The sequence below is a fragment of the Kribbella sp. NPDC055110 genome, assembly GCF_053607525.1.
Genome location: NZ_JBSGTS010000030.1, coordinates 55,295 through 97,187 on the forward strand (window position 1 = coordinate 55,295; position 41,893 = coordinate 97,187).

Annotated in this window: 41 protein-coding genes (1 of these 41 only partly in view); 16 read left to right on the top strand and 25 right to left on the bottom strand. The window is 69.0% G+C overall.

What is annotated here, in order from left to right; genetic code table 11:
* The 4 genes from ACWF0M_RS32970 to ACWF0M_RS32985 form a co-directional block, all read left to right on the top strand.
* A protein-coding gene (locus ACWF0M_RS32970) for an NAD-dependent epimerase/dehydratase family protein (protein WP_452239651.1) crosses the window boundary here: on the top strand, window positions 1-664 show its 3' portion. Its footprint begins 245 nt before the window's first position; the window shows 664 of its 909 coding nt (coding positions 246-909); its start codon lies off the left edge, out of view; its stop codon occupies window positions 662-664.
* Window positions 654-1,373 carry an LmeA family phospholipid-binding protein gene (locus ACWF0M_RS32975; protein WP_452239652.1) on the top strand — a complete coding sequence of 240 codons (720 nt, stop codon included), beginning with the start codon at window positions 654-656 and terminating at the stop codon, window positions 1,371-1,373. The genes ACWF0M_RS32970 and ACWF0M_RS32975 overlap by 11 nt, the downstream gene beginning before the upstream one ends.
* Window positions 1,374-1,448: 75 nt before the next feature.
* Window positions 1,449-2,147, top strand: coding sequence for a PadR family transcriptional regulator (locus ACWF0M_RS32980; RefSeq protein ID WP_452239653.1), 699 nt, complete (start codon window positions 1,449-1,451; stop codon window positions 2,145-2,147).
* Complete coding sequence (locus ACWF0M_RS32985) at window positions 2,144-2,740, top strand: DUF1707 SHOCT-like domain-containing protein (protein ID WP_452239654.1); 597 nt, start codon at window positions 2,144-2,146, stop codon at window positions 2,738-2,740. Before ACWF0M_RS32980 ends, ACWF0M_RS32985 begins: the two co-directional genes overlap by 4 nt.
* 1 nt (window position 2,741) lies before the next feature.
* Here the strand turns inward: ACWF0M_RS32985 and ACWF0M_RS32990 are convergent, their stop codons facing one another.
* Window positions 2,742-3,125, bottom strand: a complete 384-nt coding sequence (locus ACWF0M_RS32990) for a VOC family protein (protein ID WP_452239655.1) — start codon at window positions 3,123-3,125, stop codon at window positions 2,742-2,744.
* 48 nt (window positions 3,126-3,173) lie between these two features.
* On the opposite strand from ACWF0M_RS32990, the gene ACWF0M_RS32995 reads away from it, so the two are divergent.
* Complete coding sequence (locus ACWF0M_RS32995) at window positions 3,174-4,001, top strand: PhzF family phenazine biosynthesis protein (protein WP_452239656.1); 828 nt, start codon at window positions 3,174-3,176, stop codon at window positions 3,999-4,001.
* On the opposite strand, the gene ACWF0M_RS33000 is transcribed toward ACWF0M_RS32995, so the two are convergent.
* Window positions 3,985-5,034: a lipoate--protein ligase family protein gene (locus ACWF0M_RS33000; RefSeq protein ID WP_452239657.1), complete on the bottom strand. Its 1,050-nt coding sequence runs from the start codon at window positions 5,032-5,034 to the stop codon at window positions 3,985-3,987. The two genes, ACWF0M_RS32995 and ACWF0M_RS33000, sit on opposite strands and share 17 nt — an antisense overlap.
* Window positions 5,035-5,089: 55 nt before the next feature.
* Between ACWF0M_RS33000 and ACWF0M_RS33005 the strand changes: the two genes are divergently transcribed.
* Window positions 5,090-5,731, top strand: a complete 642-nt coding sequence (locus ACWF0M_RS33005; RefSeq protein WP_452239658.1) for a hemerythrin domain-containing protein — start codon at window positions 5,090-5,092, stop codon at window positions 5,729-5,731.
* Window positions 5,732-5,837: 106 nt separating this feature from the next.
* Here the strand turns inward: ACWF0M_RS33005 and ACWF0M_RS33010 are convergent, their stop codons facing one another.
* Window positions 5,838-6,419, bottom strand: a complete 582-nt coding sequence (locus tag ACWF0M_RS33010; protein ID WP_452239659.1) for an adenylate kinase — start codon at window positions 6,417-6,419, stop codon at window positions 5,838-5,840.
* Window positions 6,420-6,541: 122 nt separating this feature from the next.
* Complete coding sequence (locus ACWF0M_RS33015) at window positions 6,542-6,919, bottom strand: YciI family protein (RefSeq protein ID WP_452239660.1); 378 nt, start codon at window positions 6,917-6,919, stop codon at window positions 6,542-6,544.
* 168 nt (window positions 6,920-7,087) lie between these two features.
* On the opposite strand from ACWF0M_RS33015, the gene ACWF0M_RS33020 reads away from it, so the two are divergent.
* The gene (locus ACWF0M_RS33020) at window positions 7,088-7,843 is read left to right on the top strand and encodes an SDR family oxidoreductase (RefSeq protein WP_452239661.1); all 756 of its coding nucleotides are present in this window, start codon (window positions 7,088-7,090) and stop codon (window positions 7,841-7,843) included.
* On the opposite strand, the gene ACWF0M_RS33025 is transcribed toward ACWF0M_RS33020, so the two are convergent.
* Entirely contained in the window at window positions 7,807-8,679 is an 873-nt protein-coding gene (locus ACWF0M_RS33025) for a DUF3800 domain-containing protein (RefSeq protein WP_452239662.1), read from the bottom strand. The two genes, ACWF0M_RS33020 and ACWF0M_RS33025, sit on opposite strands and share 37 nt — an antisense overlap.
* Window positions 8,680-8,853: 174 nt before the next feature.
* The gene (locus tag ACWF0M_RS33030; protein ID WP_452239663.1) at window positions 8,854-9,690 is read right to left on the bottom strand and encodes an SAM-dependent methyltransferase; all 837 of its coding nucleotides are present in this window, start codon (window positions 9,688-9,690) and stop codon (window positions 8,854-8,856) included.
* 242 nt (window positions 9,691-9,932) lie between these two features.
* Between ACWF0M_RS33030 and ACWF0M_RS33035 the strand changes: the two genes are divergently transcribed.
* Window positions 9,933-10,472, top strand: a complete 540-nt coding sequence (locus tag ACWF0M_RS33035; protein WP_452239664.1) for a dihydrofolate reductase family protein — start codon at window positions 9,933-9,935, stop codon at window positions 10,470-10,472.
* Here the strand turns inward: ACWF0M_RS33035 and ACWF0M_RS33040 are convergent.
* Window positions 10,469-10,762, bottom strand: coding sequence for a YciI family protein (locus tag ACWF0M_RS33040; protein ID WP_452239665.1), 294 nt, complete (start codon window positions 10,760-10,762; stop codon window positions 10,469-10,471). The two genes, ACWF0M_RS33035 and ACWF0M_RS33040, sit on opposite strands and share 4 nt — an antisense overlap.
* 60 nt (window positions 10,763-10,822) lie before the next feature.
* Here ACWF0M_RS33040 and ACWF0M_RS33045 point away from each other — a divergent pair, with 60 nt between their 5' ends.
* Window positions 10,823-11,374 (top strand): GNAT family N-acetyltransferase, encoded by a 552-nt coding sequence (locus ACWF0M_RS33045; RefSeq protein WP_452239666.1) that lies wholly within the window; start codon window positions 10,823-10,825, stop codon window positions 11,372-11,374.
* Here the strand turns inward: ACWF0M_RS33045 and ACWF0M_RS33050 are convergent.
* Together ACWF0M_RS33050 and ACWF0M_RS33055 are read right to left on the bottom strand one after the other, a co-directional pair.
* Complete coding sequence (locus tag ACWF0M_RS33050) at window positions 11,343-12,104, bottom strand: class I SAM-dependent methyltransferase (RefSeq protein ID WP_452239667.1); 762 nt, start codon at window positions 12,102-12,104, stop codon at window positions 11,343-11,345. The two genes, ACWF0M_RS33045 and ACWF0M_RS33050, sit on opposite strands and share 32 nt — an antisense overlap.
* The gene (locus tag ACWF0M_RS33055; RefSeq protein WP_452239668.1) at window positions 12,101-13,033 is read right to left on the bottom strand and encodes an SDR family oxidoreductase; all 933 of its coding nucleotides are present in this window, start codon (window positions 13,031-13,033) and stop codon (window positions 12,101-12,103) included. Before ACWF0M_RS33055 ends, ACWF0M_RS33050 begins: the two co-directional genes overlap by 4 nt.
* 97 nt (window positions 13,034-13,130) lie before the next feature.
* Between ACWF0M_RS33055 and ACWF0M_RS33060 the strand changes: the two genes are divergently transcribed.
* Window positions 13,131-13,796, top strand: a complete 666-nt coding sequence (locus tag ACWF0M_RS33060) for a TetR family transcriptional regulator (RefSeq protein ID WP_452239669.1) — start codon at window positions 13,131-13,133, stop codon at window positions 13,794-13,796.
* On the opposite strand, the gene ACWF0M_RS33065 is transcribed toward ACWF0M_RS33060, so the two are convergent.
* The 4 genes from ACWF0M_RS33065 to sigJ form a co-directional block, all read right to left on the bottom strand.
* Complete coding sequence (locus ACWF0M_RS33065; protein WP_452239670.1) at window positions 13,797-14,648, bottom strand: HAD family acid phosphatase; 852 nt, start codon at window positions 14,646-14,648, stop codon at window positions 13,797-13,799.
* 105 nt (window positions 14,649-14,753) lie between these two features.
* Window positions 14,754-15,224: a GNAT family N-acetyltransferase gene (locus ACWF0M_RS33070; protein ID WP_452239671.1), complete on the bottom strand. Its 471-nt coding sequence runs from the start codon at window positions 15,222-15,224 to the stop codon at window positions 14,754-14,756.
* Window positions 15,221-15,571, bottom strand: a complete 351-nt coding sequence (locus ACWF0M_RS33075) for a DoxX family protein (RefSeq protein WP_452239672.1) — start codon at window positions 15,569-15,571, stop codon at window positions 15,221-15,223. Before ACWF0M_RS33075 ends, ACWF0M_RS33070 begins: the two co-directional genes overlap by 4 nt.
* Window positions 15,568-16,419, bottom strand: a complete 852-nt coding sequence (sigJ, locus tag ACWF0M_RS33080; protein ID WP_452239673.1) for an RNA polymerase sigma factor SigJ — start codon at window positions 16,417-16,419, stop codon at window positions 15,568-15,570. The genes ACWF0M_RS33075 and sigJ overlap by 4 nt, the downstream gene beginning before the upstream one ends.
* Before the next feature lie 96 nt (window positions 16,420-16,515).
* On the opposite strand from sigJ, the gene ACWF0M_RS33085 reads away from it, so the two are divergent.
* Window positions 16,516-17,445, top strand: a complete 930-nt coding sequence (locus ACWF0M_RS33085) for a hypothetical protein (RefSeq protein ID WP_452239674.1) — start codon at window positions 16,516-16,518, stop codon at window positions 17,443-17,445.
* Here the strand turns inward: ACWF0M_RS33085 and metH are convergent.
* The 5 genes from metH to ACWF0M_RS33110 form a co-directional block, all read right to left on the bottom strand.
* Window positions 17,330-20,932, bottom strand: coding sequence for a methionine synthase (gene metH, locus ACWF0M_RS33090; protein WP_452239675.1), 3,603 nt, complete (start codon window positions 20,930-20,932; stop codon window positions 17,330-17,332). The genes ACWF0M_RS33085 and metH overlap by 116 nt on opposite strands.
* A gap of 169 nt (window positions 20,933-21,101) precedes the next feature.
* Entirely contained in the window at window positions 21,102-21,635 is a 534-nt protein-coding gene (locus ACWF0M_RS33095; protein ID WP_452239676.1) for a TetR/AcrR family transcriptional regulator, read from the bottom strand.
* An 18-nt stretch (window positions 21,636-21,653) separates the two neighbouring features.
* Entirely contained in the window at window positions 21,654-23,066 is a 1,413-nt protein-coding gene (locus tag ACWF0M_RS33100; protein ID WP_452239677.1) for an MFS transporter, read from the bottom strand.
* Window positions 23,067-23,923: 857 nt separating this feature from the next.
* Window positions 23,924-25,465, bottom strand: coding sequence for a S1C family serine protease (locus tag ACWF0M_RS33105; protein WP_452239678.1), 1,542 nt, complete (start codon window positions 25,463-25,465; stop codon window positions 23,924-23,926).
* Between the two features lie 466 nt (window positions 25,466-25,931).
* Window positions 25,932-27,074: an epoxide hydrolase family protein gene (locus ACWF0M_RS33110; RefSeq protein WP_452239679.1), complete on the bottom strand. Its 1,143-nt coding sequence runs from the start codon at window positions 27,072-27,074 to the stop codon at window positions 25,932-25,934.
* 63 nt (window positions 27,075-27,137) lie between these two features.
* On the opposite strand from ACWF0M_RS33110, the gene ACWF0M_RS33115 reads away from it, so the two are divergent.
* Both ACWF0M_RS33115 and ACWF0M_RS33120 read left to right on the top strand, forming a co-directional pair.
* Complete coding sequence (locus tag ACWF0M_RS33115; RefSeq protein ID WP_452239691.1) at window positions 27,138-28,082, top strand: helix-turn-helix transcriptional regulator; 945 nt, start codon at window positions 27,138-27,140, stop codon at window positions 28,080-28,082.
* Between the two features lie 180 nt (window positions 28,083-28,262).
* Complete coding sequence (locus ACWF0M_RS33120) at window positions 28,263-29,084, top strand: alpha/beta fold hydrolase (protein ID WP_452239680.1); 822 nt, start codon at window positions 28,263-28,265, stop codon at window positions 29,082-29,084.
* Window positions 29,085-29,092: 8 nt separating this feature from the next.
* Here ACWF0M_RS33120 and ACWF0M_RS33125 read toward each other — a convergent pair whose 3' ends face one another.
* The 7 genes from ACWF0M_RS33125 to ACWF0M_RS33155 form a co-directional block, all read right to left on the bottom strand.
* A complete protein-coding gene (locus ACWF0M_RS33125) occupies window positions 29,093-30,721 on the bottom strand; it encodes a phospholipase C (RefSeq protein WP_452239681.1) in 1,629 nt (542 codons plus the stop codon).
* A 20-nt stretch (window positions 30,722-30,741) separates the two neighbouring features.
* Window positions 30,742-31,947, bottom strand: coding sequence for an iron uptake transporter deferrochelatase/peroxidase subunit (gene efeB, locus ACWF0M_RS33130; RefSeq protein WP_452239682.1), 1,206 nt, complete (start codon window positions 31,945-31,947; stop codon window positions 30,742-30,744).
* On the bottom strand, window positions 31,944-33,062 hold the full coding sequence (locus ACWF0M_RS33135; RefSeq protein WP_452239683.1) for an EfeM/EfeO family lipoprotein: 1,119 nt from the start codon (window positions 33,060-33,062) through the stop codon (window positions 31,944-31,946). The genes efeB and ACWF0M_RS33135 overlap by 4 nt, the downstream gene beginning before the upstream one ends.
* Before the next feature lie 135 nt (window positions 33,063-33,197).
* Window positions 33,198-34,106, bottom strand: coding sequence for a ribonuclease Z (locus ACWF0M_RS33140; RefSeq protein WP_452239684.1), 909 nt, complete (start codon window positions 34,104-34,106; stop codon window positions 33,198-33,200).
* Window positions 34,099-35,067 carry a pyridoxal-phosphate dependent enzyme gene (locus ACWF0M_RS33145; RefSeq protein WP_452239685.1) on the bottom strand — a complete coding sequence of 323 codons (969 nt, stop codon included), beginning with the start codon at window positions 35,065-35,067 and terminating at the stop codon, window positions 34,099-34,101. Before ACWF0M_RS33145 ends, ACWF0M_RS33140 begins: the two co-directional genes overlap by 8 nt.
* Window positions 35,067-38,075: a glycine--tRNA ligase gene (locus ACWF0M_RS33150; protein ID WP_452239686.1), complete on the bottom strand. Its 3,009-nt coding sequence runs from the start codon at window positions 38,073-38,075 to the stop codon at window positions 35,067-35,069. Before ACWF0M_RS33150 ends, ACWF0M_RS33145 begins: the two co-directional genes overlap by 1 nt.
* A 34-nt stretch (window positions 38,076-38,109) precedes the next feature.
* Window positions 38,110-38,643, bottom strand: a complete 534-nt coding sequence (locus ACWF0M_RS33155; RefSeq protein ID WP_452239687.1) for a TetR/AcrR family transcriptional regulator — start codon at window positions 38,641-38,643, stop codon at window positions 38,110-38,112.
* 93 nt (window positions 38,644-38,736) lie between these two features.
* On the opposite strand from ACWF0M_RS33155, the gene ACWF0M_RS33160 reads away from it, so the two are divergent.
* The 3 genes from ACWF0M_RS33160 to ACWF0M_RS33170 all read left to right on the top strand — a co-directional run bounded on the left by ACWF0M_RS33160 (window position 38,737) and on the right by ACWF0M_RS33170 (window position 41,833).
* On the top strand, window positions 38,737-39,651 hold the full coding sequence (locus tag ACWF0M_RS33160; protein ID WP_452239688.1) for a TIGR03564 family F420-dependent LLM class oxidoreductase: 915 nt from the start codon (window positions 38,737-38,739) through the stop codon (window positions 39,649-39,651).
* Window positions 39,652-39,710: 59 nt separating this feature from the next.
* Entirely contained in the window at window positions 39,711-40,967 is a 1,257-nt protein-coding gene (locus ACWF0M_RS33165; protein WP_452239689.1) for an RNA polymerase sigma factor, read from the top strand.
* An 83-nt stretch (window positions 40,968-41,050) separates the two neighbouring features.
* The gene (locus tag ACWF0M_RS33170) at window positions 41,051-41,833 is read left to right on the top strand and encodes an alpha/beta fold hydrolase (RefSeq protein ID WP_452239690.1); all 783 of its coding nucleotides are present in this window, start codon (window positions 41,051-41,053) and stop codon (window positions 41,831-41,833) included.
* Window positions 41,834-41,893: the final 60 nt, after the last annotated feature.

Genomic DNA, 41,893 nt, shown 5'->3' on the forward strand with positions numbered 1-41,893 from the left:
TGCGGCGGCCGAGGCGTCGGGGGCGGTGCTGGTGAGCACTGGGAACCTCTACGGGTACGGCGCGGTGGACGGGCTGATGAGCGAGGACCTTCCGTTGCTGCCGAACACCGTGAAGGGGCAGGTGCGGGCGAAGGTCTGGGCCGCCGCCCTGGCTGCGCATCAGGCGGGGCGGATCCGGACTGCGGAGGTGCGCGGATCCGACTACCTCGGCGCGGGCGCGGTGTCGCCGTTCAGCGTGACCGTGTTGCCGATGGTGATTGCCGGAAAGCGCGGGATGATGCCGGGCGATCTCGACGTACCGCACAGCTGGACGTACGTCGGTGATGTCGCACGGCTACTGATCGCGGTCGCCGACGACGAGAGCGCGTGGGGGCGGGCCTGGCATGTCCCGACGCCGGAGCCGCTGTCGGTACGCGAACTGGCGACCCGCGCCGCCGAACTGGTGGGTGCGCCGCGGGCGAAGGTTGCGTCGATGCCTACCTTGGTACTGCGGCTTGCGGGACTTGTCGACCCGGCCGCGCGGGAGATGGTGGAGATGCTGTACCAGTGGCAGCGGCCGTTCGTCATCGACTCGACCGCCGCGACTGTTGCCTTCGGCATCAAACCCACCCCGGCCGTGGACGCGCTCCGGGAAATGATCGGAAAGGGCAGGGATGAGCTCTAGGAGACCGCGCCGGTGGTTGCGCCGCCTCGTCGTCACACTGCTGGTGCTGGCGGTTCTGGCGATCGTCGTCGACCGCGCCGCTGCGTACGTGGCCGAGAACCAGCTCGCGTCGATGGCCGACAAGGAGGCCAAGCAGTACGACGTACGCTCGGCCGGCACCTCGGTGAAGATCGGGGGCTTCGGGTTCCTGCCGCAACTGGTGAAGGAGGACTTCTCCAAGGTCACGCTGACAATGGACAAGCCGACGTTCTCCGGCGTACCGGGTGAGGATCTGAAGGTCGAGCTGCAGAACGTGCACGTGCCGCGGTCGCTGCTGACGCAGCAGTCCGGTGCGGTGACGGTCGACGCGACCGATCTGCGGCTGCAGTTGTCGCCGCGTGAGCTGGCTCGGCTCGCGGTCCGCAGTACCGGACTCGAGGGGCTGTCGATGTCGGTCGTCAACGGTCAACTGCAGGCGAAGGCGACGGTGCGCGGCATCAGCATCGACGTACCGATCACGCCGGAGGTCAAGGACGGGCGGGTCGCGCTGACGATCGGGCAGTTGTCCGACTCGCTCCCGTCGTACGTGCAGACCGCGATCCGCGACCAGCTGGCCAGCGGCATCACGATCCCCGAACTGCCGTTCGGCGCCCAGCTCACGGGCATCAGCGTCGTGGACAATTCCGTGATTCTGACGGCCGCGGTGAAGGACCTGAAGTTCAACGCGTGAGTCTCTTGGGTTGCGATGGTTCGCGATATATCGTCGAACTATCGCAATCACTTTCGTGAGGGACGGGTGGTCCAGATGACCGGATCGGCGTACGCCGCGGGATGGCCTTGGGCGCAGTTCGCGCGGCACTGTTCAACCTTCGACGACATCAAGGACGAGTTGCGCGCGGCGATGAGCGGCCACCGCGGGCACCAGGGACGCGGGCACCAGCAGCACTTCGGGCCGCCGTGGGCGATGTTCGGCGGCGGGCAGATGTTCGGTCCGCCGTGGGGACCGCCGCCGCGGTGGCGGGGCCCGAAGGCCCGGCGCGGCGACGTACGGGCAGCGATTCTCGCCGTGCTCGCCGAGCAGCCGATGAACGGCTACGGCATCATCCAGGAGATCGCAGAGCGCAGCGGCGGTCTGTGGAAACCGAGCCCGGGCTCGATCTACCCGACGCTGCAGCAGCTCGAGGACGAGGGCCTGGTGACGGCGGACGCCGAGGTCGGACGGCGGACGTTCCGGCTGACCGACGAGGGACGCGCGTACGTCGCCGAGCACCAGGACGAGGTGTCCGCGCCGTGGGCGGCGATGAGCGCGCCTGAAGCTAGTGAGGACGAGAACGGGTTCAAGCCGCTCTTCGGGCAGGTCGCGACGGCGATGTGGCAGATCCTCGCCAGCGGTACGCCGGAGCAGCAGGCGAAGGCACGGGACGCGGTCGCCGACCTGCGGCGGAAGCTGTACGGCATCCTCGCCGAGGAAGACGACGGCACGGACCAGCAGGACCGTTCATGAGCTCCGCCGACCGAGACCGCCGACGCCGAGGCGGGGCCAGCAGGCAGCAGCGCTGGAACGGGCCTGGCTGGTACGACGAGTCGGGCGGCCGCCCGCACGAGCACAGCTGGGGCGGGGACTGGCATGGCCGCAGCTGGAACGGCGAATGGCGAGCCGCCACCTGGAACGATGATCGCCGCGATCCCGACCCGCAGGACGTCCAGCGTGCCGACGTACCTCGGAGGCGGGTGCGGATCGGTGACGCCGAGCGGGACCAGGCCGTTTCGTTGCTGAGCGACCACTTCGTGGCCGGCCGGTTGACACAGGCCGAGTTCGAGGAGCGGAGCGAGGTGGTGACGCGGGCACGGTACGCGGATGATCTCGAGCCGTTGTTCGACGATCTGCCGAGCTCGAGGGAGCTACAGGTTGTGCCAGGCCCGGCCAACCTCCGTCGCCGGCCCGGTCCGCCGCCGCCGTTCCTGATGATCGCGCCGTTCCTGATGATCGGTCTCGTGATCACCTCGGTCGCACTCACCGCGCCGTGGCTGCTCTGGGGCATGTTCTGGATCGTCATGATCAGCGGCATGTCCCGCCGCCGCTGGTACCACCGCTGATCTAGTGCCGTTGCCGCGCCCGCGGAATCTCTTCGGCGAACTCCACGACGAACCCGTCCGGGTCGGCGACGTGGACCGTCCGGTGTCCCCACGGACGGTCCGCCGGCCCACTCAGAACCGGTACGCCGGCTGCCCGGAGCCGCTCGGCGTACGCATCCACGTCCGTCACCATCACCACCACTTCCCCACCCGCGCCCGGCGTCACCGCCCGTCCGGTCAACCACTCCGCCCGCCGCCGCTCGTACAACGCGAACCGCACCCCGCCCGCGTCGAACTCCGCATACCCCGCATCCGTGAACTTGTACGCAAACCCCACCACATCCCGGTAGAACTCGACGGACACCCCCAGATCCCCGACATACAAGATGACGTACCCGATCTCCATACCGGCAATTGTGCATAGCTCGACCGGACGCGGTGATTGGATGGGGGGATGGTGACTGTTCTTCGGTATGCGGCTTTCACGTCCGATCCGGCTGGGGGTAATCCGGCGGGTGTGGTGCTCGATGCCAGTGGGCTCGATGATGGTGCGATGCAGGCGATCGCGGCCGAGGTCGGGTACTCCGAGACCGCGTTCACCGATGGACCGGACGCGAACGGCGTGCGCCCGGTGCGGTACTTCTCCCCCAAGGCCGAGGTTCCGTTCTGCGGTCACGCCACCGTCGCGACCGCCGTCGCACTGGCGGAGCGGAACGGCCCTGGCGAACTCGTCTTCGGGACGCGGGCCGGCCTCGTCTCGGTCAGCGTCGACGCCAACCTGCGGGCGACCCTCACCAGCGTCGAGCCGTCCGTCGAACAAGCCGGCGACCTGACCGACGTACTCGACATCCTCAGGTGGTCACCCGACGACCTCAATCCCGCCTTGCCGCCGAGGATCGCGTACGCCGGGGCGCGGCATCTCGTCCTGAGTACGGCGACCCGGCAACGACTTGCCGCGCTCGACTACGACTTCGACCGCCTGCTCGCGTACATGCTCGAGCGCGACCTCACCACGCTGCAACTCGTCTGGCAGGAATCGCCGACCGTCTTCCACGTCCGCGACCCGTTCCCCGTGGGCGGTGTCGTCGAGGACCCGGCGACCGGCGCCGCAGCAGCCGCGTTCGGCGCGTACCTACGTGAGCTGAACCAAGCACAGCCCACACTCACCCTGCATCAAGGCGACGACCTCGGACGGCCCAGCCTCATCACGGTCGAGCTCCGCCCGGACGACAACCGCGTGCGGGTGAGCGGCAACGCCGTACCGATCACGGCACCCGCGTAAGCCACTCCTCGGTGCCGAACTTCGCCGCGACCCGCTCCTCGGCCAGCGCGACGGTGTCCGGCGAGATCGTGCCGTCCGACAGGCCGTAGCGGTTCCGGAACGTGCCGGCCATCCGCGAGATCACGTCCGCGCGGTCGAGGCCGGTCTGGCTGCGCAACGGGTCGACGCGCTTGTTCGCGCTCTTCGTGCCCTTGTCGGACAGCTTCTCCCGGCCGATCCGCAGTACGTCGACCATCTTGCCGGCGTCCATGTCGTAGGCCATCGTCACGTGATGGAGGACGGCGCCGCCCGCGAACCGCTTCTGCGCGGCGCCCGCGATCTTGCCGGCCGGCGACGTGATGTCGTTGATCGGCTGGTACGTCGCCGCGATGCCGAGATCGTTGAGCGCACCAATGACCCAGTCGTCGAGGAACGCGTACGACTCGATGAAGGACAGCCCGGAAACCAGTGATTCCGGGACGTACAGCGAGTACGTGATCGTGTTGCCCGGCTCGACGAACATCGCGCCGCCGCCGCTGATCCGCCGTACGACGGTGACGTCGTGACGGGCCGCGCCGTCCAGGTCGACCTCGTTCCGCAGCGACTGGAAGCTGCCGATGATGACCGCGTTGGACGCCCACTCCCAGACCCGCAGGGTCGGCGGGCGCTCGCCGGATCCGACCTGCTCGGTCAGCACCTCGTCGAGCGCCATCTGCAGCGCCGGCTCTCGCGGTACGTCGTGCACGAACTGCCACTTGTGGTCACGCCAACCGGTCGCGCCGGTCAACGCACGCCGTACGGCGACAGCCACGGCCTCCGGCGAGAACCCGAGCATCTCCACGCCGTCGCCGAGCACACCTCGCACTCGCGCGGCGATCTGAGCCGCGGACGTCGCCACCTGCAGACCTGCCAGGGCCCCGTTGATCCGCTCCAGCGCGTCGTCCGGCTCGAGGAAGAAATCCCCGGAAATCTGCCCGTTCCGGACGTGCTCGTCGACGACATCGAGGTCGGCCACGACGAGCTTTCCGCCCGGGACCTTGTACTCACCATGCATATTCAGGATCAACTTGCTCTGGTCAACGGTTGTTCCCGGACGCATACTCCGGGCCATGGGGGAAATGAGCATGAACAAGGCGATCCATGCCGCTGTCCGGCGGGACCTGGGTCGATTCCTGGATGCATTGGAGCGGTTCCCGGACGGGGATCGCACGCGCGCGGCGCAGTTGGCCGCCGCCTGGCAGAACTTCGACAACCAGCTCATCCGGCACCACGAGGGTGAGCACGATATCGCGTGGCCGGCGTTGCAGAAGCTCGGCGTAAGCGCGGAACTGCTGGCGCAACTGGATGCCGAGCACGACACGATGGCGGGCGCGCTCGCTGCGTCGCGGACCGCAGTGGGTGCGCTGCGGAACTCCGCGAGCGCGGACGACGCGGCGACCGCACGCGCTGCGATCCAGGAGCTGCAACGGGTCACCGTCGAGCACCTCGAACACGAGGAGGCGGAGATCGAACCCGTCTACCAGGCCAACGTCGGCACGCCCGAGCTGAAGGCGATGGGCCGGGAGTTCGCCAAGGTCGGCCCGGTCGAGGGCGGCACGTTCTTCGCCTGGGCCCTCGACGGCGCCACCCCCGCGGAGTCCACGGCCATCACCAGCTCCGTCCCGAAACCGGTCCTCACCGTGATCCTCGGGCTCTTCGGCCGCTCGTACCGAAAGTCGGTCGCCCCGGCCTGGCGGATACTCAACCGATAGGGCCGGACCTCAGACACTCAGCAACTAGCGCCGCCCGCGTGAGTTTGCGCTCACGCAGACGGCGCATCGGGCCGTCGACGGACGTTGGTGAGTGGTGGCGGTCCGCCTACGCGGCGGGCTTGAGTTGTACGGCGACCTGCCAGACGCGGGCGCGAACCGTGTCGACGTCCGAGGAGGCGTCGACCTCGTGGTGGATGCCGCGGCCGGCGTAGAAGTGGATCAGCGGCGCGGTCTGCTCGTGGTAGACCTCGAAGCGACGGCGGATGACTTCCTCGGTGTCGTCCGAGCGGTGCTCGATCTCGGCGCGCCGGAGCAGCCGGGCGACGAGGGCGTCCGCATCCACCTGCAGGACGAGGGCCGCGTCCAGTGCACGCCCTTGCGCACCGAGGATCTCGTCCAGGACGGCGGCCTGGTCGAGGGTGCGCGGGTACCCGTCCAGGACGAATCCCGGACGGGCGTCGGCGTCCGCGAGGCGGTCGCGGACCATCGCGTTGGTGACCTCGTCCGGCACGTACTCGCCCGCGTCGAGGAAGCCCTGCGCCGTCTTACCGAGCTCGGTGCCGTCCGCGATGTTGCGGCGGAACAGGTCGCCGGTGGAGATGACGGGCACACCGAGATGCTCGGCCAGGTGGCCCGCGTGCGTTCCCTTACCGGCCCCAGGAGGGCCCATCAGCAAGACAGTGGTCACGGCACACTCCTGACTCTCGGTAAGTCCCACAGAATATGGGAGCCTCCGCTCCGGCGGTACGGCGTACGTCACTCCGGATTGCCGGTTGGGTCACACTCGCTCGTTACTGTCCGGAATCGCCCTCAGAACTCCATTTCCGGGCGGAGCTCGATGACGTCGCCGGGCCCGGCGAACTTGGCGGCGAGCTCCTCGGCCCGCGCGCGGGTGGCGCAGTCGAGGATGAAGAACCCGGCGAGCTGCTCCTTGGACTCGGCGTACGGCCCGTCGGTGTTGACCGGGCGCTTGCCCTCCCAGCGGTAGGTGCGGGCGGTTGATGGTGCGTCCAACGCCAGGCCGCCGACCAGTTCGCCGGACGCGGACAGCTCGGCGAGCATCTCGTCGAACTCCTTGCCCATCGCGGCCCGCTCGTCGGCCGGGAGCGCGCGGCCGACGTCGGTGAAGTCGATCGTCGGGTGACCCCACGGCTGCGGGTTGGAGTGGATCAGGACCACGTACTTCATGACAGAACCTCCAGTGTCGTTCCGGGTACCTCATGCACCCCTGACGTCGGAGGCGCTGACACGCCCTCGACATTTTGCCTGGATGTATTCCAGCTCACATTCGGTCACACTCGCCTACCCGGGCTCCGTCAGGGCTGCAGAGACGACAACGAGAACGGAGAAACTTCGATGAGCACGATCCTGGTGACAGGCGGTACGGGAACGATCGGCCGTCAGGTGGTCCCGCTGCTCCAGGCGGCCGGCAGCAAGGTCGGCGTCCTGAGCCGGCACGCGGGCGATCGCGGTGACGGCGTCGAGTACCTGGCCGTCGACCTCCTGAACGGCGAGGGCCTGGACCGGGCCGTGGACGGCGTCGACGTGATCCTGCATCTGGCCGGCGGCCCGAAGGGTGACGAACTGGGCACCCGCAACCTGGTCGAGGCGGCCGAGCGAGCGAAGGTCGGCCACCTGGTCCACATCTCGGTCACCGCGGTCGACCAACTGCCACTGACGTACTTCAAGTCGAAGCTCGGCGCCGAGCAGGCCGTCCGCGCGTCCTCCGTGCCCTGGACGGTACTGCGGGTCGCCCAACTCCACGACTTCGCCTGGAACACGTTGCAGGCGATGGCGAAACTGCCCGTCCTGCCGATGCCGGGCGGCCTCCGGCTGCAGCCCGTCGACGGCCGGGACGTGGCCGAGCGGCTCGCCGAACTCGTGCTCGGTGCACCGCAGGGCCTCGTCGCCGACCTGGTCGGACCGAAGGTTTACAGCCTGTCAGAACTGTCCCGCGACTATTTGCGGGCCACCGGCAAGCACCGGTTGTCGCTGCCGATCCGCGTTCCCGGCAAGGCGGGCAAGGTGTACCGCGCGGGCAGCAACCTCACCCTCACCGGTGCCGACGTCGGCACTCACACCTGGGACGAGTTCGTCGCCGCACAGGTGTAGGGCTCCAACAGCTCCACGAGGTCCGGCGTACGACGGCGCGCGATGCCGGCCAGGAAATCCGCGACCTGCACCCGCGGATCGTGCTTGGAGTCGACCTGCACGAACGACCGCAGCGGCGCCGGCTCCACGCGAGCGGCGAGGAACGCGCCCAGCCGTGCCACCCGGCCCGGCGTCAACGCACTCTGCTCGTCGTGCACGACGGCGACCGAACGACCGCCGGCGCTCCAGTACAGCACCGTTTCGGCGAGCGCCGGCACCAGCGGCTCCAGCGGCGGCGGGAGCTCCGGATCCTCGTCGATCAGCCGCTGCATCATCTCCTCGACCCGCGCCCGGGTCACCGCACGCAACGCAGGTACGTCGGCCGGCATCGTCGCGAAGAACCGGTCCACTGCGTCGTGGTCCATCAACCGCACGCGCTTCGTCCGGGTCAGGTCCACGAACGCCGCGAGGAACCCGGTCCGGTGCCGCAGCGCCTCGGCGACCTCCGTGTGGTCGGTGCCGAGGCTGGTGCCGGCGCCGTACGACGGTTCCTCGGTGAAGAGCTCGAACACGCGCGCGGCGACGTACGCGGTCTTGTCGATGGACAGGACATGCGCATGCCCGCGCAAGGTGGTGAGCAGCCACTCGAGCGCCGGCCGCTGCTCAGGTCGCAGCAACTGGTTGGACTTGTACTCCGTCCGGCGACGCAGACGGTCTCGCAGTACGTCGATCACGTCGGCGGCCGCTGGTACGGCGAGATCGACACTGGCATGGGTGATGACGGGTGAGGCGGGGTCGAGCAGGTTGGTTCCGGAGAACCCCGACTCGTCACACGCGACCTCAACGAAAGAAGGCATGGGAAGGCTGGCTCCAAGGCTGAAGGACTGCACGCTGCGGGGCCCGTCCTCGGGACGGGCTTGATCGGACGCGCCAGGAGTCATCGGGGCGCGGTGACGATCAGTAAGCGGCAGCAGCCTGAGAAGACATGCGAACCATGATGGTCCGGCTGCGCGCTGGACACCAGTGAATTGTTACGGCTTGCGGCCGAGGGCGACCAGGAGGAGACGGCCCGCGCCGGTCAGGTTGAGCTTCTGCTCGTCCTCCGGCCACCAGGACGTCAGGTCGACGAGCCCGGGCGCGACAAGCTCGAGCCCGGCGACGAGCTCCGCGATCTCGTCCCGCGTCCGGAACTGCATGTGCGGGAACACGTCCTGCAGCTTCTCCTCGATCGCCGTCGAGAACTCGGACAGCCGGCCACCGTCCCGCGGGTTGAGCGGATGTGTGAGCGCCAGGTACGAGCCGGACGGTACGGCGGCCAGGTAGTCCGCCACGACCGGCACCGGGTCCGGGGTCGAATGCAGGACCAGGCCGAGCAGGACCCCGACCGGCCGGCTCAGGTCGAGCGACTCGGTCACCGCCGGATGGCTGAGGACGGCGGCCGGGTCGTTGAGGTCCGCGCCGGCGAAGAAGCTGCGCTGGTCGTCGGCGAGCAGCGCCTGGCCGTGGGAGATCGCGGTCAGGTCGTTGTCGACGTACACGACGGTTGCGGCCGGGTTGGCCCGGAGGGCGATGTCGTGGGTGTTCTCCGCGGTGGGGAGCCCGGAGCCGAGGTCGAGGAACTGGTCGATCCGGCCCTCGGCGCCCATCCGGACGATCGCGTCGGCCATCCAGCGGCGGTTCTGCCGGGTCAGCTCGGAGAGCTCGGGCGCGATCTTCAGCAGCTCCTGGACGAACTGCCGGTCGACCTCGAAGTTGTTCTTGCCGCCGAGCAGCAGGTCGTACACCCGGGCCTGCGACGCGCGCTCCAGGTCGATGGCGGCCGGTTCGTCGGCGCGCAGCGGCCGGTGCGTGTCCTCGTCGTCGGGCATCGCCGCGCCGCACCTCGCTCCGTCATGCGAAAAGCTGAATTGCCGGAAGGCTACCGACCGCGCCGGCAACCGAGCACACCGGGCCCTCCCGGACCGCCAGGCCATCACAATCGCAGCCTCGGGCCGGACCTCCCGCGGGAGGCGGCGCCCACGGGGCAATTGTGATGGCCTGGCGGTCCACCGATGAGTTTTTCGCGGCTCGTTCGTCTCAAGAAGCACCTACGAACAGACAGGAGACCCGAATGGCGAAGGTGCTGTACTCGGTGACGATGTCGGTCGACGGCTTCATCACCGGCCCGGACGGCGACATGCAGTGGATGCGCCCGTACCTCGGCCCCAATCCGGAGGTCGACGACCTGCTCCCCCGGATCGGGTCGCTGCTGATCGGCCGGCGCTCGCACGACGGCGACGACCCGCACAAGGGCGAGGCAGGCGAGGGCGAGGCGTTCGGCGGCGGCTGGAGCGGGCCGGCGTACGTCGTCACGCACCGTCCACCGTCCGACCCGGAGGCCGGGGTCACGTACGTCGACGACTTCGCGAAGGCACTCGCCCAGGCCAAGGAGGCGGCCGGCGACAAGTACGTGAACGTGATCGGCGCGAGCATCGCCAAGCAGTGCCTCGAGGCCGGCCAACTCGACGAGGTCCTGCTCTTCTACGCCCCGGTCATGCTCGGCGACGGCACCCGCCTCTTCGCCCACCCCGGCGGCCGCACAGTCCGCCTCGAACGAACAAGCGTCACCGAAACCCCACTGGCCACGAGCCTCTGGTTCAAGGTCGTCTAGAAATCGACGGCGGCTGGGTGCATGACTGCTCGGATCTCGACCGAGCGGCCGGCGGCCCGCGCGTCCGGGAGCAGGCGCGCGAGTTCGACGGCGCGGTCGCGGTTCTCGACGTCGATCACGTAGTAGCCGTCGATCTTGGTCGGCTCGTGGTCGGGCAGGCGGACGGACAGTTGGGGGTCTGCGAGCAGCTCGCCGCCGACCAGTTCGCCGGCCTCGTGGGCGACTCGCTCGAACTCGTGGCGCTGCAGGCGTGCCTCACCGTCACCCTGCAGGATCAGTAGAAACTTCATCGGCGCTCTCCTCTCACCAGTACGACGGAGCCGAGCGCGCAGTCTTGACATGATGTCGGGATGTTCGCCGACACCGACCGCCTGATCCTGCGCCGTTTCAGGCCAACGGACGCCGAGCGGTTCGCCGCGTACCGCTCGGATCCGCAGGTCGCCCGCTTCCAGTCCTGGGAAGCGCCGGTGCCGCTCGCCGAGGCGCAGCGGACGGTCGAGCGGTTCGCGCGGGGCGATCCGGAGGCGCCCGGCTGGTTCCAGTACGCGGTCGATCTGGACGGCGTGCTGATCGGGGACCTCGGCCTGAACCTGAACGAGAACCTGATGCAGGCCGATCTCGGGTTCACGCTCGCGCCGGAGTACCAAGGCCGCGGGTACGCATCCGAGGCCGTGCGCGGGCTCCTCCACCACCTGTTCATCGACCGCGAGCTGCACCGGGTCTCTGCCGAGTGCGACGCCCGCAACACCGCGTCGGCACGGCTGCTCGAACGCGTCGGGTTCACCCGCGAAGGCGAGCGGCCGGCCAACTCGTGGTTCAAGGGTGAGTGGACCGACGACCTACTGTTCGGCCTGCTCCGCGACGACTACCTCAGCCGACAGCCGCCCACGCCCGCGCCGTGAGGCTGATCGAGCCGTCCGCCGCGATCGGCAGCCGTTCCTGTACGGCGTCCCGCAACGCCTCCTGATCCGCCGGATCCAGACTGCGCAGGTACGCGGGCGCCACGCCCTGCCCGCCAAGGAACGGCTGCCAATAATCGTCGAACGACGCGAACTCCGTCGGTACGACGATCTCGCGCGTCCGCACCGCGGCGAACCCGGCCTCGCGGAACAGCCCCTCAAGGCCTTCCGGCGTACAGAACGGGAAGCGGCGGCCTTCGTCGTGATCCCGGTCCTGCGGGCGTACGTCGGCCATCGCGTCGAAGAAGTACCGCATCAGCTGCATGCCGCCGGCGTAGTCCCACACGTAGACCGCGACCGTCGTACCGATCTCGCGCATCCGGCGCAGCGCCTCGACCCGCTCGGGGATGAAGTTGAGCACCAGCCCGGCGACGACCACGTCGTACGGACCGTCCGGGAGCTCGGCCGCGGACCGGACCTCGAAGCCGGCCCGCGGATCTTCGACAGCCTGTCGTGCATAGCCGATGAAGCCCTCCGACGGGTCGACACCGAGCACGTACGCCGGGTCCGCCGCCTCGAGGATCGTGCTGGTCAAAGCGCCCGTACCGCACCCGACGTCGAGCCAGCGCAGTCCGGCCGGCTGCTCCAGCCAGCCGACGAACTCGGGCGCGACGAGGCGGCTCCAGCGGCCGACGTACGACTCGTAGATTCCGCCACTCGACCACTCAGTCACTTGGGCAGGATAGACGGGAGCGAAACGCCCGTCAGGCCCTCGGCAACCGTCCACAGGCGGGCGTTGGTCGCGGGGTCCAGCGCGCTCTTCGGCGCTTCGACCAGCTTGGTCGGGCCGACCAGACCGAAGATGCCGGAAGGACCGTAGTAGGCGCCCGATCGAGCGGCTGGGTCGGCGGCGGCGAACAGCAGCGGCTCGGCGCCGATCTCGACGTCCTGCTTCGGGAGCGGGTTGAAGCGCATGCCCACCCGGTTGAGGAGCGACGGTCGCTCCCGGCCGAGCGCGGCACCGGCGCTCTGCAGGTTGGTGCGGGTGTACCCGGGGTGCGCGGCGATGCTGAGCAGGCCCCAACCGCCGTCGGCGGAGAGCCTGGCCAGGTGGTTGCTCATCATCAGGTCCGCGAGCTTCGATTGCGCGTACGCCGCCGTACGCCGGTATCGGCCGTCCCACTGCAGGTCGTCGAAATGGATCCGGCCGAAGTTCGCGGCGCCGCTGGCCATGGTGGCGACCCGGGGCCTGGGAGCGGCGAGGAGCAGCGGAAGCAACCGTACGGTGAGCGCGAACGGGCCGAGGAAATTCGAGCCGAACTGCAGCTCGAAGCCGTCCTTCGTGGTGATCCGGGTCGGCGGGACCATCACGCCCGCGTTGTTCACCAGCAGGTCCAGGTGCGGCTCGTCGGCGGTGAGTTGCTCGGCGAACTCCTGAACGGAGGCGAGGTCGGCGAGGTCGATCCGCCGCACCTCGAGCTGGGCGGCCGGGTGCGCGGCCAGGATCTCCGCACGAGCCGCCTCCCCCTTGGCAGGGGTCCGGACCGCGAGCACGACCCGCGCACCGGCGGCTGCGAGCCGGGTGGCTGCCTCCTTGCCGGTCCCGCTGTTGGCGCCGGTGACGACGGCGAGCTTGCCGGTCTGGTCGGGGACGTCGTACATGTTCCACACTCCATAAAAGACTGATGGTCTGTTATGGCTCGACGCTATCAGACCGTCGGTCCGATAACAACAGACCGCTGGTCTGTAGACTGTGGGCATGACTTTCCAGCGGGCGCGCAGGCCCGAGCAGCGGGCCGAGCGGCGGCGGGCGATCCTCGCGACCGCGGCCGCGATGCTGACCGAGATGCCGGTCGCGGACGTCAGCCTGAACGAGCTGAGCCGTCGCGTCGGCCTGGCGAAGTCGAACGTGCTGAACTACTTCGACTCCCGCGAGGCCGTCCTGCTCGAACTGTCGAGCAGCGAACTGTCGGCCTGGGTGCAGGACATGGCGAGCGCGGTGGCAGACAGCTCACCTGCGTCGACGACCGACGAACGGTCCGAGCGGCTCGTCGCGGCGATCGTCGACACGCTGGCGAAGCGGCCGGTGCTCTGCGACCTGATCAGCACGCAGGCAGCGGTGCTGGAGCGCAACATCTCGACCGAGACCGCGCTCAGCTTCAAGCGCGCGGCCATGGTCTCGTACGAACAGATGACCGCGGTGGTCGCCGGCGTACTCCCGGAACTCGGCCCGGAGGGAGGGGGCCGGTTCATCGCGGCCGCCAGCCTACTGGCGGGCGCGATCTGGACCCACTCCCATCCGGTGCCGGCGATCCTCGCCGCCTACGAGACCGACCCGGCGCTGAGCGCGATCCGGATGGACTTCGAGCCGACGCTGACCGAGGCCCTGCGCACCTTGCTGTACGGCGCGTTGCCCCGCAACTGATCAGGGCAGGTAGTAGTTGGGGTTCGGGAGCTTGAAGGTGCGGTCGGCGAAACCGCCCTTCAGGTCGGAGAACTGGTCGCCGAAGTTCGCGACGATCTCGTAGCCGAGGGACTCGATGTGCGCGCGGGTGGCCGACTTGTAGTGGATCGTCGTACACGATCCGTTCGGGTCACCTGCGCAGGCCGCCTTGAGGTAGTCCGGGTAGTTGGCGACGGTCGGCTTGGTGAACAGGCCGTCCTCGCCGTTGCTCAGTGCGGTCGGCTTCGGGTAGCCCGCGTCGACGCCGACACCGTCCGCGGTGAGGTTGCCCAGCGTCGCCTGCTCCTGCGCGGCGCCGCGGCCGGTCAGGAAGAAGATCGCGTACCCCTCACGCTCGGCCGTCTTCACCAGATCGACCATGCCGGGAACGGCCGGGAACTTCTGGTTCAGCACGTAGTCCGCGTTGGTGGTCGGGTTGTACGCCCAGTTGCTGGCGATCTCGTAGTTCCAGGTGGCCAGCGAGGTGTCGTCGACGTCCAGCAGGATCGCCTTTGTCTTCGTGGTGTGGTGCGGCAGTGAGATCCAGCGGGTCCCCGCGGCGGCGGCCTTCTGCGCTTCCTGCGCGTAGTTGCTGTCCGCCCCGAAGGTGCCGGAGCCGAGCGGGTCGCCGTAGTAGTTGCGCAGCTGCTGACGCAGTACGTCGATGTTGGTGACCTGCTTCTCGCTGTGCGGTGTCGACGTCTGGATCGCCGGCTGCGGCGTCGCGGCGCCGGCCGAGTACGCGACTCCGCCGACGACCGATGTCATCGCGACCGCGGCGACGCTGGTCAGGACCATGCGGCGGGACGGCCGGCGCCAGGAACGGAATGCCATGGTGACCTCTTCAGAGAAACGGGGATGCTTGCTAAGGCAAACTAACCCCGCTCCGGGGCGGTCGGCGGTACGGCGATCCGAGATTCAGGGGAATCCTGCGTTCGCTCACACCTGCTTCAGGTACCGGTGGCACGGAACCGGCAACGTTCCACGTTCGGTCGACGCCGGATAGTCGAACGCGCCGCCGTCCGTCCAGCCGCTGCGTTCGTAGAACCGGCGCGCCCGCGCGTTGCCGGTCACCACGGCCAGCCAGGCCTCCTGGTGACCGCCCGCCTTCACCTGCCGCTCGGCTTCGGTGAGCAGCGTCCTGGCGACACCCGATCCGCGATGGTCGCGAGCGACGTACACCTGCTCGACCTCGGCGTCGACCACCATCACGAAGCCGGCGATCTCGCCATCGACGACGGCGACCGTGGTGTCCGCGACCCGTTGGGCGGCGCGGGTCCAGAACGACTCCTTGGTCCGGATCGCGACCAGTTCGTCCGGCACGTGTCCCAGGTGACCGTCCTGCCAACCGGCGTACCAGATCGCAGCCACCGCATCGGCATCCTCGGCAACAGCAGGTCTCACAGTCATGCCGCCAGGGTAAGTACCAACGAGGCGCACGCCATGCCGAGGAAGAACACTGCGAGGAAGAACTGCGCTGTGTAGTCCGCGACGCGCACGTGCGTGTACAAGGCGCACACGAAGAACAACACCAGCCCGATCGCCGCAGCCGCGATCAACGCTGGCAGTTGGACGAGCAGACCGGCGAGCAGTCCCGCGGCGCCAGCTGTTTTCAAGGTCCCGATCGGGAAGGTGAGCCAGGATTCCGGTACGCCGGCCTTCACCATCCCGGGCAGGATCGGCTTCCAGTGCAGCAGCGCGGCGACCCCGGAGAAGGCGTTGATCGCAACGGTCACCAGGACGACGGCCGTCCTCATCGAATCTCCACGTGCGCGAGCTTGTCGGGGTTGGTGATCGCGTAGATGCCCGTGACCTCGTTGCCCTCGACCTCGAGCACGATGACGGCGAACGGCGTGTCACCGGACAGCAGCAGTGCCGACGGGTCGCCGTTCACGGTCCGGTAGCGGACGTCCAGCGACGCCACTGGACGACGTACCCGATCGCCGATCAGCAGCGGTCCGATCCGGTCCCGGCCGAGCACCGGATGCAGCCCGGCCGCGCGGGCCTTGCCGCCCCCGTCGGCCCACAACGTGACGTCCGGCGAGAGGACCGCCATCAACGCGTCGAGATCACCGCCGACGATCGCGTCGACGAACCGCTGCGTCACCTCCAGCCGGACCTGCGGATCCGCGGTGAACCGCGGCCGTCGCGCCTGGACGTGCTCCCGCGCGCGATGGGCGAGCTGCCGTACGGCGGACGGCGTCCGTCCGAGGATCTCCGCGGTCTCGGCGAGCTGGTACCCGAACACCTCGTGCAGCACGAACACCGCCCGCTCGAGCGGCGACAGCGTCTCCAGTACAACTAGCACTGCTAGCGAAATCGTCTCGCTCCGCTCCACCGGGTCGATCGGCATCACCAGGGGCTCTGGCAGCCACGGCCCGACGTACTCCTCCTTGCGGCGGTTGATCGACGTACGACGAGCCAGCGCCGCGTTCACCGCGACGCGCACGAGGTACGCCCGCGGGTTCTGCACGCCGGAACGCCCCGACCAGGACAGCCAGGTCTCCTGCAGCACGTCCTCGGTGTCCGCGACGCTGCCCAGCACGTTGTAGACGATCGAGAACAACAGCTCCCGATGCGCGAGGAACTCCTCGGTTGTGTTCATACCGCTTATGAGGTTTCCGGGCGGCGAAATGTGACATCGCCCGGATGAACCGGCCGCGCACCTACGCTGAACCCGTCGCTCTCAGCGAGGAGAACAATGGCTACTGGTCTGGTCCACACCGGCGATCCGTGCGTCGCCTGGGGAGAGTCGGTCGTAGAAGCCGTCAGCGAAGCCACCAATCGCGTCGTCCGCTGGCGCGGCATCGACGTCGTCGTCCAGCCGAACAACCGCGAGCCGATGAACGCGGTCCACTCGCTCCGGTCGAACGACAGTCCCCTGTTCCTGCCGGAGGAGCTGGCCGACGCGGTCCGCCGGTACGACGCCGGTAAGCCGGCACGTGGCGATTCGGAACGGCTGGTCCGGGCCACCGGGCACACGATGTCGCAGTCGGCCGGTTTGAGCAGCCCGCTGTTCGACCACATCGGCGGGCTCCACGAGCAGGAGGCGGTCCTTGACGAGGGGCTGGCCGACGTGTGGACCCAGGAACGACTGGCGAAACTCTGGCCGAAGACCGATTCCGCAAGGTTCGTCCCCGTCGCCGAGGTGCCGGACTTCGCCTTCGCCGGCCGGAACCCGGCGGCGGCAGCGGCAGCACGTGACCTGATGACGGAGGTCGTCCGCCAGCAAGGCCCCGGCGCCCCGGTCGGACCTGACGACTACGCCGCCCTCTCTGAGGCGTTGATCGCGACGAAACCCGAGGATCGGTTCGACGAGATCCTCAAGCTGCTGCCGGGCACCGACGAACTGTCGCCGCCGGACCGCTTGCGCGCAGAGGTTGCCCTCCGCAACGGGTTCGCCGAGGCTGTCGCCAAGGACGACCCGTCGCTCGCGACCGCTGCCGTCCGGACGGCGTCGGAGCGGATCGACCCACAACTCCGACGGCTGGTGGGAGATCCGGCGATGGCCCCGGTTACTGCGGGTCGTACGCCAGGTTCGGACGGAGCCAGCGTTCGACCTCAGCGAGCGGGAGATTCCGCCGTACGGCGTAGTCCTCGATCTGATCGCGACCGAGGCGGCCGACGCTGAAGTAGCGCGACGCCGGGTGCGCGAAGATCAGACCGCTCACCGCCGCGGCCGGCGTCATCGCGAACGACTCGGTCAGCCCGAGGCCGATCTTGTCCGCCGCGAGCAGCTCGAACAGCTCCTGCTTCTCGGAATGGTCCGGGCTCGCCGGGTACCCGAGGGCGGGCCGGATACCGCGGAACCGCTCCGCGTGCAGATCCTCCAGCACCGGCTGTACGTCGGGCTCGAACCACGCCCGCCGCGCCTCCAGGTGGATCCACTCCGCGAACGCCTCCGCCAGCCGATCGGCCAGCGCCTTCACCATGATCGCCCGGTAGTCGTCGTTGCGTTCCTCGTACGACTTGGCCAGCACCTCCGCGCCATGGATCGCGACGCCGAACCCGCCGAGATGATCACCGGACGGCGCGATGTAGTCGGCGAGGCAGCGGTTGTCCCGCCCGGCCGGCTTCTCGGTCTGCTGCCGCAGCATCGGGAACGACCGGTCCAGCCCGTCCAGGACGATGTCGTCGCCCTCGCTGTGCGCCGGCCAGAACCCGTACACGCCCTCGGCGGTGAAGGACCCGTTCGCGATGATCTCGTCCAGCAGCGTGTTCGCGTCGTCGAACAGCTCACGCGCGACCGGCTGCTCCAGGATCGCCGGGTACTTGCCCTTCAACTCCCAGGCCAGGAACAGGAACTGCCAGTCGACCATCTCGCGCAGCGTCTCGATGCTTGGGGAGACATAGCGCAGCCCGGTGAACGCCGGCACCGGCAACTCGCCGTACTCGACCTGCTCCTTGTTCGCCCGCGCCTCGGCCAGCGTCAGCAGCGGGGCGCGCTGCTTGTTCGCGTGCTGCTCGCGCAGCCGTTCCTGCTCGATACTGTTGCTCTTGGCAAGCTCTAGAGAGCGGTCGGAGTCGAGCAGGTCGGACACCACTCCGACCACACGCGAGGCGTCCAGGACGTGCACAGTGGTGTTCTCGTACGCCGGTGCGATCCGGACGGCGGTGTGCTGCTTCGAAGTGGTCGCGCCGCCGATCAGCAACGGGAGCTTCAGCCCGCGCCGCTGCATCTCGTCGGCCACCGACACCATCTCGTCCAGTGACGGTGTGATCAGCCCGGACAGGCCGACCGCGTCCGCGCCCTCGGCCACCGCGGTGTCGAGGATCCTTGCCGCCGGCACCATCACGCCGAGGTCGATCACCTCGTAGTTGTTGCAGCCGAGCACCACGCCGACGATGTTCTTGCCGATGTCGTGGACGTCGCCCTTCACGGTCGCGAGCACCACCTTGCCCTGGCCGCGGACGGCCTCGGCGCGACCCTCGAGCCGGGCCTGCTCCTTCTCCGCCTCCATGAACGGTTCCAGGTAGGCGACCGAGCGCTTCATCACGCGGGCGCTCTTCACGACCTGCGGCAGGAACATCTTGCCGGCGCCGAACAGGTCGCCGACCACCTTCATGCCGTCCATCAACGGACCTTCGATGACTTCCAGCGGCCGCGGCAGCTTCTGCCGGGCCTCCTCGGTGTCGTCCTCGATGAAGTCGACGATGCCGTGCACGAGCGCGTGCGACAGCCGCTGCTCGACCGTGCCTTCACGCCAGGTCAGGTCGACCTCGCGCTGCGTCCCTTTGCCCTTCACGTTCTCCGCGAACGCGACCAGGCGGTCGGTGGCGTCGTCGCGGCGGTTGAAGATGACATCCTCGACCAGCTCCAGCAGATCCTTCGGGATGTCTTCGTAGACCGCGAGCTGGCCGGCGTTCACGATTCCCATGTCAAGGCCGACTTGGCCGGCGTGGTACAGGAACGCGGAATGCATCGCCTCACGGACGATGTCGTTGCCGCGGAACGAGAACGACAGGTTCGAGATACCGCCGCTGATGTGGACGCCCGGACAGCGTTCCTTGATCAGCGGCAGGGCGTCGATGAAGTTCTTCGCGTACCCGTTGTGCTCGGACATGCCGGTCGCGACCGCGAGGACGTTCGGGTCGAAGATGATGTCCTCGGCCGGGAACCCGATGCCGGTCAGCAGGTCGTAGGCCCGGCCGCAGATCGCCACCTTGCGCTCGACCGTGTCCGCCTGGCCCTGCTCGTCGAACGCCATCACGACCGCGCCGGCGCCGTACGACATGATCTTCCGGGCCCGCTCGAGGAACTCCTCCTCGCCTTCCTTCAGGCTGATCGAGTTCACGACGCCCTTGCCCTGCACGCATTTGAGGCCGGCTTCGAGGACCGTCCACTTCGAGCTGTCGATCATGATCGGGATCCGCGCCACCTCGGGCTCGGTCGCGATCAGGTTCAGGAACGTCGTCATCGCCTGCTCGCTGTCGAGCAGGTCGGCGTCCATGTTCACGTCCAGCAGGTTCGCGCCGCCGCGCACCTGCTCCAGCGCCACGTCGACCGCGGCCTGGTGGTTGTCGCCCTCGATCAGCCGGCGGAACTTCGCCGACCCGGTGACGTTGGTCCGCTCCCCGATCATCACGAACCCGGTGTCGGCGCCGATCTTGAACGGCTCGAGCCCGGAGAACCGGGTGGTGTGATCGGCCGGTACGACGGTACGCGGCGGCAGTTGCTCCACGGCGGCCGCGATCTGCTTGATGTGGGCGGGCGTCGTACCGCAACAGCCGCCGACGATGTTGACGAGACCGGACTGCGCGAACTCCTCCAGCATGCCGGCGGTCTCGTCGGGCGTCTCGTCGTACCCACCGAAGGCGTTCGGGAGGCCGGCGTTCGGGTGCGAGGCGACGTACGTGTCGGCGAACCGGGCGAGGTCCGCGACGTGCGGCCGCATCTCCGCGGCGCCGAGCGAACAGTTCACGCCGACGACGAGCGGCTTCGCGTGCTCGACCGAACTCCAGAACGCCTCGACGGTCTGCCCCGACAGCGTCCGGCCGCTCAGGTCGACGATCGTCACCGAGATCCACAACGGCAGGTGCGGCGCAACCTCGCGGGCCGCGGCGACCGCGGCCTTCGCGTTCAGCGTGTCGAAGATCGTCTCGATCAGCAGCAGGTCGACGCCGCCCTCGGCGAGCGCCGCGATCTGCTCGGCGTACGCATCCTTTACCTGCTGGAAGGACACAGCGCGGTACGACGGGTCCTCGACGCGCGGGCTCAGCGAAAGGGTCACGTTGAGCGGGCCGATCGAACCGGCGACGAACCGGCCACCGAACTCGTCGGCCGCCTGGCGGGCGAGCCGCGCGCCGGCGAGGTTCATCTCGCGGACGTACTCCTGCAGGCCGTAGTCGCCCTGACCGATGCTCGTCGCGGTGAAGGTGTTCGTGGTGGTGATGTCGGCGCCGGCCGCCAGGTACTGCCGGTGGACGTCGAGGATGAGGTCCGGGCGGGTCAGGTTCAGCACGTCCGGGTCGCCGGTCACGTCGTGCGTGTGATTCTCGAAGCGATCGCCCTGGAAGTCCGGGGTCTGCAGCTTGGCGCCCTGCAGCATCGTGCCCCAGGCACCGTCGAGGATCGCGATCCGCTGATCCAGCAGCTCCCGCAGCGCGGCTTCACTCATCTGCCCAACCCCTCCAGAAGAACTCTCCGGAGGCGCCCTTGCAGTCATCCCCAGGACGAGCGTGGCGGACCTGGGGCCCGTTGCAGCGCCTCTCGGCCTGGATGCTCCATGTTAATGGCGTCACACTCAGCGCCAAGCCCTTTGTCCACATTTTAGGACGGGCGTTCAATCAGTGGATGAGTTGCTGGATCGCCGGCGCGTAGAGCTCGGCGACGGTCTCCAGGTCCGCGGTGGCGATCGGACCGGACTTGTCGATCGCGATCGCGGCACCGAGGCCGAGCAGGTGCGCAGTGATCAGACCGGCCCGGAGCGCAGCGTCCGGTCCGGTGAGGCGGCCGGCGAAGGCGCGGGTGACCTGGTCGCGGAAGTGCTCGCGGATCTGCGCCCGCTCGTCGCCCTTGCCGGCCGCGAACACGACCCGGAGGAGCAGATCCTGCTCGTTCTCCCGGCGGTACTGAACGAGCGCGCGGACGGCGTGCTCGGCAAGCCGCTCATTCGGTGCCGCGAGCAGCAACTGGGCCGCCTCGGTGAAGTCGGCGACCCGCTCGAACAGCGCTTCTTTGCCGCCGAAGTGCTTGACGATCAGGGCAGCGCTGACACCGGCGTCCGCGGCGACCCCGCGCAACGTGACCGCGTCGTACGGCTCCCGTGCGAACGCCTTGCGCGCCGCGCGGAGGATCGTGGCCCGCCCCGGGTCGGTCACGTCGCTCTCACCTCGCAGTCACCGCACAGTCGCCTCGACCGGCACCGGCTCCGGCCGCCGCGCCGGGATGAACATGACCAGGCCCGCAGCGACCAGGGCCGAGATGCCCGCGATCACGAACACGATCAGGTACGCCGACAGCGCGGGCGCGACCCGGCCGCCCGAGGAGATCGTGACGCCGGCGAGCACGCTCGCGACGATCGTGCTGCAGATCGCCTGCCCGATCGTGCGCATCAGCGTGTTGAGGCCGTTCGCGGCGGCCGTTTCGGTCACTGGCACAGCATGCATGATGAGGGCCGGAAGCGCCGAGTACGCAACGGCGGTTCCGGCCGAGACGACCGTTGCGCCGATCACGATCCCGGCGACATTGCTGCTGGTGAAGAGGCGCACGACGTACCCGGCGGCCATCAGCACCGACGCGATCGCCAGCGTGAACCGCGGGCCGCGGGCGGTGGAGATCCGGGCCGATACGGGCGAGAGCAGCACCATCGCGACGCCGCCCGGGAGCAGGCAGAGGCCGCTGACGACGATGGATTTGCCGAGACCGTACCCGGTCCACGTCGGCTCCTGGACGAGTTGCGCCGTCGACAACGAGTTGGCGTAGAAGGCGAACCCGATCAGGAGCGCGCCGAGGTTCGTGAAGAGAACGGCTGGGCGCGCGGAGACACGGAGATCTACGAGCGGACTCTTCGTACGCAACTCGTACCAACCCCAGAGCGGGACCAGCAGGACCGCGACGGCGGACAGGCCGACGATCGTCGTCGTACCCCACGCACTGCTCTTGGAGACCGCGAGCAGCAGGCAGACCAGGAACGCGCTCAAGCCGAGAGCACCCAGGACGTCGAACCGGCCGCTGGTGCGGATCGCGGACTCCGGCACGATCAGCAGCACCAGGATGACGTCGAGCACGCCGAGTCCGAGGTTGATCCAGAACATCGTGTGCCAGTTCGCGTACTCGACCACGAGCGTCGCGGCCGGGATGCCGAACGCGGCGCCGATCCCCAGGGTCGAGCTCATGATCGCGATCGACGGGATGACGCGGCGCGGCGGCAGTTCGTCGCGCAGGATGCTGATCCCGAGCGGGATCACCGCGACGGCCGCGCCCTGGAACGCGCGCCCGACGATCAGCACCGTCAGGTTCGAACTGCTCGCGCAGAGCAGCGAGCCGATGATCATCGACGACAGCGCGATCAGCAGGACCCGGCGCTTGCCGTACATGTCGCCGGCGCGGCCGAGCAGCGGCGTGAACACCGCGCCGGTGAGCAGCGTGATCGTGATCAGCCAACTGACGTCGGACGCCGGGCTGTGCGTGATCGCGGGAAGTTCGGGGAGCAGCGGTACGACGATGGTCTGGCTGATCGACACCAGCACACCGCAAAACGCCAGCGCCGCTAGAACCAGACGCGGACGAGCAGCAGGACGAACAGTCACACGAAGTCCTCACACAGGGGTGAACAGTCGTTTACCCACCAATCGTAAACGCTTGTTCACCCCAGCGGAAACGGACCAGAAAACCACGCCCGTCGCCTCCACACGATCGGTCGGCGCCACTCCCCCAACCACCACCTCACCCGCCACAACCACCTCCCCGCCACCTCGTCCGGCACTACCCCCACACCACCCGGCCCTCCGCGAGCACACCGGCGCGACCACCTCCCCCGCCACCACACCCAGCACGACCACCTCCCGCCACCACACCCAGCGCCACCACCTCCCCGCCACCACACCCAGCGCCACCACCTCCCCCGACACCACACCCGGTGCTGCCGCGGGCGGTGGGGCTGCAGGTGGCGGGGCCGTGAGCGATGGGGCCGTGGGCGATGGGGCCGTGGGCGGTGGGGCTGAGCGCGGTGGCGCTGCGCGGGGTGCTGCTGCGGGCAGTTGGGCTGCAGGTGGCGGGGCCGTGGGTGGCGGGGCCGTGGGCGATGGGGCTGCGTGCGGTGCTGCTGCGGGCGACGTACCCGGGTGAGGTGGGTGCTGGGCGTGCGACGGCTCGTGGGGCGTCCGACGCCTACGCGCGTTCGCTCGGCTGGCCCCCGTCCACCCGGCCTGCTTCACCTCTTGAGTCGTCGAGTCGTGGCGATTGGCTGGCGCCCCGGACCGCGAGTCGTGGATTGTGGCTGGGTTTGACTGCCGATTTCCACGACTCGGTGGGGGCAGCAGAAGATCGGGCCCGGCGCTCCGAGGGGGAGGGGGAGCGTCGGGCCCGATCTGGCGGTCCGCTGACAGCGAGGGGGTGGCGCTGGGTCAGCGGACCGGGTCTTAGGAGTTTGGTGGATGGCTTGTGGTCAGCGGACCGGGCCTGTGATGAGTTGGATGGTTGCCTTGTGGGTCTGGCCGGACTGGTCGGTCCAGCCGACCTCGACCTTGTCGCCTGGGTGCTGCTTGTTGAGCAGTGCGGACAGGGTGTCGGGCGAGGTGACGGCGTGCCCGGCGAAGGAGGTGATCACGTCACCGGCCTGGATCCCGGCCTCGTCCGCGTGACCGTTCGCGACCACGTCGCCGACGACAGCTCCGCTGGTACCGGCGCTGGTCACGACCGACACCCCGAGCATCGCCGAGTCGCCGATGTGTACGACGGTCGACGCCTTCCCGGCCTCGATCTGGCCGGCGATGTCGAGCGCCTGGTTGATCGGGATCGCGTACCCCTCGGTCGTCGTCCCGGCCCCGTTCCCCTGCCCGGACCCGTTCCCGGAGCCATTCCCCGATCCGTTCCCGGTTCCGTCACCAGAGCCGTTGCCCGACCCGTTGCCAGAGCCGTTGCCGGACCCCGAGCCGTTGCCGAACGGGAAGCCACCCGTCCCGTTCCCATCGCCATAACCGTTGCCAGTTCCGTTGCTGTTGCCGTCGCCCCAGGCAGCGAGCGTCGCGGTGGCGGCCTGCGCGGTGGACGTCGCGGTTTGTCCAGGCCGGCCCTGCCCGCCGTTGTTGCCGCCGTTGCCGGCCACGTCGACGCCGACCACCTCGCCGTTCGCGTTCGCCAAGGGGCCGCCGGAGTCGCCAGCCTGGATGTTCGCGTCGGTCTGGATCAGGTCCGTGAGATTCTCCGGGTTCTGCCCGTTCTCGTCGGTCGCGGTGATCGCCTGGTTCAATGCGGTCACCTTCCCGGCCGCATAGCTCGGCGTACCGCCGACACCGCCCGCGTTCCCGACCCCGACCACCTGGTCGCCGAGCTTCACCTGGTCGGAGTTCCCGGTCTTCGCGGTCTCCAGCCCGGACGCGTCCTTCAGCTTCAGTACGGCGATGTCGTGCGCCTCGTCGTACCCGACGACGCTCGCCGTGTACGTCTTCCCGTTGCCGATATCCGTCACGGTGATCGACGTCGCGCCCTCGATCACGTGGTGGTTCGTGAGGACCTCACCGTCGGAGGTGAGCACGATCCCGGTGCCGGCCGCTCGCGCATTCTGGTACCCGAGGACGGTGTTCACGTCGACCAGCCCCGGCGACACCTTCGCCGCCACGGATGCCGCGTCGAACGCCTGCTGCGACAGTTGCGAGCTGTTCCCGCCGGAGCGTTGGTCGATGCCCCAGGCAACCGACCCGGCGACCAGCACCGCAGCGAGCCCGAGCGCACCGGCCCCCAGCAGTCGCCGCCCACGCTTCTTGGGCGGTTGCGGCGCCGGACCGAACGGGTACTGCGGCCCATTCGGCGGCCCGTACTGCGGACCCTGCTGGTACTGCGGCCCGTTCGGCGGACCCTGCTGCGGACCCTGCTGGTACTGCGGCCCGTACTGCGGCACCTGCTGGTACTGCGGATTCGGCTGCTGCCCGTGCGGCTGCCCCTGCTGCTGTCCGCCGTCGTACGGTCCCGGTCCAGCGCTCTCGTTCATCTGGTGTCGCCCTCCTCGGCAAGTTCCCTCTGCCTACGAGTAGAGCTCGCCAGACTGAGAACTCCATCGGCCCAACCAATGAATCACCTGAGAATCCGGCTCGTGTGACAGATGAGCGGGCCAGCTGGGTTCAGCTGGGAGTCACCAGGTGGCCTGACGTCTGTGCACAGGACTGGATATCCCCTCGTGTTGTGGGTTCTCCCCTCGCACACCAGCAGAGAACCCCCAACACGAGGGGATAACCGTCCTTGTGCTGGTGGCAGGTAGCGCAGTCGGCCGGCTGCGGGCTGCGGGCTGCGGGTGCCGGGGGAAGAGACACCTTCTGGGGGGTGCGGACAGGGAATACCGGGTGCGAACCCACCAGAACCTGTCGCACGGTCTCGCGGCTCACCTACGCATCAGGCAGGCGAGCTGGGGAACCGCTCCACGCCGGCGGTGCGTCCACGTCGGCCAGTCGCTTGGGTGGTTAGCCGCGGAGGTTGTGGAAGAACTCTCGGACGTCGGTGACCAGGAGGTCGGGGACCTCTAGGGCTGCGAAGTGGCCTCCGTGGTCGATGTCGGTCCAGCGGGTGATGGTGTTCGACGTCTCGCAGTAGCGGCGGATCGCCACGTCGTGGGCTGTCGCGAGAACCGCCGTCGGGACGCCAGAGTTCGGGCGCGGGGTCCAGTCGCGGGGCTGGGCGTACCCGATGTAGGCGGCCGACCCGCCGGTCCCGGTCAGCCAGTACATCATCACGTTCGTCAGCAGCCGGTCCTTGCTGATGATTGCCTCCGGCAAGGTGTCGGCCGGGTACGTCCAGGCCTTGAACTTGTCCATGATCCAGGCCAGTTGCGCGACTGGCGAGTCGACCAGGCCGTAGGCCAGCGTCTGCGGCCGGGTCGACTGGATCGAGATGTAGCCGAACTCGTCCTGCATGAACTGCGCGATCCGCGCCATCTTGTCCTGCTCCAGCGGCGTCAGCGTCTGCAGCTCCTCGTCGGACATCTGCAGCGGCGGCAGGTTCGTCCCGCCGTTCGTGTGTACGCCGACGACGTGCGAAGGAGCGGCCCGCCCGACCTCCGGTGACACCGATCCGCCCAGATCCCCGCCCTGTACGCCGTACCGCTCGTAGCCGAGCTCGCTCATCAGCGACGCCCACACGCGCCCGATCCGCGGGAACGTCCAGTCGTCGTCCGCCGTCGGCCCGGAGAACCCGAACCCGGGCAGCGCCGGGATCACCACATGGAACGCGTCCGAGGCCTGCCCTCCGAAAGCGACCGGGTCGGTGAGCGGCCCGATCAGGTCGAGGAACTCGACGATCGACCCGGGCCAACCGTGCGTGAGCATCAGCGGCAGCGCGTCCGGCTCGGCGGACCGGACATGGATGAAGTGGATCCGCTGACCTTCGATCTCGGCGGTGAACTGCGGGTACGAGTTCAGCTCCTTCTCGGCGGCGCGCCAGTCGTACGACGTACGCCAGTACTCGACCAGCGACGAAAGCCAGGAGACCGGTACGCCGGTGTTCCAGTCGTCGCCGGGAAGCGGTGCGGGGAGCCGGGTGCTCGCCAGCTTGGCGGCGAGGTCGTCGAGGGTGCTCTGCGGGATGTCGATGCTGAACGGCTTGATCATGTCTAGAACTCTGCCACCTACCTAGGACAGCTTCAGTCCTAAGAAGATGCCAGAATGAAGAACATGATCGAGACCTCGGCACGACTGCTGAAGCTCCTCTCCCTGCTGCAGCAACCCAAGGAGTGGAGCGGCACCGCCCTGGCCGGCGAGCTCGGCGTCGGGGTTCGGACGGTACGGCGGGACGTCGACAAGCTCCGCAACCTCGGCTATCCCGTCGACGCCGTCCCCGGTGTCGCCGGCTACCGCCTCGGCGCCGGCGCCGCGCTCCCCCCGCTGCTGCTCGACGACGAGGAAGCGGTCGCGGTCGCCATCGGACTGCGGGCCGCAGCGAACGGGACCGTGGCAGGCACCGAGGAGTCGTCGGTCCGCGCGCTGACGAAGCTCGAACAGGTTCTGCCGTCGCGACTGCGCCATCGGATCGCGCTTCTCCAGCAGGTCACCGTGACGCCGTCGGGCGGTCCGTCGGTGCAACCCGACGTACTGCTCGCGCTCGCGGCCGCGTCTCGCGACCATCAGCGGCTGCGGTTCGACTACCGCAACCACGACGGTACGGCGACCACGCGGACGACCGAGCCGCACCGGCTCGTGCACACCGGGCGGCGGTGGTACCTGGTCGCGTGGGATCTCGACCGCGAGGACTGGCGGACCTTCCGCGTCGACCGGGTGGAGCCGCGCATCCCGACCGGCCCGCGGTTCACTCCGCGCGAGGTCCCTGATCTCGCGTCGACGAACCGCGGTGTCGCGTACGGCGGCTACCGCTACCAGGCACGGGTGCTCGTCCATGCCCCGGCCGGGCAGGTCGCGGACAAGTTCGGGCCGAATGTCGCGACGGTGACGCCCGTCGACGCGACGACGACACTCGTCGAGACCGGGGCCAACTCGCTCGACGAACTCGCGCTGCACCTCGGCCTGCTCGGCTACCCGCTCGAGATCCAGTCGCCGCCCGAGCTGATCGACCACATCCGCGAACTCACGACGCGCCTGGCAGCGGCGATTCCAGCGCCCTGACAGGGCGTGTCTCCCAATCCCACGCCGTCGCGAGCAGGTGCTCGGCGGAGTGCCTCGGCGAGCGGGAGCGGAGGGGTCGATGTGGTGTCATCGTTCCCTTCGCTCCCGCTCGGCGAGGTGCCCGCCGAGTGCCGCGCAGTAGGCGTGGGATTGGGAGACACGCCCCTGTACCGTTCAGACATGCAGGATCGGTACGTCGAGACCGTGCTTGGCCGGATCCGCTTGCGCATCGACGGGTCGGGGCCCGCGATGCTGTTCTGGCCGAGCCTGTTGATGGACGGCACGCTGTGGTCCGCGCAGGCCGCGCATTTCGCGGACCGTTTCCAGGTGATCCTGGTCGATCCACCCGGGCACGGCGGCAGCGACCCGCTGTCCGGGCCGTTCACGTTCGAGCAGTGTGCGCAGGTGATCCTGGCGATCATCGACGACCTGCAGGTCGAGAAGGTGCACCTGATCGGCAACAGCTGGGGCGGGATGATCGGCGGCACCTTCGCGGCACTGCATCCGGACCGGATCGGCATCGCCGTACTGATGAACGCCACCGCGTCACCGGCCGGACGACGACAGCGGTTCGAGTACGGCGTTCTACTAGCAGCGGCGCAGCTCCTCGGCGGGATCCGCGGACCGCTCACCGGGCCGGTCCGCGACGCTTTCCTCGGCCCGACCGCGCAACGCGAGAAGCCCGAGGTGGTTGCCACGGTCAACGAACTCGCGCGGAAGGTGAACATCAGGTCGGGGCGGCACGCCGTCGCCAGCGTGGTCCCGCACCGTCCCGATCAGCGCGCGCTCCTCGGCAAGATCCGGACGCCGGTCCTGGTAGTGGCAGGTGCGGAGGACGCCACGTTCGGAGTCGCCGAGACCGAGGAGATGGCCGATTCCATCCCGGGCGCGAGGTTCGTCGTACTCGAGCAATCCGCACATCTGGCGGCACTCGAGTCCCCGAAAGAGGTCAACGCCCTGATCGACGACTTCCTCGCCGATCAGGGCGCAAACCCCTTGTAGCTAACGCATCAGCTGACGACGGCCCCGGTCTTCGGGTCCAGAATCAGCTGCTTGGTGTTCGGGTGCGCCCACCAGCTGAACATGCTGTTCAGGCTGCCGGCCCGCTGGTCGAACGAGTGGTCGCCGATCCGGCCGGTCTGCCAGTTGTCCTCGACGAACTTCAGGATCGAGGACTGGTCGGTCAGCGAGTGGTCGACGTGGTTGGTCTTCGCGTACGGCGAGATCACCAGCAGCGGAAGCCGCGGGCCGAAGCCGCAGCGATCCGCGTACCCACCGGAGACCGGCTTGGTGCCGCACAGCGCGGACTGGTCGAGCGCGGCGTCGTTGGAGCCGTTGACGCTCGGCGGCGTGACGTGGTCGTACCAGCCGTCGGAGTCGTCGTACGCCAGCACGATCGCGGTCGACTTCCACTCCGGCGACTTCTGCAGAGCGTTGATCTCCTTGACCACGAAGGCCTGCTCGTCCAGCGGGTCGGAGTACCCGGCGTGGCCGTCCTGGTACTCGCCGGCCTTCAGGAAGCTGACCGCCGGCAGGTTGTTCGCCGCCACGGCCGCGTCGAAGTCCGACGTGTCGTACTGGTGGTTGGCCTGGTCGGTGTGACCGATCGCGGCGACCGACGTCGGAGCCAGGTGCTTCGGGTTCGCCGTCGACTTGTAGTACTGGAACGGCTCGTGGTGCGGGCTGTAGTCGTTCACCGAGTTGCCGCCGACGTTGGTGTGCGCCGCGCCGCAGACGGCCTTGCCGTTCGCGGTGCTGGTCGGCTTGAAGCCGCCCTGGAACCAGCCCCAGGTGACGTTGCGCTGGTTCAGCAGGTCACCGATGTTCTGCCCGTGCATCCCGGCCAGGTTGTTGGTGGACTTGCCGTTGTTGTTCGAGCAGTCGTCGTAGATCGGGTCGGGGTCGTTGGTGATGGTGCCGATCCCGTTCGCGTCCGGCGACTGTACGGCGTACGCGTCGGTGGTCGGCTGCCCCGTCTTCGGGTCGTAGGCCTGACCGCCGTGGGTCTGCCCGGAGATCAGGTTCAGCGCGCCCGGGGTGGACGGGCCGTACACCGTGTTGAACGAGTTGTCGCTCATCGAGTAGTGCTGGGCGTAGTTCCACATCGCGGTGACGGTGTTGCCGTCGTAGTAGTCCATCACCAGACCCGGCTCACCGAACAGCACGGGCTGACCGGTGCACTTGGACGTCTCGGTGAACTCGACGAACTTGTCGTCCTTGCCGCCGTTGACGGCCTTCTGCTCCGCGGAGTAGCCGTGGTTCTGGTCGCAGGTCATCGCCTGCGACGGCGCCAGCCGCTTCGGGTTGTAGACGTTCGGGTTGTCCGTCAGCAGCTTGTTGGTCAGACCATCGACTTTCGGCGTGTGCCGGGCGGCCGTGAACGGCGTACCGTCGGTGTTGGCCGCCTTCGGGTACGTCCCGAAGTAGTGGTCGAACGAGATGTTCTCGCCGAAGATCACCACCACGTGCTTGATCGGCGTGGTCGTCCCCGCCGGGTGGTACGAAGCGGCGTCCGCCGCCGCGAACGCCGCGCCGGCGTTGGTCACCTGCTGGGCGGCGCCGGGGGCGCCACAGGCGGCCAGCACCAAGCCCGTCGCGGCCGCGACGGCCGTGGCGGCGACAGGAAGTCTTGCGCGCATGCCTTCTCCTCCTGAATAACTCATCCGAGCAACGACCGCGCGAAGTGGTCGTTGCCGTCCCGAACACCGGGAAGCACGAAGAAATAGCCGCCACCGACCGGCCGGATGTAGTCGACGAGAGGCTCGTCGGCCAGCCTGGTCTGTACGGCCTCGAACTGCCGGGCGATATCCTGCTGGTACGCGCAGAACAACAGCCCCATGTCCAGGTCACCGACCGCGTCAGTGCCCTTGTCGTAGTTGTAGCCGCGGCGCAGGAACTGGCTGGCGGCGGTGTCCGCGGTGCGTGGGTTCGCCTTGCGGATATGGCTGGTCAGCGGAATCGCCCCGCCGGTCGGATCGGCCGGGTAGTTCGGCAGATCGGTCTCGCTGTTGCCGTCCAGCGGCGCTCCGGAGTCCCGGCGCCGGCCGAACATGTTCTCCTGCTCGCCGACCGACACCCGGTCCCAGAACTCGACCAGCATCCGGATCTGCCGCAGCACCTGGTAACTGCCGCCCTCGGTCCACGCCGGCTCGCCGTTCCCCTTGACCACCCACACGAGCTTGTCGTGGTCGGCCGTGGCCGGCTTCACGATGCCGTCCTTGAACCCCATCAGGTTGCGCTGCGTGCCGGACGGCCGCGGCGGGCTCTGGAAACCGTCGACCCGCCAGCGCAACTGCATCGCGCCCCGGGTGTGCCGGGCGAGGTCCCGCAGCGCGTGCAGCACGGTGTCGGTCTCCGACGCGCACAACTGCAGGCTCAGATCCCCGTGACACAGGCTGTCGTCCAGGCTGTCGTTCGGGAACGTCTTCATCGCCGTCAACTTCGCCGGCTTGCGATCCTTCAGACCGTACCGATCGTCGAACAGGGACGCCCCGACGCCAACGGTGACCGTCAGGTCGTCACCCGGCATGTCCGGTCCGAGTACGCCGGAATCGGCCGGCGGGGCCGTGATACCCAACGGCGCCTGCGCACCGCCCGCGGTCAGCAGCCGCGCCCGATCGGTCAGCGTCCGGAACAGGTCGGCCAGCTCACCCTTGCCCTCGGCAATTACATCGAACGACGCAAAGATCGCCTGCTTCTGCTGCGCGGTGGTGATGCCGGCCTGATGTACGCCGTGGAACGGTACGGACGTCGGCGTCTCCGCGTTGGCGGACAGTTCGGAGCCTGCAACAGCCCCGGTGACCGCGGCTGCGCCCGCCCCCGCGAGTGCGCCGCGCAGGAAGGATCGGCGGCCGACGTCGCTCATGAACCCCTCCGGACTTCGCAGATCGCTGCAACCGGGGCGAGCTTCTCCAGCAGTTCGCCGACCGCGCCGTTCAGCTGCTCCCGGGTGGTCCGGTCCAACTGGTCGACCGGGGTGTTCTGGTGCGCGGTCAGCAGTGTGCGCACGCGGTTCTCCCACTTCTGCACCGCGGGCAGGTCGGCGTAGCGCGGTTTGAGGACCGGGTCCAGGATGGCGAGCACGTTCGCCGTGCCGTTCAAGTTGGCCAGCGCGGTGTTCAGCGACGTACCGCTGCCCTGGTCGTTCTCACCGGACAGCTCGAACTGGAGTGCGTTCTCCATGATCTCGTGGGCACGGAGCCCGAGATCGTTCGGATCGACCTGCTCGTTGGGCAGGTCTTTCTGCAGGCCGTGGACATCGGCCGCCAACTGATCCGCGATCGGCTTCAGCCCAGAGCCCTTGTGCCACAGGCCTTTCTCCAGCGGATGGAAGCCGTTGGACGGTCCATCGATCTTGTCGGCGAAGTCTCCAAAGGCGTCGTACGCCGCGCCGAGCGCGTTGTACGCAAGGTGCGCGGACAGCCAGTCGGCGCGGGCAGCATCCAGATTGCCGGCATCCACGTCCGCGCGCAGCTTGTCCGTCTTGACGGCCAGGTCCGCGACTCCGCGAGCAACCCCGGCCTGGTACTTCTTCACCAGCGGCAACATGTCGTTCTTGGTGACGGGGACGACGGCAGGACCGCCCTGCGCGTCACCCGTCAGCGTGACCGTCGGGCCGGTGATCGCGTCGGTGTCCTCGATCAGGCAGCGGATCGCGTACTGCCCGGCGCCGAGTTGCACGTCCATCGACGCGCTCGTATTCGGGCCTAGACCCTCAACCTCGCCGTACACCTTGTTGCTGCGGACCTCGACGAGGTCGACCTCGGCGGCCGCGTCGCCGGTGTTGTGCACCACAAGCGTCTGCCGACCGGTCTTCGCATCGGTCCAGCCCTGTCCGCACTGGCTGCGGGACACGGCGATCCCGGACGGGCGGCCGGTCGCGTCGGCGGAATCCTCCCAGGGCCGCCAGACCGTGACGCCCACCGCCGCGCTGAGAACGACCAATGCGACAGCCGCCGGCACCGGACGGGGGTTGCGCACGACAGGTCGCTCCTGGAGATCGGCAGATTTACATTCGCCGGCAATGCTAATCCTGGCAGGGCCTGGAACTGCGCGGGTCCGGGCATGTTCGCCGGTCCGTAACGCATTGTTCGCCCGCTACGCCTAGCGCTGCGGCTACCGGCGAGCCGGAACTGAGACCCGGCTGAGATCCGAGGCGACCACGATCTCGCCCGAGAACTCCGCCGCGGCCTCCTCGTGGAAGCGTTCCGGCTCCAGGTAACGCTGCGAGAAGTGAGTGAGGACGAGCTTGCGGACACCGCATTCGGCCGCGACCCGAGCGGCCTGGCGGGCGGTCAGGTGACCGAAACGGCGGGCGAGCTCGGACTCGGACGACAGGTACGTCGACTCGATGACGAGCAGGTCGGCGCCGTCCGCGAGGCGCAGGACGTTCTCGCACAGGCGGGTGTCCATGACGAACGCGAACCGCTGCCCCGGCCGCAGCTCGCTGACGTCGTCCACGTACACGGTGCGATCGCCGAGGTCGAGCGATCCGGCCCGTTGCAGCCGGCCGACGTCGGGCCCGGTCACGCCGTACGCCGCGAGCTTGTCCGGGAGCATCCGGCGTCCGTCGGGCTCGATCAACTGGTACCCGAAGGACTCGATCGGGTGCTCCAGGCGCCGCGCCCACAGCTGTCCGAACGATCCGACCGACAGCAGCCCGTCCTCCTCCACCGGCTCCTCGAGCAGCTCGGCCCGCTCGAAGAACGACGCGGCGTACCGCAAGCGTGTGAAATACGTCTGCCCCGACGCCGGATAGTGCGCCCGCACCGGATGGGGTACGCCGTCCAGCGACAGCCGCTGCACCACCCCGGGCACCCCGAGACAGTGGTCGCCGTGGAAGTGCGTCACGCACAACCGCGTGATCGCCCGGGCCGCGAGCCCGGCGTAGATCATCTGCCGCTGCGTCCCCTCGCCGGGATCGAACAGGAACCCCTCGTCGTCCCATCGCAGGAAGTACCCGTTCTGCGTGCGTTCCCGGGACGGCACCTGACTGCCGGTCCCGAGTACGACGAGCTCACGCAAGCGCGGCCGCCAACCTCGATGACGACATATTGCCGCCGCAGGACACGACCGCGACCCGCTTCCCGGCCAGTTCGGTACGTCGTTCGCGCGCGGCCGCGAACGCCAGCGCGGCGGAGCCTTCGATCAGCTGGTGCTCCGTGTCGATCACCGTCCGGAGCGCGTCCCGGATCGCGTCCTCCTCGACCAGCACCCAGTCGTCGACCAGTTCACGGCACAGGTCGAACGTGATGCTCCCCGGCTCGACGCTGCCCGCCGTACCGTCCGACAACGTCTGCCCGGCGTCGACCTGCACGATCTCACCGGCCCGTACCGAGGCCGCCATCGCGTCGTCGACGGCCGGCTGCGCGCCGTACACGCGGATGCCGGGCAGCTGCTTCTTGAGCACCGCGGCGACGCCGCTGATCAGCCCGCCGCCACCGACCGCCACCACGACCGCATCGAGCGGCGCACCGGCCAGCTGCTCGACGATCTCGACGCCGACCGTCCCCTGCCCGGCGATGATGTCCGGGTCGTTGTACGGCGGGATGTACGCCAGCCCGTGCTCCGCGGCGTACGCGCGGGCCTTGATCTCGAGGACGCCGGTGTCGTTGCCCTCGGCCCGTAGTTCGAGACCGAGCCGACGCAGCGCCGCGACCTTGCCCGGCGCGGCGTTCTCGGGCAGGTAGACGATGCCGTGGCCGCCGAGCGTCGCGAGCGCGTTGCCGACGCCGAGCCCGTGATTCCCGGTGGACGCGGTGATCACGCCCGCCGCGCGCTGCTCGTCGGTGAGCGTGAGGATCTTCGCCAGCGCACCGCGGGCCTTGAACGATCCCGTCCGTTGCTGGTGCTCGCATTTCACGAGCACCTCGGCGCCGAGCTCCTCGCTGAACGCGTCGTACCGGACGAACGGAGTCAGCGGCAAGTACTCGCGCAGGCGAGGCGCAACACGCTCCGCCTGCACGGCAACCTCCGCAGGGGTCATCACTCGGCAGCGTTGAGACTCGTGCCGAGGACCTGCCAGTCGAGGACCGGGGCGGCGAGTTTGCTGATCGTTGCCAGCAGCCCCAACCGCGCGGCACGGACGTCCGGTTCCTTCGCCATCACGAGGATCTCGTCGAAGAACGCGTTCACCGGCTCGACCAGGACCGACGCGGCGGACACGAAGTCGCCGAGCCCGGTCGGCGCCTGCCCGATCTTCTGAACCGCCTCGTGCAGCACAATCTCGGCCGGCTCGGTGAGCTTGCCGGCGTCGTACTCCGCCTCGGTGCCTTCCGGAACGATCCGGCGGACCCGCTGCAGTACGGCGACCAGATCGGCGAAGTCGCTGTTGCCGACCAGCCCCTGCAGCGTCTTGAGCGTCTCGTCCGCGACCACCGGAGCAGTTGCCAACGGCAACACAGCGGCGACTTGGAGGTGATCGTCACCGCGGTCGAGCAGCTGCTGCTCGTACCGCCGTACGGTGAACTCAGCCACCTCGCCCAGAGACTCGGCGGGTACGTCGATGCCCTGGGCACCGATCTCCGCAGCGGCCGCCTGCAGACCTGTTTCGAGCGTGATCGCCCGCAGCTCCGGGTGCTCGCGGAGGATCGCGACGACACCGGCAGCGGCCCGGCGCAGCGCGAACGGGTCGGAGCTTCCGGTCGGCTTCGCGCCGATCCCGAACAGCCCGGCCAGCAGGTCGAACCGGTCGGCGAGCGCGAGCAGCGCGCCCGGAGTCGTGGACGGAACCGGGTCACCGGCCGACCGCGGCAGCTCCATGTCGAACAGGGCCTGCGCGACCGCCTCGGTCTCACCGGCGCGCTTGGCGTACTCGCGCGCCATCGTGCCGGCCAGGCTGGTCAGCTCGACCACCATCTGCGAACCGAGGTCGAACTTGGCCAGCTCGGCGGCCCGCTTCAGCGTGGTCAGGTCGTCGCCACCGAGGTCGACCTTGGCCGCCAGCGTGAGAGCGATCCGCCCGATCCGGCCGGCGCGGTCGGCCATCGAGCCGAGCCGCTCCTCGAAGGCCAGCTTCTCCAGCTCGCTCTTCATCGACTCCAGCGGCGTCTCCAGGTCGGCCCGCCAGAAGAACGCGGCGTCCTCGTAGCGCGCCCGCAGTACCGCCTCGTTGCCGGCCCGGACCAGGTCCTCGTCGACCGAACCGTTGGCCACGGCAACGAAATGCGGCAGCAGCTTGCCGTCACCGTCGCGGACCGGCAGGTAGCGCTGGTGCTTGCGCATGACCGTGGTGAGGATCTCGCTCGGCAGGTCGAGGTAGTCGGCCGCGAACCCGCCCAGGATCGGCGTCGGCTCCTCGATCAGGTTGACGATCTGGTCGACCAGCGCGGCCTCACCCTCGACGTCGACGGTTCCCTGCACCTTGGCAGCCAGCTCGGCGGCCGCGTCGACGATCGTCGTACGGCGGCGCGCCGGGTCGGCCTCGATGCCGTGGATCCGGAGCAGGTCCAGGTAGCCCTCGGCCGACGCGATCTCGACCTTCGGCTGCGCTGCGGTCCGGTGCACCCGCGTGGTCCGCCCGGCCGCGAGGCTCGAGACGGAGACCGGGACGATCTCGTCGCCGAGCAGTGCGACCAGCCAGCGGATCGGGCGGGTGAACGACAGCTTGGCGTCGTTCCACCGCATGTTCTTGTCCGACCGCAGGCCCGCGACGATCTCGCTCAGTACGCCGCTCAGCACCTCGGCCGCTCCGCGACCCGGATCCGGCTTGGTCACCGCGACGTACTCGACGCCGTCGACATCGAGGTCGTGCAGCTCGGTCGGCTCCACCTTCTGGCCGCGCGCGAACCCGGCGGCGGCCTTGGTCAGGTTGCCGTCGGCGTCGTACGCGGCCGCCTTCTTCGGACCGCGGACCACCCGCTCAGCGTCCGGCTCACCGGCCTGGACGGAGGCGACGAACGCCACCACCCGGCGAGGCGTCGCGTACGTTGTGATCGCGCCGTGCCCGAGCCGCGTCGCGGCCAGCTTCTCCTCCAGCGCCGTCTGCACCGCCGCGGCGGTCTTCGTGACCTCCGACGGCGGCATCTCCTCGGTGCCGATCTCGAAGGTCAGCTGCCGGGTCCCGGTGATCGCGGGGAACTCGGTCGGCTCGGCCGCCGCGGCCGGAAGCTCGGCGAGTCCGAGCGGGTACTCGAGCTCCTCACGCCGCTCGGCCCACAGCCGCGAGACCTCGCGGGCCAGGGTCCGCATCCGGCCGAACGCCTTGGCGCGTTCCGTCGTACTGACGGCACCGCGGGCGTCGAGGACGTTGAACGTGTGCGAGCAGCGCAGCACCTGGATGTGCGCCGGCACCGGGAGGCGGTCGTCGATCATCCGGCGGGCCTCGTTCGCGTACTCCTCGAACAAACGCTTCTGCGACTCCACGTCGGCGTCGTCCAGGTAGTACCGGCTCATCTCGTACTCCGCCTGGCCGAACGCCTCGCCGTACGAGATGCCCGGCGCGTAGGCGATGTCCTTGAAGTGCGAGACGCCCTGCAGCGCCATCATGATCCGCTCGATGCCGTAGGTGATCTCCACCGACACCGGGTCCAGCGTCATCCCGCCGGCCTGCTGGAAGTACGTGAACTGGGTGATCTCCAGGCCGTCCAGCCAGACCTCCCAGCCCAGGCCCCAGGACCCGGTCGCCGGGTTCGCCCAGTTGTCCTCGACGAACCGGACATCGTGCGCGTCGATGTCGATCCCGAGCGCGGTCAGGCTGTCCAGGAACAGCTCCTGCGGGTTGCCCGGGTCCGGCTTGAGCACCACCTGGAACTGGGTGTGGGTCTGCAACCGGTTCGGGTTCTCGCCGTAGCGGCTGTCGTCCGGCCGGACACTCGGCTCGACGTACGCCACCCGCCACGGCTCCGGACCGAGCACCCGCAGGATCGTCGCCGGGTTCAGCGTTCCGGCACCGACCTCGGTGTTGAACGGCTGCACGATCATGCAGCCCCGGTCGGTCCAGTACTTCGTGAGCGCGATCAGCGCGTCCTGCATGGTGAGCACAACAAACCTCAAGCCATCTTTCGGGACAGTTCCGCAGCGAAGTCTATTAGGCGGAGGCGGGTGCTATCCCCCGGATTGCCAGCGTGAGCAATCGGTCGGCCTGAGCGGTGTCCTCGGCACTGGCCAGCGAGATGCCGTTGACCAGCTTCAGCAGGTCCTCGATCCGGACTTCCGCGGGTACGGCGCCGGCGTCCTGAGCGCGCTCCAGCAGCTTCCGGCCGGCCGAGATCACCCGCGCATGCGTGTCCGAACCGCAGTCGCCACTCATCACCAGAACCGTCGCCAGACCGCGGCTGCTGGTCGCGTGCCGGACCATCGCGCGCAGCCAGTTCGTCAACGCCTGCAGGGAATCCGGATCGTCGAGCAGCTCGGTCGCCCGCGCACAGACCGCGTCGACGCTGCTCCGGAACACCTCCTCCAGCAACGTGATCCGGCCGCCGAAATGCCGGTGCAGGGTCGCCGACCCGACGCCGGCCCGGCGGGCGATCTCCTCGAGCGACGCGTCCGCACCGTGCTCGGCCACCACCTCGGCCGCGACCGCGACCAGGCGGTCCCGGTTCCGCTGGGCGTCAGCGCGCATCTGGGTAGGTCCCTTGACGTAAGTGGGGTGGTCCCCCATATCGTAGCCGAAGGTAAGCGGGGGACCACCCCACTTAGATCGAGGAGACTTGCGATGCGCATCGGTATGGCGTTCGGTGACGTCCGTGGACGGGCCCCGCTGCCCGAGATCACCCGGCAGATCCAGGAGGCGGCCGCGGCCGGAGTCGGCAGTGCATGGGTGACGCACGGCCTGGGCTGGGACGCTCTCACCACCCTGGCCGTCGCCGGCCCGGCGGCTCCCGGGATCGAGCTCGGCACGGCCGTGGTGCCGTTCCCCCAGCGGCACCCGCTCGTGCTCGCGAAGGAGGCACTGACCGTGCAGGCGGCGATCGGCAACCGGCTCACCCTCGGCATCGGCGCCGGCATCGCCGGGATGGTCAGCAGGATGTACGGACTGCCCACCGATCGACCGGCGCGCCGGCTCCGCGAGTACCTCGAAGTACTGCGGCCACTGCTCCGCGGCGAACCGGTCGACCACCACGGCGAGTACTACACGGCAGCCGGAGCGATCGACCTGCCGGCCGGCGACCTGTCCAAGGTCGAGGCTCCGTCGGTCATGATCGCGGCGCTCGGTCCGGCCATGCTGAAGGTCGCGGGCGAGCTCGCCGACGGCACGATCACCTGGATGACCGGACCCCAGACACTCAGCAAGCACGTCGTACCGTCGATCACCCGAGCGTCCGGGAGCCGCAACCCGCGCATCGTGGCGGGGCTTGCTGTGTGTCTCACGTCCGCCGAAGACGCCGTACGGGCGCGGTTCGCCGAGGAGTTCGCACTCGCCGGGCAGGTCCCGGAGTATCGGGCGATGCTCGACCGGGAAGGTGCCGCCGGACCGGCCGACGTACTGGTCGTGGGCGACGAGGCCTCGATCGAGAAGCAGCTCGACCGCTTCCGCGACGCCGGCGCGACCGACCTCATGCTGGCACCGATCGGCACAGCGGAGGAGCAGAACCGGACGACCGCGTTCCTGTCCACGGTGGCGCGGTAACCAGGCCCAGACATGCGGCGGTGGGGAAAGAGCGAGTGATTCCTGCCTACTATCGGCGGGTGACGGTTACGGATGCGCACGGGGCGGTCGACGCGGTCTGGAGGATCGAGTCGGCGCGGATCATCGCGGGCGTCGCACGGATCGTGCGGGACGTCGGGCTCGCGGAGGAGCTGGCCCAGGACGCGCTCGTGGCTGCGTTGGAGCAGTGGCCCGAGTCCGGCGTACCGAACAATCCCGGCGCCTGGCTGATGGCGATCGCGAAGCGGCGGGCGATCGACCTGATCCGGCGCAAGGACACCTACCAGCGCAAGCTCGCCGAGATGGGCCACGAACTCGAGATCGATGGCGAGAGCGTCGAGGACGACGTGGAGGCGATCCTCGAGGACCACATCGAGGACGACCTGCTCCGCCTGGTGTTCACGGCCTGCCACCCGGTGCTCACCATGGACGCGCGGGTGACGCTGACGCTCAAGCTGCTCGGCGGCCTGAAGACCGACGAGATCGCCCGCGCGTTCCTGGCCCCGGAGGCGACGATCGCGCAGCGCATCGTCCGCGCCAAGCGCAACCTGGCCAAGGCCGGCGTCGAGTTCGAGGTGCCGTCCGGGCCGGAGCTCCTGGAGCGGACGTCGTCGGTGCTCGAGGTCATCTACCTGATCTACAACGAGGGGTACTCCGCCACGGCCGGTGACGACTGGATGCGGCCGGCCCTGTGCAACGAGGCGATGCGCCTGGGCCGGCTGATCGTGGAGCTGATGCCGACCGAGCCCGAGGTACTCGGCCTGCTGGCCTTGATGGAGCTGCAGTCGTCCCGCGCGAACGCACGCGTCGGAAGCGACGGCGAGCCGGTGCTCCTCCTCGACCAGGACCGCCGCCGCTGGGACCGGCTCCTGATCCGCCGCGGCCTGGAAGGCATCGACCGCGCCTGGGCCCTCGAGAAGCCACCTGGCCCGTACCTCCTGCAGGCCGCGATCGCCGCCTGTCACGCGCGCGCGGCCGACCCCGAGGACACCGACTGGGCCCGGATCGCCGGCCTGTACGCCGTCCTCGCGCAAGTCACCCCGTCACCGGTCGTCGAACTGAACCAGGCGGTCGCGATCTCGATGGCGTTCGGGCCGGAACGTGGCCTGGCAGCAGTCGATCTGCTGGCGGACGACCCGTCGCTGAAGGACTACCACCTGCTGCCGAGCGTGCGCGGCGACCTGCTGTTCAAGCTCGGCCGTCTGGACGAGGCCCGCGCCGAGTTCGAGAAGGCCGCCGCCCTGACCCGCAACGAACGCGAACGCAAGCTCCTGCTGGAACGCGCCGCGGCCTGCTGAAGTGATCTAGGTCACAACCTGTCGAGAGCCCTCCTCCACGCTCGACGCAGTGGTGAGATCCACACCAACCAGGAGGAGCCACTATGAACACCGTCGTATCGAAGGACGGCACCACCATCGCCTACGACCGGCGCGGGAACGGGCCAACGCTCGTTCTCGTCGACGGCGCACTCTGCTCCCGCGCACAGGGCCCGATGCCCGACCTCGCCGAGGCGCTCGCGGACCGCTTCACCGTCTACAACTACGACCGGCGCGGGCGCGGCGACTCCGGTGACACGGGCGAGTACGCGGTCGACCGGGAGATCGAGGACCTGGCCGCGGTGATCGAGGCAGCCGGCGGATCGGCGTACGTATACGGCTCGTCGTCCGGCGCGGCCCTCGCGCTACGGGCGACGGCGGCCGGGTTGCCGGTCGAGAAGCTGGTCGCGTTCGAACCGCCGTACGTCGTCGACGACAGCCGCAAACCGATCCCGCGGAGCTGGGTCAGCGACCTGCAGGCACTCGAGCCGAGCGATGCGATCAAGTACTTCTTCACCAAGGTGATCGGGCTGCCCGGGATCTTCGTCACGATGCTGAAGCTGATGCCGGCCTGGAAACCGATGAAGGCGATCGCACACACCCTGCCGTACGACGCCCAGGTGGTCGGCCGGAACGCCTACGGCGAGCCGATGGACACCGAGCAGTGGGCGCCGATCGAGCAGCCGGTGCTGGTGGTGAACGGCGGTAAGAGCCCCGGCTGGATGAAGACCTCGACGCGGGCGCTCGCGGCAGCGGTGCCGGGCGCCGAGCACACCGAGGTGCCGGGTCAGAACCATGTGATCAAGGCCGCGGCGATCGCTCCGGTCATCGCGGACTTCTGCAGGTGACGGATCGCCAGGCCATCACAATCGCGCCCGCCGGCCCCGCGTGAGCGGGAAGCCGGCGGG

Coding starts and splice junctions, on each gene's coding strand:
- ACWF0M_RS33110 (WP_452239679.1), bottom strand. CDS start 27,074: ATGATCAAGCCGTTCAGCATCGACATCCCGCAGAGCACCCTCGACGAC.
- ACWF0M_RS33060 (WP_452239669.1), top strand. CDS start 13,131: ATGACTTTCCAGCGGGCGCGCAGGCCCGAGCAGCGGGCCGAGCGGCGG.
- ACWF0M_RS33085 (WP_452239674.1), top strand. CDS start 16,516: ATGGCTACTGGTCTGGTCCACACCGGCGATCCGTGCGTCGCCTGGGGA.
- ACWF0M_RS33055 (WP_452239668.1), bottom strand. CDS start 13,033: ATGTACGACGTCCCCGACCAGACCGGCAAGCTCGCCGTCGTCACCGGC.
- ACWF0M_RS33145 (WP_452239685.1), bottom strand. CDS start 35,067: ATGACCCCTGCGGAGGTTGCCGTGCAGGCGGAGCGTGTTGCGCCTCGC.
- ACWF0M_RS33070 (WP_452239671.1), bottom strand. CDS start 15,224: ATGACTGTGAGACCTGCTGTTGCCGAGGATGCCGATGCGGTGGCTGCG.
- ACWF0M_RS33040 (WP_452239665.1), bottom strand. CDS start 10,762: ATGAAGTTTCTACTGATCCTGCAGGGTGACGGTGAGGCACGCCTGCAG.
- ACWF0M_RS33065 (WP_452239670.1), bottom strand. CDS start 14,648: ATGGCATTCCGTTCCTGGCGCCGGCCGTCCCGCCGCATGGTCCTGACC.
- ACWF0M_RS33075 (WP_452239672.1), bottom strand. CDS start 15,571: ATGAGGACGGCCGTCGTCCTGGTGACCGTTGCGATCAACGCCTTCTCC.
- ACWF0M_RS33015 (WP_452239660.1), bottom strand. CDS start 6,919: ATGAAGTACGTGGTCCTGATCCACTCCAACCCGCAGCCGTGGGGTCAC.
- ACWF0M_RS33030 (WP_452239663.1), bottom strand. CDS start 9,690: ATGCCCGACGACGAGGACACGCACCGGCCGCTGCGCGCCGACGAACCG.
- efeB (WP_452239682.1), bottom strand. CDS start 31,947: ATGAGCGACGTCGGCCGCCGATCCTTCCTGCGCGGCGCACTCGCGGGG.
- ACWF0M_RS32985 (WP_452239654.1), top strand. CDS start 2,144: ATGAGCTCCGCCGACCGAGACCGCCGACGCCGAGGCGGGGCCAGCAGG.
- ACWF0M_RS33005 (WP_452239658.1), top strand. CDS start 5,090: ATGGGGGAAATGAGCATGAACAAGGCGATCCATGCCGCTGTCCGGCGG.
- ACWF0M_RS33155 (WP_452239687.1), bottom strand. CDS start 38,643: ATGCGCGCTGACGCCCAGCGGAACCGGGACCGCCTGGTCGCGGTCGCG.
- ACWF0M_RS33000 (WP_452239657.1), bottom strand. CDS start 5,034: ATGCATGGTGAGTACAAGGTCCCGGGCGGAAAGCTCGTCGTGGCCGAC.
- ACWF0M_RS33115 (WP_452239691.1), top strand. CDS start 27,138: ATGATCGAGACCTCGGCACGACTGCTGAAGCTCCTCTCCCTGCTGCAG.
- ACWF0M_RS33045 (WP_452239666.1), top strand. CDS start 10,823: ATGTTCGCCGACACCGACCGCCTGATCCTGCGCCGTTTCAGGCCAACG.
- ACWF0M_RS32975 (WP_452239652.1), top strand. CDS start 654: ATGAGCTCTAGGAGACCGCGCCGGTGGTTGCGCCGCCTCGTCGTCACA.
- ACWF0M_RS33020 (WP_452239661.1), top strand. CDS start 7,088: ATGAGCACGATCCTGGTGACAGGCGGTACGGGAACGATCGGCCGTCAG.
- ACWF0M_RS32980 (WP_452239653.1), top strand. CDS start 1,449: ATGACCGGATCGGCGTACGCCGCGGGATGGCCTTGGGCGCAGTTCGCG.
- ACWF0M_RS32990 (WP_452239655.1), bottom strand. CDS start 3,125: ATGGAGATCGGGTACGTCATCTTGTATGTCGGGGATCTGGGGGTGTCC.
- ACWF0M_RS33170 (WP_452239690.1), top strand. CDS start 41,051: ATGAACACCGTCGTATCGAAGGACGGCACCACCATCGCCTACGACCGG.
- ACWF0M_RS33035 (WP_452239664.1), top strand. CDS start 9,933: ATGGCGAAGGTGCTGTACTCGGTGACGATGTCGGTCGACGGCTTCATC.
- ACWF0M_RS33160 (WP_452239688.1), top strand. CDS start 38,737: ATGCGCATCGGTATGGCGTTCGGTGACGTCCGTGGACGGGCCCCGCTG.
- ACWF0M_RS32995 (WP_452239656.1), top strand. CDS start 3,174: ATGGTGACTGTTCTTCGGTATGCGGCTTTCACGTCCGATCCGGCTGGG.
- ACWF0M_RS33125 (WP_452239681.1), bottom strand. CDS start 30,721: ATGCGCGCAAGACTTCCTGTCGCCGCCACGGCCGTCGCGGCCGCGACG.
- ACWF0M_RS33025 (WP_452239662.1), bottom strand. CDS start 8,679: ATGCCTTCTTTCGTTGAGGTCGCGTGTGACGAGTCGGGGTTCTCCGGA.
- sigJ (WP_452239673.1), bottom strand. CDS start 16,419: ATGAACACAACCGAGGAGTTCCTCGCGCATCGGGAGCTGTTGTTCTCG.
- ACWF0M_RS33120 (WP_452239680.1), top strand. CDS start 28,263: ATGCAGGATCGGTACGTCGAGACCGTGCTTGGCCGGATCCGCTTGCGC.
- ACWF0M_RS33105 (WP_452239678.1), bottom strand. CDS start 25,465: ATGAACGAGAGCGCTGGACCGGGACCGTACGACGGCGGACAGCAGCAG.
- metH (WP_452239675.1), bottom strand. CDS start 20,932: ATGAGTGAAGCCGCGCTGCGGGAGCTGCTGGATCAGCGGATCGCGATC.